50 protein-coding genes (1 of these 50 only partly in view) are annotated in these 56,760 nt (G+C 75.3%); 21 read left to right on the top strand and 29 right to left on the bottom strand.

The features are described 5' to 3' along the window. Positions 1-105 carry the 3' end of a hypothetical protein gene (locus ACI79I_RS11420; RefSeq protein ID WP_456992457.1) on the top strand. 804 nt of this gene lie to the left of the window's left edge, so the window shows 105 of its 909 coding nt (coding positions 805-909); its start codon lies off the left edge, out of view; its stop codon occupies positions 103-105. 34 nt (positions 106-139) lie between these two features. On the opposite strand, the gene ACI79I_RS11415 is transcribed toward ACI79I_RS11420, so the two are convergent. Further along, the gene (locus tag ACI79I_RS11415; protein WP_456992456.1) at positions 140-1,174 is read right to left on the bottom strand and encodes an LLM class flavin-dependent oxidoreductase; all 1,035 of its coding nucleotides are present in this window, start codon (positions 1,172-1,174) and stop codon (positions 140-142) included. A 157-nt stretch (positions 1,175-1,331) separates the two neighbouring features. On the opposite strand from ACI79I_RS11415, the gene ACI79I_RS11410 reads away from it, so the two are divergent. Beyond that, positions 1,332-2,714, top strand: coding sequence for a wax ester/triacylglycerol synthase domain-containing protein (locus ACI79I_RS11410; protein ID WP_456992564.1), 1,383 nt, complete (start codon positions 1,332-1,334; stop codon positions 2,712-2,714). On the opposite strand, the gene ACI79I_RS11405 is transcribed toward ACI79I_RS11410, so the two are convergent. Genes ACI79I_RS11405 through ureA form a run of 5 tightly spaced genes read right to left on the bottom strand, consistent with a single transcriptional unit; the run spans position 2,627 to position 8,641 of the window. Next, entirely contained in the window at positions 2,627-3,304 is a 678-nt protein-coding gene (locus ACI79I_RS11405) for a M23 family metallopeptidase (RefSeq protein WP_456992455.1), read from the bottom strand. The two genes, ACI79I_RS11410 and ACI79I_RS11405, sit on opposite strands and share 88 nt — an antisense overlap. Positions 3,305-3,349: 45 nt before the next feature. Next, positions 3,350-4,699 (bottom strand): MFS transporter, encoded by a 1,350-nt coding sequence (locus tag ACI79I_RS11400; protein ID WP_456992454.1) that lies wholly within the window; start codon positions 4,697-4,699, stop codon positions 3,350-3,352. Then, entirely contained in the window at positions 4,696-6,387 is a 1,692-nt protein-coding gene (locus ACI79I_RS11395; protein WP_456992453.1) for an amidohydrolase, read from the bottom strand. Before ACI79I_RS11395 ends, ACI79I_RS11400 begins: the two co-directional genes overlap by 4 nt. Then, positions 6,384-8,072 (bottom strand): urease subunit alpha, encoded by a 1,689-nt coding sequence (locus ACI79I_RS11390; protein WP_456992452.1) that lies wholly within the window; start codon positions 8,070-8,072, stop codon positions 6,384-6,386. The genes ACI79I_RS11395 and ACI79I_RS11390 overlap by 4 nt, the downstream gene beginning before the upstream one ends. Then, positions 8,069-8,641: an urease subunit gamma gene (gene ureA, locus ACI79I_RS11385; RefSeq protein ID WP_456992451.1), complete on the bottom strand. Its 573-nt coding sequence runs from the start codon at positions 8,639-8,641 to the stop codon at positions 8,069-8,071. The genes ACI79I_RS11390 and ureA overlap by 4 nt, the downstream gene beginning before the upstream one ends. 203 nt (positions 8,642-8,844) lie before the next feature. Here ureA and ACI79I_RS11380 point away from each other — a divergent pair, with 203 nt between their 5' ends. Further along, positions 8,845-10,758 carry a protein kinase domain-containing protein gene (locus ACI79I_RS11380; RefSeq protein ID WP_456992450.1) on the top strand — a complete coding sequence of 638 codons (1,914 nt, stop codon included), beginning with the start codon at positions 8,845-8,847 and terminating at the stop codon, positions 10,756-10,758. A 74-nt stretch (positions 10,759-10,832) separates the two neighbouring features. After that, on the top strand, positions 10,833-12,065 hold the full coding sequence (locus ACI79I_RS11375; protein ID WP_456992449.1) for a low temperature requirement protein A: 1,233 nt from the start codon (positions 10,833-10,835) through the stop codon (positions 12,063-12,065). A 72-nt stretch (positions 12,066-12,137) separates the two neighbouring features. Here the strand turns inward: ACI79I_RS11375 and ACI79I_RS11370 are convergent, their stop codons facing one another. The 3 genes from ACI79I_RS11370 to ACI79I_RS11360 form a co-directional block, all read right to left on the bottom strand. After that, positions 12,138-12,890, bottom strand: coding sequence for an SDR family oxidoreductase (locus ACI79I_RS11370; RefSeq protein WP_456992448.1), 753 nt, complete (start codon positions 12,888-12,890; stop codon positions 12,138-12,140). A gap of 325 nt (positions 12,891-13,215) precedes the next feature. After that, complete coding sequence (locus ACI79I_RS11365; RefSeq protein ID WP_456992447.1) at positions 13,216-13,419, bottom strand: cold-shock protein; 204 nt, start codon at positions 13,417-13,419, stop codon at positions 13,216-13,218. 779 nt (positions 13,420-14,198) lie between these two features. Next, positions 14,199-14,333: a hypothetical protein gene (locus tag ACI79I_RS11360; protein ID WP_456992446.1), complete on the bottom strand. Its 135-nt coding sequence runs from the start codon at positions 14,331-14,333 to the stop codon at positions 14,199-14,201. Between the two features lie 119 nt (positions 14,334-14,452). On the opposite strand from ACI79I_RS11360, the gene ACI79I_RS11355 reads away from it, so the two are divergent. Continuing rightward, positions 14,453-14,590, top strand: a complete 138-nt coding sequence (locus ACI79I_RS11355) for a hypothetical protein (RefSeq protein ID WP_456992445.1) — start codon at positions 14,453-14,455, stop codon at positions 14,588-14,590. A gap of 36 nt (positions 14,591-14,626) precedes the next feature. Here the strand turns inward: ACI79I_RS11355 and ACI79I_RS11350 are convergent, their stop codons facing one another. Genes ACI79I_RS11350 through ACI79I_RS11335 form a run of 4 tightly spaced genes read right to left on the bottom strand, consistent with a single transcriptional unit; the run spans position 14,627 to position 18,765 of the window. After that, a complete protein-coding gene (locus ACI79I_RS11350) occupies positions 14,627-15,205 on the bottom strand; it encodes a nitroreductase family protein (protein ID WP_456992444.1) in 579 nt (192 codons plus the stop codon). Continuing rightward, positions 15,202-15,525 (bottom strand): DUF6092 family protein, encoded by a 324-nt coding sequence (locus ACI79I_RS11345; RefSeq protein ID WP_456992443.1) that lies wholly within the window; start codon positions 15,523-15,525, stop codon positions 15,202-15,204. Before ACI79I_RS11345 ends, ACI79I_RS11350 begins: the two co-directional genes overlap by 4 nt. After that, entirely contained in the window at positions 15,522-17,147 is a 1,626-nt protein-coding gene (locus ACI79I_RS11340; RefSeq protein WP_456992442.1) for an FAD-dependent monooxygenase, read from the bottom strand. The genes ACI79I_RS11345 and ACI79I_RS11340 overlap by 4 nt, the downstream gene beginning before the upstream one ends. 49 nt (positions 17,148-17,196) lie before the next feature. After that, complete coding sequence (locus ACI79I_RS11335; protein ID WP_456992441.1) at positions 17,197-18,765, bottom strand: class I adenylate-forming enzyme family protein; 1,569 nt, start codon at positions 18,763-18,765, stop codon at positions 17,197-17,199. Positions 18,766-19,075: 310 nt separating this feature from the next. On the opposite strand from ACI79I_RS11335, the gene ACI79I_RS11330 reads away from it, so the two are divergent. The 4 genes from ACI79I_RS11330 (at position 19,076) to ACI79I_RS11315 (ending at position 23,496) form a co-directional block, all read left to right on the top strand. Next, a complete protein-coding gene (locus ACI79I_RS11330) occupies positions 19,076-19,738 on the top strand; it encodes a class I SAM-dependent methyltransferase (protein ID WP_456992440.1) in 663 nt (220 codons plus the stop codon). Between the two features lie 232 nt (positions 19,739-19,970). Beyond that, positions 19,971-21,158: a cytochrome P450 gene (locus tag ACI79I_RS11325; RefSeq protein ID WP_456992439.1), complete on the top strand. Its 1,188-nt coding sequence runs from the start codon at positions 19,971-19,973 to the stop codon at positions 21,156-21,158. Between the two features lie 17 nt (positions 21,159-21,175). Continuing rightward, positions 21,176-22,663 carry a serine hydrolase domain-containing protein gene (locus ACI79I_RS11320; RefSeq protein ID WP_456992438.1) on the top strand — a complete coding sequence of 496 codons (1,488 nt, stop codon included), beginning with the start codon at positions 21,176-21,178 and terminating at the stop codon, positions 22,661-22,663. Positions 22,664-22,749: 86 nt separating this feature from the next. Further along, a complete protein-coding gene (locus ACI79I_RS11315) occupies positions 22,750-23,496 on the top strand; it encodes an HpcH/HpaI aldolase family protein (protein ID WP_456992437.1) in 747 nt (248 codons plus the stop codon). A 36-nt stretch (positions 23,497-23,532) separates the two neighbouring features. Here the strand turns inward: ACI79I_RS11315 and ftsH are convergent, their stop codons facing one another. The 3 genes from ftsH to ACI79I_RS11300 are packed head-to-tail and all read right to left on the bottom strand — an operon-like array spanning position 23,533 to position 27,904. Continuing rightward, complete coding sequence (gene ftsH / locus ACI79I_RS11310; protein ID WP_456992436.1) at positions 23,533-25,596, bottom strand: ATP-dependent zinc metalloprotease FtsH; 2,064 nt, start codon at positions 25,594-25,596, stop codon at positions 23,533-23,535. A 52-nt stretch (positions 25,597-25,648) separates the two neighbouring features. Continuing rightward, positions 25,649-26,635, bottom strand: a complete 987-nt coding sequence (locus ACI79I_RS11305; RefSeq protein WP_456992435.1) for a thioredoxin family protein — start codon at positions 26,633-26,635, stop codon at positions 25,649-25,651. A gap of 27 nt (positions 26,636-26,662) precedes the next feature. Further along, positions 26,663-27,904: an epoxide hydrolase family protein gene (locus tag ACI79I_RS11300; protein WP_456992434.1), complete on the bottom strand. Its 1,242-nt coding sequence runs from the start codon at positions 27,902-27,904 to the stop codon at positions 26,663-26,665. Positions 27,905-28,082: 178 nt separating this feature from the next. Here ACI79I_RS11300 and ACI79I_RS11295 point away from each other — a divergent pair, with 178 nt between their 5' ends. Then, positions 28,083-28,235: a hypothetical protein gene (locus tag ACI79I_RS11295; RefSeq protein WP_456992433.1), complete on the top strand. Its 153-nt coding sequence runs from the start codon at positions 28,083-28,085 to the stop codon at positions 28,233-28,235. A 27-nt stretch (positions 28,236-28,262) separates the two neighbouring features. Here ACI79I_RS11295 and ACI79I_RS11290 read toward each other — a convergent pair whose 3' ends face one another. Together ACI79I_RS11290 and ACI79I_RS11285 are read right to left on the bottom strand one after the other, a co-directional pair. Beyond that, complete coding sequence (locus ACI79I_RS11290) at positions 28,263-29,729, bottom strand: MDR family MFS transporter (RefSeq protein WP_456992432.1); 1,467 nt, start codon at positions 29,727-29,729, stop codon at positions 28,263-28,265. Positions 29,730-29,859: 130 nt separating this feature from the next. Beyond that, on the bottom strand, positions 29,860-30,366 hold the full coding sequence (locus ACI79I_RS11285; RefSeq protein WP_456992431.1) for a single-stranded DNA-binding protein: 507 nt from the start codon (positions 30,364-30,366) through the stop codon (positions 29,860-29,862). Between the two features lie 231 nt (positions 30,367-30,597). On the opposite strand from ACI79I_RS11285, the gene recD2 reads away from it, so the two are divergent. Beyond that, the gene (gene recD2 / locus ACI79I_RS11280) at positions 30,598-32,838 is read left to right on the top strand and encodes an SF1B family DNA helicase RecD2 (protein ID WP_456992430.1); all 2,241 of its coding nucleotides are present in this window, start codon (positions 30,598-30,600) and stop codon (positions 32,836-32,838) included. A gap of 538 nt (positions 32,839-33,376) precedes the next feature. Here the strand turns inward: recD2 and ACI79I_RS11275 are convergent. After that, complete coding sequence (locus ACI79I_RS11275) at positions 33,377-33,985, bottom strand: dihydrofolate reductase family protein (RefSeq protein ID WP_456992429.1); 609 nt, start codon at positions 33,983-33,985, stop codon at positions 33,377-33,379. A 1,085-nt stretch (positions 33,986-35,070) separates the two neighbouring features. Between ACI79I_RS11275 and ACI79I_RS11270 the strand changes: the two genes are divergently transcribed. The 4 genes from ACI79I_RS11270 (at position 35,071) to ACI79I_RS11255 (ending at position 38,940) form a co-directional block, all read left to right on the top strand. Next, on the top strand, positions 35,071-36,522 hold the full coding sequence (locus tag ACI79I_RS11270) for a hypothetical protein (RefSeq protein ID WP_456992428.1): 1,452 nt from the start codon (positions 35,071-35,073) through the stop codon (positions 36,520-36,522). A gap of 67 nt (positions 36,523-36,589) precedes the next feature. After that, positions 36,590-37,639 (top strand): PD-(D/E)XK nuclease family protein, encoded by a 1,050-nt coding sequence (locus ACI79I_RS11265; RefSeq protein ID WP_456992427.1) that lies wholly within the window; start codon positions 36,590-36,592, stop codon positions 37,637-37,639. A gap of 123 nt (positions 37,640-37,762) precedes the next feature. Further along, positions 37,763-38,185: a hypothetical protein gene (locus ACI79I_RS11260; protein ID WP_456992426.1), complete on the top strand. Its 423-nt coding sequence runs from the start codon at positions 37,763-37,765 to the stop codon at positions 38,183-38,185. Between the two features lie 224 nt (positions 38,186-38,409). Next, a complete protein-coding gene (locus tag ACI79I_RS11255; RefSeq protein WP_456992425.1) occupies positions 38,410-38,940 on the top strand; it encodes a DUF6624 domain-containing protein in 531 nt (176 codons plus the stop codon). A gap of 47 nt (positions 38,941-38,987) precedes the next feature. Here ACI79I_RS11255 and ACI79I_RS11250 read toward each other — a convergent pair whose 3' ends face one another. The 4 genes from ACI79I_RS11250 to ACI79I_RS11235 are packed head-to-tail and all read right to left on the bottom strand — an operon-like array spanning position 38,988 to position 41,670. Further along, positions 38,988-39,446 carry a hypothetical protein gene (locus ACI79I_RS11250; protein ID WP_456992424.1) on the bottom strand — a complete coding sequence of 153 codons (459 nt, stop codon included), beginning with the start codon at positions 39,444-39,446 and terminating at the stop codon, positions 38,988-38,990. Next, positions 39,443-39,835 carry an alpha/beta fold hydrolase gene (locus ACI79I_RS11245; protein ID WP_456992423.1) on the bottom strand — a complete coding sequence of 131 codons (393 nt, stop codon included), beginning with the start codon at positions 39,833-39,835 and terminating at the stop codon, positions 39,443-39,445. The genes ACI79I_RS11250 and ACI79I_RS11245 overlap by 4 nt, the downstream gene beginning before the upstream one ends. Then, positions 39,832-40,191, bottom strand: a complete 360-nt coding sequence (locus tag ACI79I_RS11240) for a carboxymuconolactone decarboxylase family protein (RefSeq protein ID WP_456992422.1) — start codon at positions 40,189-40,191, stop codon at positions 39,832-39,834. Before ACI79I_RS11240 ends, ACI79I_RS11245 begins: the two co-directional genes overlap by 4 nt. Positions 40,192-40,203: 12 nt before the next feature. Then, positions 40,204-41,670, bottom strand: coding sequence for an amino acid permease (locus ACI79I_RS11235; protein WP_456992421.1), 1,467 nt, complete (start codon positions 41,668-41,670; stop codon positions 40,204-40,206). A gap of 351 nt (positions 41,671-42,021) precedes the next feature. Here ACI79I_RS11235 and ACI79I_RS11230 point away from each other — a divergent pair, with 351 nt between their 5' ends. Further along, positions 42,022-43,623, top strand: a complete 1,602-nt coding sequence (locus tag ACI79I_RS11230) for a GNAT family N-acetyltransferase (RefSeq protein WP_456992420.1) — start codon at positions 42,022-42,024, stop codon at positions 43,621-43,623. Here ACI79I_RS11230 and ACI79I_RS11225 read toward each other — a convergent pair. Next, on the bottom strand, positions 43,518-43,931 hold the full coding sequence (locus ACI79I_RS11225) for a DNA glycosylase AlkZ-like family protein (RefSeq protein ID WP_456992419.1): 414 nt from the start codon (positions 43,929-43,931) through the stop codon (positions 43,518-43,520). The two genes, ACI79I_RS11230 and ACI79I_RS11225, sit on opposite strands and share 106 nt — an antisense overlap. Before the next feature lie 162 nt (positions 43,932-44,093). Further along, on the bottom strand, positions 44,094-45,005 hold the full coding sequence (locus ACI79I_RS11220; protein WP_456992418.1) for an NAD(P)-dependent oxidoreductase: 912 nt from the start codon (positions 45,003-45,005) through the stop codon (positions 44,094-44,096). Between the two features lie 93 nt (positions 45,006-45,098). On the opposite strand from ACI79I_RS11220, the gene ACI79I_RS11215 reads away from it, so the two are divergent. Further along, complete coding sequence (locus ACI79I_RS11215) at positions 45,099-46,043, top strand: AraC family transcriptional regulator (RefSeq protein WP_456992417.1); 945 nt, start codon at positions 45,099-45,101, stop codon at positions 46,041-46,043. Positions 46,044-46,256: 213 nt separating this feature from the next. Here the strand turns inward: ACI79I_RS11215 and ACI79I_RS11210 are convergent, their stop codons facing one another. Next, on the bottom strand, positions 46,257-47,591 hold the full coding sequence (locus tag ACI79I_RS11210; RefSeq protein ID WP_456992416.1) for an MFS transporter: 1,335 nt from the start codon (positions 47,589-47,591) through the stop codon (positions 46,257-46,259). 237 nt (positions 47,592-47,828) lie between these two features. Between ACI79I_RS11210 and ACI79I_RS11205 the strand changes: the two genes are divergently transcribed. The 4 genes from ACI79I_RS11205 to ACI79I_RS11190 all read left to right on the top strand — a co-directional run bounded on the left by ACI79I_RS11205 (position 47,829) and on the right by ACI79I_RS11190 (position 53,322). Then, positions 47,829-49,052, top strand: coding sequence for an Nramp family divalent metal transporter (locus tag ACI79I_RS11205; RefSeq protein ID WP_456992415.1), 1,224 nt, complete (start codon positions 47,829-47,831; stop codon positions 49,050-49,052). Positions 49,053-49,144: 92 nt separating this feature from the next. Beyond that, positions 49,145-50,200, top strand: a complete 1,056-nt coding sequence (locus ACI79I_RS11200; RefSeq protein ID WP_456992414.1) for an LLM class flavin-dependent oxidoreductase — start codon at positions 49,145-49,147, stop codon at positions 50,198-50,200. Between the two features lie 143 nt (positions 50,201-50,343). Beyond that, complete coding sequence (locus tag ACI79I_RS11195; protein WP_456992413.1) at positions 50,344-50,814, top strand: hypothetical protein; 471 nt, start codon at positions 50,344-50,346, stop codon at positions 50,812-50,814. 339 nt (positions 50,815-51,153) lie between these two features. After that, a complete protein-coding gene (locus ACI79I_RS11190) occupies positions 51,154-53,322 on the top strand; it encodes a DEAD/DEAH box helicase (protein ID WP_456992412.1) in 2,169 nt (722 codons plus the stop codon). 79 nt (positions 53,323-53,401) lie between these two features. Here the strand turns inward: ACI79I_RS11190 and ACI79I_RS11185 are convergent, their stop codons facing one another. From ACI79I_RS11185 to ACI79I_RS11175, 3 genes are all read right to left on the bottom strand, one after another. Further along, positions 53,402-54,001 carry a helix-turn-helix domain-containing protein gene (locus tag ACI79I_RS11185; protein ID WP_456992411.1) on the bottom strand — a complete coding sequence of 200 codons (600 nt, stop codon included), beginning with the start codon at positions 53,999-54,001 and terminating at the stop codon, positions 53,402-53,404. Further along, positions 54,001-55,413 (bottom strand): amidase, encoded by a 1,413-nt coding sequence (locus tag ACI79I_RS11180; protein WP_456992410.1) that lies wholly within the window; start codon positions 55,411-55,413, stop codon positions 54,001-54,003. Before ACI79I_RS11180 ends, ACI79I_RS11185 begins: the two co-directional genes overlap by 1 nt. A 125-nt stretch (positions 55,414-55,538) precedes the next feature. Beyond that, positions 55,539-56,555 carry an LLM class flavin-dependent oxidoreductase gene (locus ACI79I_RS11175; RefSeq protein WP_456992409.1) on the bottom strand — a complete coding sequence of 339 codons (1,017 nt, stop codon included), beginning with the start codon at positions 56,553-56,555 and terminating at the stop codon, positions 55,539-55,541. Positions 56,556-56,760 lie beyond the last annotated feature (205 nt).

Below are 56,760 nucleotides of genomic sequence, written 5' to 3'. Positions count from 1 at the left end.
CGGAGCTGGCCGCCCGACGTCGGCGCCCGCCTGGCGGCCCTGCGCCGGGTGACGATGGGCGACCGGATGCCGGTCCTGGACGTCGGGACCGCGCAGCTGCACTGACCGGCGCCGGGCCTCCTGCGGCCCTGGCCGGGCGTCACGGCCGCGGCGGGCCGGCCGGGGTCCCGGTCCGGAGCCTCGGCAGCACCTCGCCGGCGAACAGCTCGTCCGACGCGGCCAGGAGGTCGGGGTCGGCGTCCCGGGAGCCGGGGACCACGATCACCCGGTCCAGTCCCAGGTCGATCAGCTCGCGCAGCCGTGCCACGCAGGCGTCGGGTGGGCCCGCGACGGCGAAGCGGTCGAGGAAGGCGTCGGGCAGCAGCGTCGCGGCACTCGCCGTGGTGAGCCCGTGGGCCGCCTCGTCGTGGGCCGCCTTCACGCGCTCCACCACGGCGCGGTCCTCCTCCGGGACCACGTCGGACGGGCCCTCGCTCACGAAGTGGGCGAAGATCGCCGCGCTGCCGCGGACGAGGTCCCGGGCGACGGCGACGTCGGGGTGGACGGCGACGTTGACGAAGGCGCCGAGCGAGAGCGGCGCCCCGGTGTCCTGGACGGCGCGACGCGCCTCGGCGATCGCCCACGACACCCGCCGCGGGTCCGCGCCGACGGTGAGGTCGACCCGCCCGCACCCGCGCGCGGCGAGCGCGATGGTCCCCGGGCCGGTCGCGGCCACGGACACCGGGACCTCGGTCGCGCCGAAGGGTCCGACCCACGCCATGCGGGCGGAGATCCCACCGGGGGCGGGGACGGCCTGCCCGCGGAGGAAGCCCTGCAGCTGGTCCAGCCCGGACTGCAGCTCCTCGCTGGTCGCCGGGCGCAGCCCCAGCTGCCGGACCGCCGAGTCACCCCGGCCGAGGACGACCACCGCCCTGCCGCCCGACTCGATGTGCAGGGTGGCGACGGCCGACGCCGTGACAGCCGGGTGGCGGGTCACCGGGTTGGTGACGGCGGGGCCGAGCCGCAGCCGCTCCGTCGCCCCGGCGGCCAGGGCGAGCTCCACGTACGGGTCGCCGACGAGGTTCTCGCTGTCGGCGAGCAGGAGGCCGTCGAACCCCCAGCGCTCGGCCCGCACCGCCAGGTCGACGGCGCGGCGCGGGACGGGGAACCCGTGCAGCCAGATCTCCGGTCTCACGGGGGACCCCCGGCCGTGGTCGGGCGATGTCGACGCGCGGCACCGTACCGGTCGCCGAGGGCGGGTGTCGACGTCCCCGACCGCCGCCGCCGGAGCCGAGGGGAGCCCTGCGCGACCGGGTTGTCGCAGGCGTCCCCGGACCGGCAGGCTGCGCCCCGTGGAGGTCCCGCTGACCGCCGAGGACCGGGCCATCCTGGCCCTCGAGAGCCCGTCGCTGGTCGGGCACACGTGCACGGTGGTCCGCCTGCCGGCGGGGGCGCCGACCCTGGAGGAGCTGCGCGACGCGGTGACCCGGAGGCTCCCGGACGCGCCGCGGCTGACCTGGCGCCTGGCGGGGACCGCCGCGGAGCCGGTGTGGGCCCCGGACGAGGCGGTCGACGTCGCGGCGCACGTCGGCGCCGTCGTCGCGGACGGCCCCCTCGACCCGGCCGGGCTGCGCGGCGAGGTGGCGCGGTTGTTCGTGCAGCACCTGGACCGGCGCCGGCCGCTGTGGCGGATGGACCTGGTCGGCCCGCTCGCCGGGGGTGGCGCGGCCCTGGTGTGGCGGGTGCACCACGCCCTGGCCGACGGGACGACGGCGATGCGCCTGGCCTCCGCCGTCCTCTGGGACCCGCCGCCGGCGCCCGCGGCCGGTGGGGCCGCGCCCGGCGCCGTGCCGCCGCGCGACGACCCGCCGGCTCACCACCGCGCCGCCGTCCTGACCGGCGAGGTCCTCCCGGGGCTGCGCCGCTCACCGTTCGACGCGCGGGTGGGACCCGACCGCGAGGTCGCCTTCGCCGACGTCCCGCTGTCCGCCCTGCACGACGCCGCCCGCCGGCTGGCCGGCGCGACCGTGAACGACGCGGTGCTCGCCGTCGTCGCGGGCGCGCTGCGCCGCTGGCTGGAGCACCGGCACGGGCCGCTGCGCGACCTGCGGGTGAAGGTGCCGGTCACCCTGCACGCCGAGGGCGACTCGGTCGGCAACCGCGACTCGTACTTCCGGGTGGACCTCCCGGTCGACGAGTCGGACCCGGGAGCTCGCCTGGCCGCCGTCCGCACGGAGACCGCCCTGCGCAAGGCGCACGCCGACGCGCAGGAGCTCGACGAGCTGGTGTCCCGGACGGCCCGGATCTCACCCCGCCTGGCCGACTGGTCGCAGCGGCTGCTGCGGAGCGGGCGGGCCTTCGCCCTCAACGTGTCCAACGTCCGGGGACCCGAGGGGGAGGTGTCGGTGCTGGGCGCCCGCGTCGACACCGTCCACGCCCTCGCCGAGGTCGCGCAGCACCACGCCCTCCGGGTGGCGGTGCTCTCCGCCGCCGGCCGGCTGTGCTTCGGGCTGGTCGCCGACCCCGCGGTCGTCGGGGACCTGGACGTGCTCGCCGGTGCGCTCGAGCGGGAGGCCGCCGAGCTGGTGAAGGCCGGCACGGCGGCCGGCGGGCCCGCACCTGGGCCGCGCGCGCCGGCGGACGCCGATCACACCGGCTCGACGACCTCCGACTCGCCGGGGACGCCCCGGTCAACCACCACCGGGGGCCCGCCGGAGCGTGGCCACACCCGGTAGTCCCGGAAGGACATCGGCAGGCCGCGCGCGGTGGACGCGTCCGCGGCGTCCATTGCCTGGACGTGCACGTGCGGCTGCGTCGAGTTGCCCGAGTTCCCGCACGCGGCGACCTGCCGGCCGGCCGCGACCGGCTCGCCCTCCCGCACCTCGATCGACCCGGCGCGCAGGTGGGCGAGGACGACGTACCCGCCGCCATCGGCCAGCTCGAGGACCACGTGGTTGCCGGCGAGCGCGCCGGCACCCCCGCGGGCCCGCGCCGCCTGCGTCAGGGCGTAGCGGAGCAGGGCCGGCTGCGACCGCCGCGCCTCGTGGTCGGCCTCGCCGTCGTGGACCGACACCACCCGGCCGGGGGCGGGGGCGAGGACCGGCTGGCCGAAGGCGACGAACCGGTCCACCGGCTCGGTGGCCAGCACGGTGCGCCAGTCCCGCGTCGCCGCCGTCCGCCGTCCGCGCACGGCGATGAAGTCGATCGCGTACGTCGTGGCGAACCGGTGCGTGCCGTGGCTCGGCACGCGCCGCGCGGGGCTGTTCCGCGCCAGCCACGTGCCGCGGAACGGCAGTCCGAGCACCACCCCGTCGGATCCGGACACGGCGCCTCCCTCCGCTGCCGGGGATGGTGCCGCACCCGGCGGCGCTCAGGTGACGACGACCTCGTCGCGCACGCGCATCCGCTCACCGACGAACCCGCCCACGACGGTGATCAGCGAGACCCCGATCAGCAGGACCGCGGGCACCCACGGGTCGTTCCCGATGGCACCGGTCATGGCGCTGGCCACGAAGGGCAGGAACCCGCTGAGGGCACCGGCGATGTTGTACGCCAGCGCGACCCCGCTGTAGCGGTACCGGGCGGGGAAGAGCTCGGTGAGCAGCGCGCCCGTGACGGCGTACGCGACCGAGAGGGCGGCGATCCCGGCCGAGATGGCGAGGACGACGGCGGCGGCCGAGCGGGTCGTCAGCAGGGCGAAGACCGGGTAGGCCAGGAGGGCGCTCGCGACGCCGCCCCAGAACGTCATCCGGCCGGGGCCGAGCCGGTCGGCGAGCCGGCCGATGACGACGATGACGACCATCTCGACGACGGCGGCCACGAGCGTGGCGTTGACCATGAGGCCGCGGGACAGGCCCAGGGAGTCGACGCCGTAGCTGATCGCGAACGTGGTCAGCACGTAGAACCCGCCGACGCCGAGGAACGCCGCGGCGATGGCGACGACCAGCCGCACCCAGGCGTGCCGGAACACCTCACCCGCTGGGATCTTGGGCCGGTCGGCCTCGTGCCTGAGCAGCTCGTCGAAGATCGGCGACTCCTCCACGCGGCGGCGGATGTAGAAGGCGACGACCAGCAGTGGGAACGCGGCGAGGAACGGCAGCCGCCAGCCCCAGGAGTCGAAGGTCGCGTCGGGCAGCAGCAGGACCAGGGCGAAGGCGCCCGAGGACATCAGCGTGCCCACCGGGGAGCCCAGCTGGGGCAGGGCGGCGTACCGGCTGCGCTTGTCCGGCGGGGCGTGCTCGACGGCCAGGGTGACCGCGCCGCCCCACTCGCCGCCGACGGCGACGCCCTGCGCGAGGCGCAGGAGCACCAGCAGGGCCGGTGCGGCGACGCCGATGGCGGCGAAGTCCGGCAGCAGGCCGATCAGCCCGGTCGCCGCGCCGATCAGGACCACCGTGATCAGCAGGGCGGGGCGGCGGCCGATGCGGTCCCCGACCGCGCCGAAGACGACCGCTCCCACCGGCCGGGCGACGAAGCCGACGCCGAAGGTGGCGAAGGCGGCCAGCGTCGCCGCCGTGGGGTCGAGCGTGCTGAAGTACAGCCGGTTGAACACCAGGGCGGCGGCGGTGCCGAAGAGGAAGTAGTCGTACCACTCCAGGGCGGTGCCGACGAAGGCGGCGAAGGCGACGCGACCGGCGTCGCGGCTGCTCACGGTCGCGTGCGGCGTCGCGGTGCGGGGACCGGCCCCGGCTCCGCCCGGGACGGCGGTCGAGTCGCTCATGGGTGCGCTCCTCGGGTGTGCTGGTCGGGTGCGGGCGGCAGGTCCTGGCCGGCGAACACACCGGTGTCGTGCACCGGCGTCCCCCCGAGCAGCGTGGCCAAGACGCCGATGGCGCCGATCCGGTCGGCGTCGACGCGCTGCGGGTCGTCGCTCAGGAGCACGAGGTCGGCGAGCTTGCCGGGGCTGACGCTGCCGCGGCTGCGCTCGTCGTGGCTGGCCCACGCCTCGTCGATCGTGTAGGCCCGCAGCGCCTGGGTCGCGCCGACGCGTTCGTCGGCGCCGATCACGGCCCCGCCGGAGGACAGCCGCTGGACCATCGACTGCATGCCGAGCAGCGGGGCACCGGGGGCGACGGGCCGGTCGGAGCTGCCGGGCACCCGCAGCCCCGCGTCGAGGAAGGAGCGGTGCCGGTAGAGCCAGTCCGCCCGTTCCGGGCCGACGGCGGCGGCCATGGTGTCGCCCACCGCGTACAGGAAGCGCGGCTGCGGGACGGGCACCACGCCCAGGGCGGCGAAGCGGGCCAGCTGGTCGGGGCGGACGACGCCGGCGTGCTCGATGCGGTGCCGGACGTCGTCGCGCGGCGAGGACCGCCCGGCCTCGGCGAAGGCGTCCAGCGCCAGGTCGACGGCGTCGTCCCCGATGGCGTGGGCGGCCACGCGCCACCCGGCGCGGTGCGCGTCGACCACCAGGCGGCGCATCCGGTCGGGGTCGTCCTGGTACACCGCGGTCCCGTGGTCGCAGAAGGGGGAGGAGAGCGCGGCGGTGCGGCCGATGAGCGACCCGTCGAGCCAGATCTTCATGGGGCCCAGGCGCAGCCGGTCGTCCCCGAAGCCGGTGCGCAACCCGAGGTCCAGGCCCACGCCGATGCCGTCGTCGGGGTGCGCCCGCAACGGGTGCAGGGTGTCGCTGGCGACCATCAGCTCCACGCGGGTGCGCAGCAGCCCCCGCTCCCGGGCGGCGGTGTAGGCCGCGGCCTCGACCGGGGTGCGGCCCAGCAGGCCCAGGCCGATGCCGGCCTCGACCACGTGGGTCAGGCCCTCCGCGGCGTAGACGGCGCTCGCCCGGCCGAGCGCCGCCGCGACGTCGTCCACCGGATAGGGCTTGACGAGGGCGTCGACCAGCTCCTGGGCCCGCTCCTGGAGGAGCCCGGTGGGCGACCCCGCGCCGTCCCGGACGACGACCCCTCCGGCGGGCGCGTCGGCGTCGCCGTCCAGGACGCCGCAGCGCCGCAGCACCTCGCTGCTGACGACGCTCATGTGGCCGGAGCGGTGCTTGAGCCACACCGGCCGCCCCTCGCCGGCCCGGTCCAGCAGCTGACGGTCGGGGTGGGCGCCGATGACCGTGTCGTCGTAGCCGGAGCCCACCACCCAGGCGTCGCGGGGCAGGGCGGCCGCGTCGCGCGCCACGGCCTCCTCGACCGCGGCGAGGGTGCCGGCCGCGGAGAGGTCCACCTCGCCCAGGGACTGGCCGAACCACGCCATGTGGTTGTGCGCGTCGCCGAACCCGGGCACCACCACGGCACCGTCGCCGTCCACGACCGCCCGCGCGGGCAGCGCCTCGACCTCCTCGTCGAGGCCCACGATGCGGCCGCCGAGCACGCCGACGGCCGAGGCCGTGGGACGCGCGTCGTCGACGGTGACCACGTGCACGTCGCGCAGCAGCAGGTCGAGCACGGTCGCTCCGTTCATGCCAGGGAGTGCAGGCGGGTGAGCGGCAGGTCGGCGGCGTGGTGCACCGGCACCGGAGCGCCGTCGACGAGGACCGGGCCCGGTCCGGTCGGCACGCTGACCGCGGGCGTGGCGGTGTTGTGGACCATGTCCGCGCTGGTCAGCCCGCGGCTCGCCCGGACCGCGGCGTAGCGCACGCCCGAGGGCAGCGACCCGCGGGAGCGGGCGTCGGCGAGGCACTGCTCGGAGACGAAGACCCGCGACAGCCGGCGCGGCGCGGCGCCCAGCCCGCCGAAGTAGGGCCGCAGCACGCGTGGCTGGGTCAGCCGCGTGGAGCCCGATCCGGACCCGGAGGTGCCCCACGCGACGAAGCCGGACTTGAGGACGAGCTCGGGTGCGGTGCCGAACCGGGCCGGGTGCCACAGCGCGATGTCGGCGAGCGCGCCCGGCCGCAGCGCGCCCACCTCGTGGGCCATGCCGTGCGCGATGGCCGGGTTCAGCGTGATCTTCGCCAGGTACCGCAGCACCCGCGCGTTGGCCGGGTGGTCCGGCCCGGCCTCCCCGGCCAGGTGCGCCTGGACGTGGGCCACCTGCCAGGTGCGCCGGGCGGTCTCGGCGATGCGGCCCATCCCCATCGAGTCGGAGTTGACGATGCTGATGGCGCCCAGGTCGTGCAGCGCGTTCTCCGCGGCGATGCCGTGCTCGCGGACGCGGCTGCCGGCGATCGCGACGTCGCTGTCGACCCCGGCGTGGCCGCGGTGGACGGTCAGGGTCATCGGCAGCAGCTCCTCGACGGTCGCGCCGGTCAGCGGCAGCGTCGGCGTGGTCGAGGAGGTCAGGACGTGCGGCTCGGTCACCACCTGCAGCAGGTCCGGGTGCCCGCCACCGCCCTCGACGTGGTAGGCGTGCACGGTGCGGCCCCGGGTGGCCGACAGCGTGTCGGCCAGCGCGCCGGACTCGTTGAGGGTGTCGGTGTGCAGGGCCACGGGCAGGTCGGCCTCCTCGGCCACGCCGAGGCAGGTGTCGACGATGCGGGGGGTCGCTCCCCAGTCCTCGTGGATCTTGAACCCGCCCGACCCGGCCAGCACGGCCCGCTCGAGCAGGTCGGGGGACGACGTCGAACCGCGGGCCAGGAAGGCCACGTTCACCGGCGCGTCGCGCCAGCCCTCGATGAGGGTGTGCAGGTTGGCCGCCGGGTTGGCGCCCACGTCCCAGACGCCGCCGATGCCCATGCCCACCAGCGAGGTGACGCCGGCGGCCAGGGCGGCGGGGACGACCTCGGGGCTGGACAGGTGCACGTGCGAGTCGACGATGCCGGGCGTGGCGATGAGGCCCTCACCGGTGATCATCGCGGTGTGGGAGTCGACGACCAGCTCGACGCCGTCGGTCGCGTCCGGGTTGCCGGCCCGGCCGGTGCCCACGATGCGCCCGTCCTTGATGCCGATGCTGGTCTTGCGCACCCCGAGGAGGGGGTCGATCACCACGACGCCCAGCACGACCATGTCCAGGGCGCTGTCCCCGGGGGCACGGTCGGTCACGAGCAGCCCGTGGCGGGCGGTCTTGCCGCAGCCGCCGAGCAGCTCCTCGCCGGGCTCGGTGTCGTCCCCCTCGATGCGCACCCACAGGTCGGTGTCCGCCAGGCGCAGCAGGTCACCGGTCGTGGGGCCGTACAGGGCGGCGTAGCGGCGGCGGGAGAGGCTGCTCACCGCCGGCCGCCCCGGGCCACGACGGGGACGACCCGGGTGGCGCCCGGCGCGAGCTGCAGGCTCACCCCGGCCGGGAGGTCGAGCCGGTAGCCCCGGACCACCTCGCGGTCGAGCTCCAGCGCCGGGTTGAGCTCCTCGAGCGGGAAGTGGGAGGAGATCCACACCGGCCGCTCGCCGCGGTTGGTCACCTCCACCGCCTGACGGTCGCGGCCCGGAGCGAGCTCGATCTCGCCGTCCTCGGTCAGGACGGCGCCCGGGCCCGCGGGGTCCGGCGGGCCGAACGGCTCCGGCACGTGCACCAGGGAGGTGCCGTGCGGGAAGAGCGCCTCCACCTGCACGCTCGGCACGGTGGTCGCCACGCCGGGCAGCACCTGGTCGGCCGCCACGACGTCCCGGGCCCTCCGGACGACCTCCCCGAGCGGCACGCCGTCCCAGGCCATCTCCAGGACCTCGTCGCAGAGCAGGGCGATCGCCTCGGTCGCTCCCAGGCGGGCGCCGCGCGCCAGCCGCCGCCGGGCCAGCTCGGCAGCGGTGAAGATCGACAGGCGCTCCTGCTCCCGGGGCGTCATGTGCACCGCGGACCTCCGGACCGTCTTCCGTCGGTGGGCGTCGAGCGGGTACCCGGCGTCCGCGCCGGTCACCCCTCGATCGCCGGGTGCCGTCCGGGACCGGACCCGCCGCGTGCGCCGGGAGCCGTGTAGCGCCCCGGATGCGGGGGAACCCACCACGGAGCGGGCAGAGACCTCGCCACACCCGTACGGACGGAGCAGGAGTGACCACGGTCGAGAGGGGCCGGCAGGTCCTGGGCGACCGCTACGAGCTCGAGCAGCTGATCGCCACCGGCGGGATGGGCGAGGTCTGGCGCGGCCACGACGACCACGTCGACCGCCCCGTGGCGGTCAAGGTCCTGCGCAGCCAGTACGCCGACAACCCGACCTTCGCCGCCCGGTTCCGCGCCGAGGCCCGGCACGCGGCCGCTCTGCGTCACCCGAACATCGCCGCCGTCCTGGACTACGGGGAGACGACGACGGAGTCCGGGGAGAACGTCGCGTACCTGGTCATGGAGCTCGTGGAGGGCGCGCCGCTGTCGGAGCGGCTCGCCGCCGAGGGACGGCTCAGCACGCAGACTGCGCTGTCGGTGCTCGAGCAGGCCGCGGCGGGGCTGGCCGAGGCGCACCGCGCCGGCGTCGTCCACCGCGACGTGAAGCCGGCGAACATCCTGGTGCGCGACGACGGTGCCGTGAAGCTGACCGACTTCGGCATCGCCTGGTCGGCGGGCAGCGTGCCGCTCACCCGGACCGGTCAGGTGATCGGCACGCCGCAGTACATGTCGCCCGAGCAGGCCCAGGGGCAGCAGGCCGGCCCCGCGAGCGACGTGTACGCCCTGGGTCTGGTCGGCTACGAGTCGCTGACCGGACACGCCGCGTTCGAGGGCGACAACCCGGTGACCCTCGCGCTCAAGCAGGTCCAGGAGCAACCGGAGCCCCTGCCCTCCGACCTGCCCGCCGGGGTGCGCGAGCTCATCGACTCGGCGCTGGTCAAGGACCCCGAGGCGCGTCTGGCCGACGGGAGCGCCTTCCTGAGCGCGGTCGAGGGGGTGATCCAGCGTCAGGCGGAGGACACCGCGTCCCGCACCCGTCCCGTCGGGCCCGCCCTCCCGCCGGTGCCCCGCGGGTCCGGGACGCCGAAGAGCCCTCCCCCGCGGCACCGGCGTCGCCGGGCGCTGGTGCTGGCGCTGGCGCTCGTCCCGCTGCTCGTCCTCCTCGGCTTCGGCGTCCTCACCGCGCTGCGCGACCCGTCCGACGGGGGAGGGGCCACCGGTGCGGTCCCGTCGCCGTCCGCATCCGCATCCGCATCCGCATCCGCATCCGCGGACGACGGCGTCGTGCTGGACGCGCAGCAGCACCTGGGGCGTCCGGTCGACGAGGTCGTCGCGGAGCTGAGCGCGCTCGGGCTCCTCGTGGAGCGGCTGGACCAGGTCACCGTCGACTCGCCCCCGGGCACCGTGACGCGGCTGGACCCGGTCGGCACGCGGCTCCACGCCGGTGACCGGGTGCAGGTCCACGTCGCGGTCGCCCCCGCCCCGCCGCCCGCCGAGGTCACGGCGGTGGAGCCCGCTGGAACCGGTGGGACGCCCGGGCCCGCGGACGCGGGGCCCCCGTCCCGGGCGGAGGACGCGGCGCCCGCTCCCGAGGAGGCCCCGGCGCGCACCGCGCCGGGGTCCGGGCCCGGTGCCGACCCCACCGCCGGGACGCCGACCGGTGCCGACACCGACACCGAGCCAGCGCCCGGCACGGCTCCGGGGACCGGCGCGCCGGGCACGGAGAGCCCTCCGGCGCCGAGCGACACGACCGACCCCGCTCCTGCGGAGGACGGCGCCCAGGAGACCTCCCCCGGGACGGGGGCACCGGAGGCGGGGACCACCGACCCCGAGACCGCCGACCCCGACGCCACCGGATCCGAGACCACCGAGCCCGACGCCACCGACCCCGAGACCACCGAGCCCGACGCGACCGGATCCGGCGGACCCAGCGACCCCGCGGGCGCGGAGGGCCCGGCCACTCCTGAGTCGGGCTCCTCGGGGTCGGGCTCATCGGGGTCCGGCCCCCCGGACCCCGGCGCGCCGGAGGACTCCTCGTCTCCGCCCGCCGGCGAGACCGACCCGGACGCGGGCGGCACCGGCTGACCCTCGGTCGCCGGTGGCCCGACGACGCGCTCCCGTCCCGGAGCGCCCCGACCCGGACTCCCTAGGCTGGCCGGGTGACGGGTGAGGACGGAGCCCCGAGGAGCCGGATCCGCGTCCCGATGACGGAGCGGGCGCCCGACGAGCCGCACCGGGCATCCAGTCCGCTGGAGCTGTTGTTCGACCTCACCTTCGTCGTGGCGATCGCCGGCATCACCGCGCAGCTGGCCCACGGGGTCGCCGAGGGTCACGGCCTCGAGGACGTCGCGCCCTTCCTGCAGGTGTTCTTCGCCATCTGGTGGGCGTGGATGAACTTCACCTGGTTCGCCTCGTCCTACGACACCGACGACGTCCCCTACCGGCTGCTGACCATGCTGCAGATGGCCGGTGTGCTGGTGCTCGCGGCCGGCGTCCCCGCGGCGTTCGAGGACTCCGACTACCGCGCCGTCACCGTCGGCTACCTGGTGATGCGCGTCGGCCTGGTCGGGCAGTGGCTGCGCGCGGCCGTCGAGCACCCCGAGGGACGCAGCACGGCACTGCGCTACGCGGCGGGCATCTCGATGGTGCAGCTCGGCTGGCAGGTGCGCCTGGTCCTGGCCCAGGCCGGCGTGCTCCCGGAGGGCTCCCTCGTCCCGGTGTTCCTCGTCCTCGTCCTCCTGGAGCTGGCCGTCCCGCGGTGGGCCGAGCGGACGCGGCGCACCAGCTGGCACCCGCACCACATCGCCGAGCGGTACGGGCTGTTCGTGATCATCGTGCTCGGCGAGAGCGTGCTGGCCGCGTCCACGGGGGTGCAGGCGGCCTTCGCGGCACGGGGCCTGCACTGGTCCCTGCTGACCGTCGGGGTCGCCTCGCTGGTGCTGCTCTTCGCGCTGTGGTGGCTGTACTTCCTGCAGCCGGCCGGGCCCGGGCTGGCCGCCCACCGGAACCGGTCGTTCCTGTGGGGCTACGGCCACTACGGGATCTTCGCGGCCCTCGCCGCCCTCGGCGCCGGGCTCGAGGTCGCGGTCGAGCAGACCGGCCACCACCTCGACGTCTCGGCGGTCGCCGTCGCGTACGCGGTGGCCGTCCCGGTGGCCGTGTTCCTCGTCCTGCTCTGGGCGGTGCACGTGCCGCTCGTGGCCCGGACGGTCATCCGCCCGGCGCTGGCCCTGGGGGCCGCCGTCGCCGTCCTCCTGCTCCCGCTGGCGGCCGACCTCCTCGGCGTCACCGCGGTCGTGGGGACCACCGCGGCGGTGTGCGCGGTGGTGGTCGCGAGGACGGTTCTGGCGTCCTCGCGCAGCGCCGGCCGGAGGGCCGCCTCCCCGTTCTGATCCCCCCGGCCGGGCAGCGGCCCAGCGGTCGGGGACCCGCGGGGCGCCTCCGGGCCACCCGGCGCCGGCGACCTACCGCCGGGGCGCGGTCCGGAGCCAGTCCTCGAAGCGGGTGTCGAACAGGACGGCGCCCTCCCCGGGCAGGAGGGTGCGCTCCTCGATCTCGGCGCCGTGGTAGCGGCCGGAGGGATCGGTGACGACGGTGCGGGGATCGGACCGGGCGCGCAGGCCGTGCCGGACCAACTCGTCGAGCCGGAAGACCTCCGGCCCGGCGACCTCGACGACGCCGTGGAGCGGTGCGCCCACGGCGGTCCGGGCGACCGCCGTGGCGACGTCGTCGGCCGCGATGGGCTGGACGAGTGCGGGTGGCAGGCGCACCGTGTCGCCGTCGGTGGCGGCCTGCGCGATGGGGACGAGGAACTCGAAGAACTGCGTCGCGTGGACGATCGACCAGGGGATCGGCGATCCCTGGATGAGCTTCTCCTGGGCGCGCTTGGCCCGGAAGTAGCCGATGCCGTTCGGGCGGTCGGTGCCCACGACCGAGAGCGCGACGTGGTGACCGATGCCCGCCGCGGCCGCGGCCTCGAGGAGGTTGCGGGTCGAGGTCTCGAAGAACTCCAGGGCGGCGGCGTCCTCGAAGGAGGGCGAGTTCGACACGTCGACGAGCACCGCGGCGCCGGCGAGCACGTCGGCCAGCCCCTCGCCGGTGATCGTGTCGACGCCGGTGGAGGGGGCGGCGGGGACCGCCTCGTGGCCCTGCGCGGCGAGCTTGCCGACGACGGAGGAGCCGATGCGCCCCGTGCCGCCGACGACGACGATCTCCATGGTCGACCTCCCGTGCCGGCGCCGGTGCGGCGGTGGGTGTGCGGACCCGGCCGACTGTCGCCGGGTCCCCGGCGCGGTCACGCCGGTCGGGGACCCCGTCACCTGACGGGTCCTCCGTCCTCCGGACCCGGGCCGCCGGGGGAGGAGGCACGAGCGATCGTAGGAGCGGCCCGATCCCCCGGACAACCACCGGAGCGACTGGGCGCTGGTCATCGAGGCGCGCTCGCGCGCTCTCGCCAGCGCCGGCCGGGAGGCCGAGGTCGGGTTCCCGGCCGGCGATCGAGCGGGGCCACGACGGACGACGCCGTGGCCCCGCTCCCGGTGCTCAGACCGCGCGGACGTTCTCCGCCTGCGGGCCCTTCTGACCCTGGGTGATGTCGAACTCGACGCGCTGCGCCTCGTCCAGCGACCGGTACCCGGTCCCGGTGATCGCCGAGAAGTGGCAGAAGACGTCGGCGCCGCCGCCGTCCTGCTCGATGAAGCCGAAGCCCTTCTCCGCGTTGAACCACTTCACAGTGCCCTGAGCCATGTCGTTCTCTTCTCCGTGCTGGGGGTGTCAGGACCGGCACTCACCGGTCCCGGGTCGCCGCACCGACCGGCAGGACCGAGAGGAACGTCAGGCAGAGACGACTGCGGACGTCCGGAAACGAAGCAGAGGCACGACAGCGACCGACGCCGACTGTACGGGGCTGTTCGCCGGTGCGGGGGCCTGCGCCCGGAACGAGGGGCAGATCTCAGGCCGGGGGGGACGCCGGTCACCACCGCAGGGGGTCGGTCAACCGGGACTGGGCCGTGCGGCACGCCCGGCAGTTCCCCCACGCCAGGAGGGCCAGCGGCGTCGTGGCGGACCCACACTCGGGGCACGCGACGGACTCGTGCGATCGCGTGCGAGCCTCGCGCAGCTCGCGGGCGCGCTCCTCGTGGATGGTCTCGTCGCCCCGGCAGGGGCAGCCGAGATGAGCGTCAGCGCAGCGTCCGCGGTGTGTGGCGATGGGGCCTCCTCCAGCCACGTCGACGCTACCCCCGCTGTCCCTCCCGAGGGCGCGCGGGACCCGCGCGCCGGGACGCCTGTGTCGCCGGCTGCTCGCGTCGCCCGACGGCGGCACCGGGGCGCGACGTCCAGGCCTCCCCGCCCGGTTCGGCGTCGTCGAGTCCCCGCTGCGGACGCCGGTCCTCGGCGATGTCGGCGCGCTCCTCGGCGCTGCCCTCCGGGAGCGGGCCGGGAGGGCGTTCGGTCGCCGTGCGGGCGTCGGGGGACTGCGGCTCGGTGCTCACGGGCCGGGTGTCACGTTCGGGGAGCCGGCGGGCTCAGCGCTCCCCGTCCCGTGTCAGCCGTTCCGTCTGCGACGTGGCGTCGGCCTTGGTCTCGCGCTCGACGCGCTCCGCCTCGATCGACGTGCCGGACTCCTCCGACATCGGGTGTCGAGGCGACCCGTCGACCATGGGTGCTCCCTCATCGGGCACCTGAGCGGCTCCGTGCCGGGCCGCTCCGCCGTCCGCGGGCCTGCCGAGTGGAGCGGTGCCGCGGTGCCGGGGACCGGGAGGAGGGGGACAGTCGTGGCATGACGGATGCGGAACCGCCCCCCGAGGTGGAGCAGCGGCTGGCGCAGGACCTGGACCCCGAGCGGCACCGGAAGCCGTCCGAGGGCGTGCCCCAGGAGCTGCCCGACGACGACGCCGAGGAGGCGCCGTCCACCTGACGGGCCGGGACGCGCGACGGCCGCCCCGGCGGGACGTCACGCGGGTGGGACCGGCGGGGGCGCCTGCTCGGGAGGGACCCACGTGGTCAGGTCGCGCCAGGTCAGGCGCCGCCCGGCCATCGGCGCGGGTCCGCCCGCGGCGGGCAGGCCCAGGCACAGGAGCATCTCGGCGACCCAGCCCTCGGGCAACCGCAGCACCACCCCGACCGCCGCGCGGCTGAACGAGGTCACGGGGCCGGCGCCGATGCCGAGCGCGTGGGCGGCGAGCATCAGGGTCGCCGCCGCCGTCCCGACGTCGATGTGCGGACCGGCGGCGTCCCGGGGGAAGCCGTACTCGGCGGCGAGCCGGCGGTCGGTGCAGATCGCGATCGCCGCGGCCGGGTGCGGGAGCATGCCCGGCGACACCATCCGCAGGACCCGCAGGGTCGGGCGGTCGTCGGTCACGACGAACCGCTGGAGGTGCCGGTTGCCGGCGGTCGGCGCCCACCGGCCCGCGTCGAGGATCGCCTCGAGGGTGGCCCGCGGCACGGGGTCGTCGGTCATCGCGCGCACCACGCGCCGGCTGCGGATGGCGGCGAGCACGGCCTCCGCGTCGCCCGCGTGCGGTCCGGTCACCCGCGCTGCCCGGCGGCGAACCGCGCGGTGAGGTGCGCCGCGAGCTCCCGGCACAGCTGGTCGAGGCCGGCGAGGTACTCCTCGCGGCCCTCGCGCGGCACCGCCAGCTCCGGCACCCGGGACAGCGGCCCCTCCAGGAAGGCGGCCGTCGCCTCCGACGACCGGGGCGCGATCCGCTGGGCGAGCCTGCGGGCGGCGGTCAGCAGGCGCATCGGGCCGTACTCGGCGGCCTCGTCCACCTGGGTCCGCGCGGCCGTGACCAGGTAGGCGAGCAGCTCCAGCGCCTCGTCCTCGTCGAGGACCCACGCCGGGCCGGTCACTGCTGCCCCGCCCGCTCCCGGTGCAGGAGCGCGGTCAGGTGCGCGGTCAGGTCCTCGTCGTCGGCGTGGGTCGACAGGTGACCGAGGTAGCCGTCGGGCCGGATGAGGGCGATCCCGCGGTGCCCGATGCCGTAGCGCCGGGCCACCGCCCCGGCGGCGTCCACCAGGGCGTCCGCGGGGGCGCCGGCCGCGTCCGGGACCACGGGGACCACCGTGCCGAGGGAGCCGAGGGCGGCGCGCAGTCGCTCGAGCACCCCGGGGTCGTCGTCGGTGCTGAGGAGCAGGTGCCCGGGCCGGCGGAGCAGGTCGCCGATCCAGGCCTGCGCGCCGGAGACCGAGGTGAGCCCCGGGACGTCCGGGGCGTGGTCCCCGGGGGAGGCGTGCCGCAGGCCGTCCCCGGAGCCGCTGACGGCGGGGCTCCCGCGGTAGGTGACGGCCGTCTCGGCCAGGCCGGACGCGACCTCGTCCTCCAGCGCCCGGACGTGTCCCAGCACGAAGAGCGCGAGGTCGCGCAGGTGGGCCGCGGCCCCCGCCGTGGCCATGGCGTCGGTCATCCGGCTCGTCGTCCGGACCACCGCGGCCCCGACGGGGTGCCGCTCGGCGTGGTAGCTGTCGAGCAGGGCCGACCCGGCCCGGCCGGTGCTCGCCAGCGCCAGCTTCCAGGCGAGGTTGACCGCGTCCTGGATGCCGGTGTTCATGCCCTGCCCGCCCGCGGGACTGTGGACGTGCGCGGCGTCCCCGGCGAGGAACACCCGGCCGTGGCGGTACTGCGGGACCTGACCGTGGTGCACCTCGAAGTAGACCAGCCACCTCGGGTCGCTGATCTGCCACCGCGCGCCCAGCCGCTGGTCGACGAGCTGCCGGGCCTGCTCCAGCGTCGGCACGGCGCCCGCCTCGGGGGCGCCCACCTGGAACATGAACCGGCCGCGGCCGCCGGGCATCGGGAACTCGGCGGCGAGTCCGTCCGGGTGGGCGGACATGCGGATGGTGTCCGCGGACACCCCGGTGCGCACGGCCACGTCGGCGAAGAGGAAGTGCTGTCCCTGGAACACGCCCTCGAGCCGGGTGCCGACGGCCGCCCGGACCCGGCTGTGGCCCCCGTCGGTGCCCACGACCCAGCCGTACCGGTGCCGCGTGGTCCCGGTCGGGGAGGTGAGCGTGACGGTCACCCCGTCGTCGTCCTGGGCCAGGTCCGCGAGGGAGATCCCGCGTTCGACAGCAACCCCCAGTTCGGCAGCCCGCGCGGTGAGGATCGCCTCCGTCCGCGGCTGGGCCAGGTCCAGCACGCGCCGGTACCGCGAGTCCAGGTCCTCGGTGGTGAGGTGCACCCGGGGCGTGGCCTCCCGCCCGGTGGCGAGCTCGATCGCCGTGATCGCGACCCCCGCGGCCGCGACCCGGTCCAGCACGCCCATCGCCGCCAGGTGCTCCTGCGTGCGCGCGTGGATGACGACCGCCCGCGACTGGTCGGTCGGTTCGGGCAGGGCGTCGACGAGCCGGACGCGGGCGCCCTGGCGGGTCAGCTCGCACGCCGCGGTCAGGCCCACCGGCCCCGCACCGACGACCAGGACGGTGCCCGGGTCGTCGGCTGCCGCGGCGCCGGGGCTGGGAGTCGGCTCGGTCATGGGGTCGTCCTCCTCGGTCGGGGGTGCCGGGCTCCGGGTTCGCGGGTGGTCAGGAGCCGGCCGTCGACCGGACCCGGAGGGCCGCGGCCCGCCGCCGGAGCTCGGGCCGGTCGGGCTTGCCCTGCTCGGTGAGCGGGATCCGGTCCATCGGCAGGACGACGACGGTGTCGGCCACCGCCCGGCCGTGCTCGGCCGCGACCGCCGCCCGGCACGCGTCGGGGAGGACGGTCCGGCCGGGCCAGGGGACGGCGGCGGCGATCCGGGTCCCGTGGTCGCGGTCCACGACGACGACGGCGTAGCGCACCTCGGGGACCCGGCAGAGCGTGTCCTGCACGCCGACCGGGGTGACCAGGACGCCGTCGACCTCGGTGCAGTCGACCCCGCGGCCGAGGACGTGCAGGTACCCGTCGCCGTCGAGGTGCCCGAGGTCCCCGCTGCGGTACCAGCCGTCGACGAAGTTCGCGGCCTGCTCACGGGGCCGGTGCCGGTAACCCTGGGCCATGGCGGGGGAGCGCACCTCGATGCTGCCGTCGCCGGCGTCGAGGCCGCCGTCGACACGGCGGAACCGGACGTCCACCCCCGGCACGACCCGGCCCGCACAGGTGAACCGGTCCAGGTGCCCGAGGTCCTGCTCGGCCGGGGTGATCGCGCTGACGATGCCCATCTCGCTGGCGCCGTAGGTGTGCGCGATGACCGGACCGAGCCGCTCGCGGGCGCGCCGCCGCAGCGTGGGCGGAGCCGCGGCACCGATGTGCGTGAGGGTGCGCAGCGAGCGCAGGTCGCGGCGGGGGGCGTCGGGGTGGTCCATGAGCTCGAACAGCTGCGGCTCGACCAGGAACAGGTCGGTGATCCCCTCGGCCTCGATCGTGGCGAGGGCGAGCGCCGGGTCGAACCGGTCCTCGAGGACGACGGTGCCGCCGCCGAGCAGGGTGACGTCGACGAGGATCTGGGTGAGGTAGGCGAGCTTGCCGTCGGCCAGCTGGCGCCGGTCCGGGCGGCTGGGGGCGGTGACGGCGGCGGTCCACGCGGTGAAGTCGCGCAGGCTGCCCTTGGGGACGCCGGTCGTGCCCCCGGAGGAGATGAGCACGGCGAGGTCGTCGGGCCGGGCGCGACAGGGCAGCGGCTCCGCCGGCTGCGCGGCGGCCAGCTCGTCCAGGCGCAGCTCCACGCCGGGCACCGGCCCCACGGCCGCCACGGGCGCGGCGGTCTCGGCCAGCAGGTGCGCGGTCTCGGGGAACACGACGACCAGCCGGGGCGCGAAGTCGACGAGCATCTGCGCCCGCTTGTCGGCCTCCGGTGGCGCGGACAGGTAGACCGAGGCCGCCCCGACCAGGTGGGTGGCGTAGCGGACGGCGAGCGCCTCGGGCCGGTTCGGTGCGAAGAGGGCGACGAGGTCGCCACGTCCGATGCCCAGCTCCAGGAGTGCCCGGGCGGTGCGGTGGATGGCCGCGAGCAGCGCGGCGGCGGTGGTGTCCCGGCCGCCGGAGCGCAGCACCGGCCGCTCGCCCTGACGGTGCAGGACGTCGACGAGGTCCTCGACGTAGGGACGGCGCCGGCCCGGACCCGGGGCCTCGCGGCGCGCGGTCGGTCCGGTTCCGGGTCGGTCGGTCCGGGTCACCGTGGCCTCCGTGGGCGGGGCGGATCCAGGGGAGGGGCGGCGCGGGTCATCGACGTGCCCGCGGGCCGTGGGCGTCACTGTGGACCACGAGCTCGGGCGGGGATCAAGGCCGCCGTCCACCGACCCGGCCGAGCACCCGCCGGTTCGGAGTGGTCGGCGCGCGCCGTGCTCACGGCGTCCGCATCCGATCGCGGTCGGTGCGCGCACGGCTCCGGGTGCGACCGGCTCCCGCCGTCGCGTTCTCCGGGCTCCCCGCCCGGCCTGCCTGGTCGCTGGCGCCACGGTCCGTCCAGGGGGTCATGCTGGGACCGTGCGCCGCCACGACCGCATCGGCCGGGGCTACGCGGCCACGCGCCGGGCCGATCCGCGGATCGCCGCCGCCGTCCACCGTCCGCTGGCGGGCATGGCGGACGTCGTGGACGTCGGCGCCGGCACCGGGGCGTACGAGCCGGGCCGCACCGTCGCGGCCGTGGAACCGAGCGCCGTGATGCTCGCGCAGCGGCCGGCCGGCGCCGCCCCGGCGGTGCAGGGCGTGGCCGAGGCGCTGCCCCTCCGCGACGGTGCGGCCGACGCCGCTCTGGCCGTGCTCACCGTGCACCACTGGCGCGACCCCCGGGCCGGGCTGGCCGAGCTGCGGCGCGTCGCCCGCCGCCGCGTCGTCGTCGTCACCTCCGACCCGGAGGTCGCCCGCACCCACTGGCTGCTCCCCGAGTACCTGCCCTCACTGGCGCGGGCGGCCGACGCCGCGCTCCCCCTCGACCACCTCCTGGAGGCCCTCGGGGGTGGCACGGTGACCACGGTCCCGGTGCCCTGGGACTGCACCGACGGCTTCGCCGCCGCCTACTGGCGCCGGCCGGCCGCCTACCTCGACCCGCGGGTCCGTGCGGCCACGTCGGTGCTGGCCACGGCCGACGCGGTGGACCTCGACGCCGGCCTGGACCGGCTGGCCCGCGACCTGCGCAGCGGGGCGTGACAGCGCCGCCACGCGGACCTCCTGGACCGCGAGGAGTTCGACGCGGGCCACCGGCTCGTCGTCACCGACCTGCCCTGAGCGCCGGACGGCGGTGCCGGGCCGGAAGTCGGTTGTCGGCGAGGGGGGCGAGGGACCATCGTCGTCTCCTGCAGGGGCTCCCGCGCGGCCGGACCGGCACCATCGCCGCCGCCCCGGGACGGCGCGGGCGCCTTCCCCGAGGGGAGGAAGCTCCATGACGACCACCCGACCGGCGTTCGAGGACCTGCTCGCCTGGCTGGAGGCCGGCCGCGCGCGGGGCCAGGTCCACTTCGACGACCGGCAGCAGTGCTGGCAGGTGCTGGGCCACCCGGAGGCCGTCGCGGTCCTGTCCGACCCGGCCGTGTTCTCCTCCGACCTGACCGCGCTGCAGCCCGACCAGGACGACTTCGCGCTGTTCTCGCGCGGCAACATCGTGCGGATGGACCCGCCGCAACACCGCAAGCTGCGCACCCTGGTCAGCCAGGCGTTCACGCCGCGGGTGGTGGCCGACCTGGAGCCACGTATCGCCGAGCTGACCACCCAGCTGCTGGACCAGGTGTCCGAGCGGTTCGACCTGGTCGACGCCCTGGCCTACCCGCTGCCGGTGATCGTGATCGCCGAGCTGCTCGGCGTCCCGACCGCCGACCGGGCGCTGTTCCGCACGTGGGCCGACGCGCTGTTCAGCCAGGAGATCGACCCCGACGAGTCCCTGCGGGAGGCCGGCGAGCGGGCCGTGGTGGCCGTCGCGCCGACCATGCGCGAGATGAACGCCTACTTCCTGCACCACATCCGGTCCCGGCGGGCGTGCCCGGGCGATGACCTGACCAGCCAGTTGGTCCAGGCCGAGGTCGACGGTGAGCGGCTGGCCGACGAGGAGATCATCGGCTTCGTCGGGCTGCTGCTCATCGCGGGGCACATCACCACCACCGCCACGCTCGGCAACAGCGTGCTCTGCTTCCAGGAGAACCCGGACGCCGCAGCCGAGGTCCGGGCCGACCCGGCGTTGCTCCCGGCCGCGATCGAGGAGGTGCTCCGGACCCGCACGCCGTTCCCGCGCCTGGCCCGGATCTCCACGGTCGACACCACGGTGGCGGGGGTGCGCATCCCGGCCGGGCAGGTGGTGCTGCCCTGGCTGACCGCGGCCAACCGGGACGAGCGCGTCTTCGCCGAGCCCCACCGGTTCGACGTCCACCGCTCGCCGAACCCGCACCTGTCCTTCGGGCACGGCATCCACTTCTGCCTCGGCGCGCCGCTGGCGCGGCTGGAGGCGCGGGTCGCCCTGCGGCTGCTGCTGCAGCGCTACCGGGACGTGGAGGTGGCCGCCGACGAGCCGTTCGAGCAGCGCAACCCCTGGACGATGGTGGCCGTCAACCGGCTGCCGCTGGAGGTCACGGCCGCCTGACCGCCCCGGCCGCGCCCGTGCACCCCCGGCTGCTCCGGCTGCTCGCCTGCACGCTGCTCGCCTGGCTCGTGGTGACGACCGGACCTGGTCCCGCCGCCGCGCAGGGGCCCGGCCCCGATGCGGCGCGCCTGACCGGCTTCCTCGAGACCGCGCTGGCCAGGACGCGCCTGCCCGGCGTGGCCGCGGCGGTGGTCGACGGCGACCGCAGCACGTTCCTCGCCGGTCTCGGGGACGACGGGCGCGGCGGCACCGTCACGCCGCGCACCCGCTTCCGGGTCGCGTCGCTGAGCAAGTCGTTCACCGCGGTGGCCGTGCTCCGGCTGGTGCAGGAGGGCCGCCTCGACCTCGACGCGCCGGTCCGCGCCGCCCTCCCCGACTTCGCGCCGCGGGAGGCGGCGCGAGCCGACCGCGTGACCGTCCGCCACCTGCTCAACCAGACCAGCGGCCTCACCGACGCCGGCTACCCCGGGATCGTCGACGACGGAGCGACCGACCTGCGCACCCGCGTCGCCCTGCTCCGCACCGCACGGCTGGCCGGCGAGCCCGGCACGCGGTTCCGGTACTCCGACCTGAACTACCAGGTGCTCGGCCGGCTGGTGGAGGTGGTCAGCGGGGTGCCGCTCGCGCGGTACCTCGACCAGCAGGTCTTCACGCCACTCGGCATGACCGACACCGTGTCCCTGACGACCACCGCGGACGGCGCGCACCTGCCCGGGCTCGCCCGCGGGTCGGTGCTGCTGTTCGGCTGCCCCGTGGCCCGTGACGAGCTCGACGGTCTCCTCGCCGGCTCCAGCGGCGTGGTGACGACGGCGGCGGACACGGCGCGCTGGCTGCGGTTCCAGACGACCGGGCGCACCCCGGACGGCGGAGCCCTGCTGTCACCGGAGCTGCTGGCGGAGAGCCACACCCCGCCCGACGGCGTCCCCGGCGGCTACGCCATGGGCTGGCAGCGGGTGCGGTCCGGCGCCGGTCCGGAGCGGCTCGAGCACACCGGCGTGCTCTCCACCTCCTTCGCCCAGCAGGTGCTGCTGCCGGGCACCGACCTGGGCTTCGCCCTGCTCTACAACGGCAACAGCGCGCTCGCCGACACCGCCTCCGTCGCCGACGGCATGGCGGCGCTGCTCACCGACCGGCCGGCACCGGGCATCCGCAGCACGCGGTGGACCGCCGCTCTGCTGGCCGCCGCCGTCCTCGCCACGGCGGTCGCGGTGGGACGGGGCCTGGTGCGGGGACCGTCCTGGGCGGCCCGTCGACGCGGCCGGCGCCGATGGGTCACCGCCGTCCGCCTGATCCCCGCCGTCCTCCCGGCGGTGCTGCTGGGCTGCCTCCCGGCGCTGGTGCGGGCCGGTCTCGGACGGACCTTCACCTCCTGGCAGCTGGCGCTCAGCGCGCCCGCGGTCGCGGTCCTGCTGACCGTCGCCGCGGTCGGGGGCCTGGCGGTGACCGCGGCCCGGTCGTGGGCACTGGTCCGCGCCCGGCCCCCCGCGGGCCCCGGACCGCGCTGACGCGGGCGGTCGCCTCGGTCGCGGGTGGTCGAGCAGTGGAGCAGGATCTCCGCGGCGAGGCGGACGACGGTGGAGGGAGGGCCCGGATGGCGCTCGGCGAGGACGACCTGCGGGAGCGGTGGTCCCAGGGGCGGGCGTGCCACGGCCTGTGGAGCCTGCTGCCCGGCGCGGTGACCGGCGAGGTGCTGGCGCGGACCGGAGCCGACTACGTCGTCGTCGACCTGCAGCACGGCGCCACGGCCGAGGCCGAGCTGCCCGGCGTCGCGGCGGCGGTCACCGCGGCGGGTTCCGTGCCGCTCGTCCGGACCCGCAGTCCGGCCTTCGCCGACGTCGGGCGGCCGCTGGACCTGGGCGCGCGGGGCGTCATCGTGCCCAACGTGCGCGATGCCGACCACGCCCGCGAGGTGGTCGCCGCCAGCCGCTACGCGCCGGCCGGGGGGCGGTCGATCGGACGGCTCTCGGGCGGGGCCGACCGCCCCCTCGTGGTCGCGATGGTGGAGACCGCGACCGCGCTCGAGGACCTCGACGCCCTCCTCGCCGTCGACGGGCTGGACGGCGTGTACGTCGGACCGGGCGACCTGTCCCTGTCGTTGGGGCTGACCGGCCCCGAGCGCCGGGAGGAGCTGCGCGGCGTGCTGTCCTCGATCGTCGCGCGGGCCGTCGCCGCAGGCGTGCCCGTCGGCGTGCACGCCTACAGCGGGGAGGAGGCCGCCGGCTTCGCCGCCGAAGGCGCGAGGATCGTCACGGTCGCCGTCGACGTCGCCTCCCTGGGCGAGGCCGTGACGCACCACCTCGGCACCGCGCGCGGCGCTCAGGAGCCGGAGCCGCGGTGACCGGGGCGGGAGATCGGCCCGTGGGCCGGCCCCGGGTCATCCGCCGTGCACCGCCGCCTCGGGTGGCAGCCCCGGCGCCCGGCCGGTCCCCGGGGTCTCCCCGCGGGCGACGGCGGCCGGCGCGGCTGCCCGGGGGATCCCGGCGGCGGCGTACGCCTCGTCCTCGTCGAGGGTCTCCCGCTCGAGCAGGGTGTGCGCCAGCCGGTCGAGCCGGTCCCGGTTGCCGCGCAGGGTGCCGACCGCCTCGGTGTAGCAGTCCTCGATGAGCCGGCGGACCTCGGTGTCGACCAGTTCCCGCGTGGCCGGTGCGACGCCGTCCCCCTCGAACGGCGAGCCCTGGTCGGGTCGGGGCAGGACCGAGACGGGACCGACGGCCGGGGACATGCCCCAGCGGCCGACCATCTGGCGGGCGAGCCGGGTCGCCTGGTCCAGGTCGCTCTCGGCTCCGGTCGTGACCTCGCCGTAGACGACGTCCTCGGCGGCGCGGCCGCCCAGCGCCCCGACGATGCGGCCGCGCAGGTACCGCTCCGTGTAGCCGTACCGGTCGTCCTGCGGGGTCTGCACGGTCACGCCGAGCGCCTGGCCGCGCGGGATGATCGTCACCCGGCGCACCGGGTCGGCGCCCGGGGTCAGCATGCCGAGCAGGGCGTGGCCGGACTCGTGGTAGGCGGTGCTCAGCTTCTCCTCCGGAGAGAGCATGATGCCGCGCACGGTACCCAGCAGGACCTTCTCCAGGGCCTCGCCGAAGTCGGTGCCGGTGACCCGCTCGTGGCCGTGCGCGGCGGCCGCCAGGGCCGCCTCGTTGACCAGGTTGGCCAGGTCCGCGCCCACCATGCCGGGTGTCGCGGCGGCCACGGCGGCGAGGTCGACCTCCGGCGCCAGCGGGACGCCGCGGGTGTGCACCCGCAGGATCGCCAGCCGCCCGCCCAGGTCCGGCGCGTTCACGCTCACCCGTCGGTCGAAGCGCCCCGGCCGGAGCAGGGCCGGGTCCAGGACCTCCGGGCGGTTCGTGGCGGCGAGGACGACGACGCCCTCGTTGCCCTGGAACCCGTCCATCTCGGTGAGGACCTGGTTCAGGGTCTGCTCCCGCTCGTCGACCCCGCCGGCGGAGAAGGCGCCGCCGCGCGCCCGCCCGATCGCGTCGAGCTCGTCGATGAAGACGATCGACGGCGCCACCTGCTTGGCCTGGTCGAACAGGTCCCGCACCCGGCTGGCCCCGACGCCGACGATCGCCTCGATGAACTCCGAGGCGGAGATCGAGAAGAACGGCACCCCGGCCTCGCCGGCCACGGCCCGTGCGAGCAGCGTCTTGCCCGTCCCGGGCGGCCCGGAGAGCAGCACGCCCCGCGGGATCCGTGCCCCGAGGCGGGTGTAGCGCTGCGGGTCGCGGAGGAAGTCGACGATCTCCCGCACCTCGTGCTCGACCTCGTCGATGCCGGCGACGTCGGCGAACGTCGTCCGCGGCCCCGCGTCGGCCTGGTAGCGGGTGGCCCGGGACCGGCCGAACCCGCCGAGGCCGGACAGGCCCGAGGTGCTCCGCCGGGCGAACCACAGCAGCAGCCCGACCAGCAGCAGGGTGGGGCCGAACCCCAGCAGGACCTGCTGGACGAGCGGGGGAGGGGCGTCCGGCGGGTCGGCGTTGACCTCGACGCCCTTGCTCTGCAGCGTCGCGAACAGGTCGTCCTCGGCGAACGTGGGCCGCTGGGTCTCCACGGTCCGGACGTCGGTCGTGGTCTCCCCGCCCGAGGTGTAGGACACCGGCTCGCGCAGGTCCCCTTGGATCGCGTTGCCGGTCGCGGTGATCGCCCGCACGTTGTCCGCGTCCACCTGCGCGACGAAGAACGTGTACGAGACGTCGGTCCGCGGCTCCGGGCTCACCAGCAGCGACATCACGACCCAGTTGACGACCAGCGCCGCGGTCACCCACCACCAGAACCGGCCGGCGCCCGGCCGTTGCGGAGGCCGGTCGCCGCTCCCGCCCGGTGCCCCCTCCACCCGCCACGGCGGCGGCCGGTCGGGTTCGGGTCGGCCGCGGAGCCGGTCCAGGAACCCGTGCCGGGGGCGGCCGGTGTCCGGGGGAGTCTGCTGGTCGGTCGCCATCGAGCCCGCCTCCCGGCGCCGTCGGTCGTCGCGGTCCTGGTCGGATCGCCGGTCAGCCGAAGGTGAGGACGTAGGCCTCCGCGCCCGGCGCGAGGAACTCGATCTCGAACTGCCGGTCGACGATCGGCTGCGGTTGCCGGACCAGCTGGTACAGCCGCTGGTCGACGATCACCCCGGTGCCCTCGTCGTCCACGTCCTCACCGCCGGCGGGCCCGGGCGGCCGCCCGTCGAGGAGCACCCGGAAGGGCACGGAGGCGCCCGGCGCCGGGGGGCCCAGGACGAGGTTCAGGTCGCGGGCGGAGAAGCGGTGGGCGATCCGCCCGCCGGCCTCCTGCAGCACGCTGGCCTCGCCGCCCACGGTCCACGTGCCCGACAGCGCCCAGGAGTTGAGCCGCAACCGGTCGGGGACCGTGTACGCGCGGGGGGCGTCGGGCGCCAGCCCGGTGGGTGAGGCGAAGTCGGTGGTGCGCGCCCAGCCGAGGTAGGTCTCCCCGGACTGCAGGTGGTCCCAGTCCGCCTCGGCCTCGACGCCCTCGCCCGCGACCGAGACGAACGGCGTCCCGGCGAGGTCGGCGCCGGTCTCGGCCAGCAGCCGCTGGATGACCATCTCCGACTGCACGAAGTCGCCCTCGCCGAAGCGGTGGTGGCGGATGCGCCCGGTCGCGTCGACGAAGTACAGCGCCGGCCAGTAGTGGTTGCCGAACGCCTCCCACACGGCGTACTCGCTGTCCAGCGCGACGGGGTGGGTGATGCCCATGGCAGCCACCGCCCGGCGGACGTTGCCGACGTCCCGCTCGAAGGAGAACTCCGGTGTGTGGACGCCGAGGAGCACCAGCCCGTGGTCCCGGTACCGCTCGGCCCAGGCGCGGATGTGGGGCAGGGTGCGGATCCAGTTGATGCAGGTGTAGGTCCAGAAGTCGACGACGACGACGTGCCCGCGCAGTCCCTCCGTCGACAGGGGCCCCGAGTTGAGCCACCCGGTCGCGCCGTCCAGCGACGGCATCCGGCGCTCCGTGCGCAGCAGTCCGGCGATGGCCATGTCGTCCCCCTCGGGTGTGGTGGCCGGTCAGCGGCGGGGTCCGGGGACGTGGGGGCCGCGCAGCGACCGGAAGCCCGCGCGGAGCTCCTCGGCGAAGAGCTGCGGTTGTTCCCACGCCGCGAAGTGCCCGCCCCGGTCGAGCCGGTTGTAGTGGACCAGTCCGGGATAGGCCCGTTCGGTCCAGCTGCGCGGAGCCTGGTACTGCTCGCCGGGGAAGACGCTGACCGCGACCGGGAGGGTGACGCCCTTGGCGTCGAAGAAGCCGCCCCTGTACTCCCAGTACAGGCGGGACGCCGAGACCCCGGTGCGGGTCAGCCAGTAGAGCGTGACGTTGTCGAGGACCTCGTCCCGGGTCAGCTCGCCGGTGTCGCTCGTCGTCCGGTCGAGCGCGGCGGCGATCGCCGCGGCCGGCTGGCCGTCGGCGTCGTTGTGGTCCAGCAGCCACGCGGCGAGCCCCACCGGGGAGTCCGCGATGCCGTACAGGGTCTGCGGCCGCGCCGCCATGTACCGGGCGTACTCGACCTGCCCGAACGTCCTGACCAGCTGCTGGTAGGCGAGCCGTTCCTCGGCCGAGAGACCAGGAGGCGGCGGGTCGCCTGCCAGGGCGGCGGCGTTGACGTCGGCGGGCACGGTGGCGGGCATGTTGGTGTGGATCCCGAGCAGTCCCGGCGGTGCCTGCAGCCCCATCTGGTCGACGACGAACGCGCCCCAGTCACCGCCCTGGGCGACGTAACGCGTGTAGCCCAGGCGCTGCATCAGTTCCGCCCAGGCCCGGGCCATGCGCTCGGGGCCCCAGCCGGTCGTGGCCGGCTTGCCGGAGAACCCGTAGCCGGGCATGGAGGGGATGACCAGGTGGAAGGCGTCGGCCGCGCTCCCTCCGTGGGCGGTGGGGTCCACCAGGGGGTCGATGATCTTGAGCTGTTCGATCACCGAGCCCGGCCAGCCGTGGTTGACGACCAGCGGCAGGGCGTCCTCGTGGCGGGAGCGGACGTGCAGGAAGTGGATGTCCAGCCCGTCGATCTCGGTGGTGAACTGCGGCAGGGCGTTGAGCCTCTCCTGGCAGGGTCGCCAGTCGTAGTCGGTGGCCCAGTACCGGGCGAGCTGCTGCATCGCCGCGAGCGGCACGCCCTGCGACGAGTCGGGCACCGTCTCCCGCTCGGGCCACACCGTCGCGGCGATGCGCCTGCGCAGGTCGGTGAGGGCCTCGTCGGGGACGTCCACCCGGAACAGCCGGATGGCGTTGCTGGTCTCGCGTGCGACTGCGGTCATGGCCGGGGCCTGCCCCTCTGGGCGTTCGGCGGGGACGGCGCGGACCGGAGGGGCCGATGAGCGGCGGGCGCCGGCTCCCGGGGCACGGTCGGCGCGTCACGGACGGGAGCCACCCTGGTCCCGTCGCCCCGGCCGGTGTCAGGGCCGAACGGCCCCGTCCGGCATGTCGGGACGCCGGGTGAGCGCTCGCCGCCTGCTCGACGGCGAGGCGCCGGCAGACGACGGCGAGGCGCTGGTGGACGACGGTCCAGCCGGCGGTCCCCGTGCCAGCGTGGACGGCATGACCGTGGAACGGCGGGTCCTCCTGCGGTTCGCCCTGCCCGCCGGCTGAGCTGATGGGGGTCGCGCCGGGACCCGGTCAGCCGGCCGTGACCTCGGGAGCCTCCTCCACCGACGTCTGCCCCCGGCTCCGGTCGCGCGGCATGAGGACCACGGCGGCGAACATCGCGACGGCCAGCATCGTCGTCCCCAGGAAGACCGAGTGCACCGCGGTGGTCAGCGCCCCCGGGGCGACCCCGCTGCCGTCCACCCCCGACCCGCCGAGGGTCGCGTTGACGACGGCGCCGAAGACGGCGACGCCGACTGCGCTGCCTGCGGAGCGGAAGAACATGTTGGCGCCGGTGACCACCCCCCGCTGCTCCCACCGGACCGCCGACTGCGCGGCGATGAGGGTCGGCGCCGCGGTGAAGCCCATGCCCAGGCCCAGCACGAACGAGGTGGCGCCGACCTGGAGCACACTCGAGGACTCGTCGAGCAGGAGCAGCAGCGCTGAGCCGAGGACGACGACGGCGGCGCCGATGAGGGCCGTGGACCGGATGCCGATCCGGAGGTAGACCCGCCCGGACAGCGACGCGGAGATCGGCCAGCCGAAGGTGAGCGCGGCCAGCGCGAATCCGGCCACCAGCGGGCCGGCGCCCAGCACGTCCTGCACGAACGTCGGGACGTACGAGGTCAGCCCGAGCAGGACGGCGCCGACGCAGGCCGCGACGAGGTTGGTCGCGACGAGCAGGCGGTTGCGGAGGAGCTGCAACGGGACGACGGGGTCGGCCGCGCGGCGCTCGACCAGGACGAACGCGCCCACCAGGAGGACGCCGCCACCGAGGACGACGATGCTCTGCGGGGACCGCCAGGCCCAGGCCTGGCCGCCCTCGAGCAGGCCGAGGATCAGCATCGTCAGGCCGATGGTGAGCGTCGCCGCCCCGGCGTAGTCGATCCGCGGACGCTGCCGATCGACCCGCTCGTGGAACCGGAGGGCGATCGCCGCCGCGGCGACCAGGCAGAGCGGGATGTTGACCAGGAAGATCCAGCGCCAGCTGACGTACTGGGAGAAGAGCCCGCCCAGCGTCGGGCCCACCACCGAGGACAGCGCCCAGACGCTGGCGATGTAGCCCTGCACCTTCGCGCGTTCCTGCAGCGAGTAGAGGTCCCCGACGATCGTCATCGACATCGGCTGTACCGCGCCGGCGCCCAGGCCCTGCACGGCGCGGAAGGCGATGAGTGCGCCCATGCTCGACGCGACGCCGCAGAGGACGGAGCCGACCAGGAACAGCCCGATGCCGACGAGCATCACCGGCTTGCGCCCGAAGACGTCGGCCAGCTTGCCGTAGACCGGGACGGTCACCGCCTGCGTCAGCAGGTAGACGGAGAACAGCCAGGGGAACTCGGCGAACCCGCCGAGGCTCGCCACGATCGACGGGACCGCGGTGGCGATGATGGTCGCGTCGATGGCCACCAGGGCCGTGGACAACATGACCCCGACGAGGACCGGACCACGCTCGGACCGGAAGCCGACACCCGAGGACGCAGCGGTCTGCTCCACACTCACTGGACCGAGGTTAGGACCGGCCGGACGACCGGGCGGGCGGGGAGCGGTGCGGTCCTGCCCGCGCGCTCGGCGGTGGGCGTGCCGACGGCACCCCGCCCCGCACGGGAGGGGTGCCGCACGGTGCCGGAGCTCAGAACGGCGGCTCCTCGCTGGGGCCGCCGACCGGCGCCGCCCAGGGGTCGGGGGAGCCGCCCCGCCCCGTCCCGGCGCGACCGTCAGCGGGGCCGTTGCCCGCGCCGGGGCCGTTGCCGCCGTCGGGACCGCCCGCGGACCGGGAGACCTTGGCGACCGTCGCCGTCGCGTAGCGCAGCGACGGGCCGATCTCGTCGACCTCCAGTTCGACGACGGTGCGCTTCTCGCCCTCCTTGGTCTCGAAGGACCGCTGCTTGAGGCGTCCCTGGGCCATGACCCGCGAGCCCCGGGTGAGCGACTCCGCCACGTGCTCGGCCATCTGCCGCCAGCAGCTGCAGCGCAGGAAGAGCGCCTCGCCGTCCTTCCACTCCTGCGTCTGGCGGTCCAGCGTGCGCGGGGTGGAGGCGATGGTGAAGTCGGCGACCGCCGCCCCTGAGGGCGTCCAGCGCAGTTCGGGGTCGCTGGTCAGGTTGCCGATGATGGTGAGAACAGTGTCGCCGGCCATGATCCGGTCCTCCGTGTCGTGTCGGTGCATCGCTCGGGTGAGCGCGTCCGGAGGCTACGAGGACCCACTGACGATCCCGGGTCCCGTCGCCCGGGAGGCGTCGAGGATCGCTGTTCCGACGCTCGCTCCCGGCCGGCCGCGGGCTCCCACCGGGAGGAGCGGACCGCGGAGTGTCCCCGGGCGGTGGAACCATCGGTCGCCGGAGCGGGTGTGTCAGCGAGGGGATGGCCGGTGGGGGAGGCGCGGACCGGGGCGGTCCTGGAGGCGACGCTGGAGCGGATCACGTTCGCCAACGCCCAGACCGGCTACACCGTGGCCCGGGTCGACACCGGCCGCGGCGGCGACCTGGTCACCGTCGTGGGGTCGCTGCTGGGCGCGCAGCCGGGGGAGACGCTGCGGCTGCGGGGGCGGTGGGGCTCGCACGCCCAGTACGGCCGGCAGTTCCAGGTCGAGGACTACAGCACCGTGCTGCCGGCCACGGTGCAGGGCATCCGCCGGTACCTGGGCTCCGGGCTGGTCAAGGGGATCGGCCCGCGGTTGGCCGAGCGGATCGTGGACCACTTCGGGACCGACGCCCTGCGGGTGATCGAGGAGGAGCCGGGGCGGCTGGCCGAGGTGCCCAGCCTCGGGCCCAAGCGGACGCGGCTGATCACCGAGGCCTGGGAGGAGCAGCGGGCCATCAAGGAGGTGATGGTCTTCCTGCAGGGCGTGGGCGTGTCCACCTCGCTGGCCGTGCGCATCTACCGGCAGTACGGCGATGCCTCGATCGGCGTGGTCCGCACCCAGCCCTACCGCCTGGCCGCCGAGGTCTGGGGCATCGGGTTCCGGACCGCCGACACGATCGCCGCCGCGGTGGGCATCCCGCACGACAGCCTCGAGCGGGTCGAGGCGGGGCTGCAGTTCCTGCTCTCCGAGGCCACCGGGCAGGGGCACTGCTTCCTGCCCGAGGCCGACCTGGTCGCCCGGGCGGTCGAGATCCTGCAGGTGCCGGCCGGCCTGGTGGGCCACGGTCTGGCCCTGCTGGTCGCCGAGGAGGGGGTGATCCGCGAGGAGTTCCCCGCTGGGGACGGCGACCCCCCGACGGTGGCGTACTACCTCGTCCCCTTCCACCGCGCCGAGGTCTCCCTGGCCGGGGGGCTCAAGCGGCTGGCCGCCGCGGACGAGGACCGGATGCCGGCCTTCGCCAGGGTGGACTGGGACGCGGCGCTGGCCTGGCTGCACCGGCGCACCGGCGCGGACCTGGCGCCCGGGCAGCAGGAGGCGGTGCGCCTGGCGCTGACCGAGAAGGTCGCCGTCCTCACCGGTGGACCCGGCTGCGGGAAGAGCTTCACCGTGCGCTCGATCGTCACCCTCGCGGCGGCCAAGGGCGCGAGGGTCGTGCTGGCGGCGCCGACCGGCCGGGCGGCGAAGCGGCTGACCGAGCTGACCGGGGTCGAGGCGGTGACCGTGCACCGGCTGCTGGAGCTGCGCCCGGGCGGGGACGCCGCCTTCGACCGCGACCGGCCGCTGCAGGCCGACCTGGTCGTCGTCGACGAGTCCTCGATGCTGGACCTGCTGCTGGCCAACAAGCTGGTGCGGGCCGTTCCGCCGGGCGCGCACCTGCTGCTGGTCGGCGACGTCGACCAGCTGCCCTCCGTCGGCGCCGGTGAGGTGCTGCGCGACCTGCTCGCCGACGGCACCCCGATCCCGCACGTGCGCCTGACCCAGGTGTTCCGGCAGGCGACGCGGTCGGGGGTGGTGACCAACGCCCACCGGATCAACGCCGGCAGCCCGCCCCAGGTCCGTGGCCTCGACGACTTCTTCCTGTTCACCACCGACGACGCCGAGGAGGCCGCCCGGCTCACCGTGGACGTCGTGACGCGACGGATCCCCGCCCGCTTCGGCCTCGACCCGCGGCGCGACGTCCAGGTGCTGACCCCGGTGCACCGCGGGCCGGCCGGCGCCGCGGCGCTCAACGAGTTGTTGCAGGAGGCGCTCACCCCGGCCCGGGCCGACCGGGCGGAGAAGCGCTTCGGCGGGCGGGTGTTCCGCGTCGGGGACAAGGTCACCCAGATCCGCAACGACTACGACAAGGGCGCGAACGGGGTCTTCAACGGCACGCAGGGCGTCGTGACCGCCATCGACGCCGTCCAGCAGACCCTCACGGTCCTCACGGACGAGGACGAGGCGATCGACTACGACTTCGGCGAGCTGGACGAGCTGGTGCACGCCTACGCCGTCACCGTCCACCGCTCACAGGGGAGCGAGTACCCGTGCGTGGTCATCCCCCTGACCACCAGCGCCTGGATGATGCTGCAGCGCAACCTGCTCTACACCGCCGTCACCCGGGCCAAGCAACTGGTCGTGCTCGTCGGCTCGACCCGGGCGCTCGGACAGGCCGTGCGGGCCACCGGCTCCGGCCGCCGGCACACCGCCCTGGCCTCCCGCCTCCGCGGCGGACGGCGCACCGTCTCGGTCCCTGCACCGAGCTGACCCGCCCTCGACGCGAGGCGGCCAGGTGTCCGTGGCGTCCCGTCCAGGGAGAGCCGCCGGCTCGTTGCCCGCGGTGCTGCGTGGCTCGCTCAGGAGCTGTGGGCGGCCAGCGAGGTCGTGGCGGCGAACAGCACCAGGCTCCCAGCGCCGAGGAGCAGTGCACCCAGCCGGACCGCTCGCGCCCGGACACGGCGTGCGCTGTGGTGACGCTGCAGCTGTGGGTGTTCGTGCACTGGGTCATGACACCGGAGCTCGCGCCGGAGCGCTGCCGAGGGTGAGCACGACGGTGAGCGAGACGAGGAGCGGCGCCCGCGGGGTCCGTGGGCGGTCGGGAGCCGGACGCTGGGGCTCGTTCATCGGTACGAACGGATGCGCAGCTGCTCGTCTCCGTCCTGGGACATGGACGTCACCCTGCACGACCGGTGCCACGCGCCGCACGGACGCGCCGGACCGTGTCCCATCTGCCGTGTCCTGAGCCGACACGGGTCCTGTCCCGTAGCGGCCCACCCAAGGACGGTCCCGGAGGGACGGGGCGACGTCACGCAGGGGCGCCGCCGAGCGGCGGGTGGTCGAGCACGCGGGGCTTGTACTCGACCAGCTGGATGCGGCCGTCGAAGGTGCGGTGCTCGATCATCTCGAGGGCGACGTCCGGGTAGCCGTCGTAGATGCGTTCTTCGCCCGTGGCCCCGGTGATCACCGGGAAGATCCCGACCCGGAAGCGGTCGACGAGTCCGGCTTCCAGCAGGGACCGGCACAGGCTGAGGCTGCCGATCGTGCTGAGGAGCCCGGAGCCGTTCTCCTTCATGGCGCGGACCGCCTCGACGGCGTCGTCGCGGACGAGCGTGCAGTTGGCCCACGTCAGTGGCTCCTCGAGTGAGGAGGAGAACACCACCTTGGACGCTCGCGTGAGCTCGTCGACGGACGCCTCCTCTTCGGGCCTGAACTCGTCTTGGCCATCCGGGACCTCGCCGGCGGCGAAGCCCGACATCAGGCGGTAGGTGTTCGCTCCCATCAGGTAGGTGACCTCGGGCTGCTCGCCGAGCCATGCGAGGTACTCCGGGCCCTCGAGGCCCCAGAACCCGGGCCATCCCTCTGCTGATGCGTAGCCGTCGAGGGAGGTGATGAAATCCACGAGGAGCTCCGACATGGTGGCGTCCTTTCCTCGGCTGTCACGAGCTCGGACCGTCCGGGAGCCGCGAACTCATCGGCCGCGCTGTGGGGTGATCAGGAAGCCCGAGACGCTGCAACGTCCCGGGTTCCAGCAGGTGTGTCTCGACATGGAGCAGGAGAGGGTCCGCATCGGCGACGACGAGACCCTGGTGTCGTGGCACCCTCCTGATCGGCCGCCGGATGGTCAGCGTGACGGCGCGGAAGGCATGTGCGTCACCGACAGCGGCGAGGTCATCGTCGTCAGTCGCGACGGGCAGTGCTGGGAGTTGCCCGCCGGTCGACCTGAGACTGGGCCGGAGCTCCGGTCGCCCGAGCGGCCCACTCAGGGGACATCAGGAGGGGTGAACCGACCGCCACGCGGCAGGGACGTCCCGAGCACGGCCACACGGTGCCGGCCATGCCTCACGTCCCGAAGCGATGGCATCGCCCTGCACTCGTCGCCTGGGGACTCCTCTCGGGATCCGTCGGCGGTCCGTTGATGCTGTCCAACGGCGTCCGCGCCGTTCGTCGCGGAACCACGCTGAGCACGATCGGCGGATGGTTCATGGTCGTTGGCGGCGTGCTCATGGTGGTGGGTGGTGGCCTGACACTCCTCGTACTGCTCCGGAGGGGACCTTCGGCCTGACGGCAGATGTCCCTGAGGCCGTCGTCGCAGACGTGGTCGTGATGCGCAGGATCCGCAGGACATGGCCTGGTCGCTGGGTGGCTCGGGACGACGAGCCGCCACGTCGAGTCGCGCGGTCAGAAGTGTGGCGGATCGACCCGGGACCGGACCGGGTGTGACGGGTCTCGGGCACCTGAGCAGGGCGTTCAGCTGCCGGTGCCGGGCTCCGGGGATGGCGGGCGCCGGTGGCTCCTCGGGCCCGCGAGCGACAGGGCCCTCCCGAGGGGCGCGGCCCGCGGATTACGCCGACAGCGAACGGGCGACACGCCGCCCAGCGCGCCTGACCTGGGATTTCGTCGTCGACGCCGCGATGTGCTTGCGCGATCGCCGGGGAGATGTGTCAGCACTCGTTCCTAGCGTTCGGGTCGACATCTTCCCCGTGTCACAAGGAGCTCACCATGGCCCTCCCCGGCCTCAAGACCCGTCAGCCCACCGGCCGCGTCCCGTGGCCGTGCATCCTCCTCGAGGGCGAGGAGAAGGCGGGCAAGAGCTGGGCGCTGGCCCAGTTCAGCACCAGCGACAAGATCGGCGCGCTCTACTGGATCGACCTCAACGAGGGTGCCGGCGACGAGTACGGCGCCATCCCCGGCGCGAACTACGAGATCATCCAGCACGACGGCTCCTACGCCGCGGTGCTGGCCGCCGTCCAGGCGGTCAAGGCCGAGGCCCGTCGGGCCGCCGACGCCGGCGAGCCGCCGGTGGTCCTCGGCATCGACACCGGCTCGGCGATCTGGGACGGCCTGAAGGACTGGGCCAGCGACCGCGCGGCGAAGTCGGCCCGCAACCGCGAACTGCTCAAGCGCGACCCCAACGCCGAGGTCACCATCAGCCAGAACCTGTGGAACGACGCCGGCTCCCGCTGGCGCAAGCTGCAGACCGAGCTGCTCACCTTCCCCGGCATCGTCGTCGTGACCGCCCGGGGCAAGGAGGTCACCGAGGTCGACGCCAACGGACGTCCGATCGAGGGGCAGAAGACCTGGTCGGTGCAGACCCACCGGGAGTTCCCGTACGCGGCGAGCGTCTGGATGCGGCTGCGCCGCGGCCGGCGGCCCCTGCTCGTCGGCGCGCGCAGCGTGCACATCGGGATCAAGCCCAACACCGACCCGGCCAAGGAGGTCACCGACCCGGCCGCGACCGGCCGGCTGCTGGAGTGGCTGGTCTTCGACGCGCTCAAGTGCGACCCGGGCACCGCGCACGTGCGTGACCTCGTCTCGTTCCACGGCGGCGGGCTGCTCGACCACGAGCGGACCGAGGAGGCCCCGGCCGGCCGCGCGGGCGCGCGTGCCGGCGGTCGGGGCGAGCCGGACGTCGCCGACCTGGTCGCGCGGATCGGCGACGCCGCGGACGACGACGACCTGCGCGAGGTCTGGGCCGAGGCCAACCGCGCCGGGCTGCTCCAGGTCGACGTGCCGACCCCCGGCGGCTCCTACACCGTCGGCGAGCTGATCCAGGCCCGGCACGAGGAGTTCCTCGAGGCGTCGATGAAGGCCCACCCCGCCGGGCGCCGCAAGGCCCCGGCCGGTGCGGAGACGCCCGCCGCCGTGGTCGAGGCCGCACGCGCCGCCGCGGCGGCCTCCCGCCCGGACGCGGGGCAGGAGGCCCAGCCGGCGACGAACCCGCTGCTGGAGGCCTCGCCGACCCCGGACGACCCGCGGGAGCGCCGGCTCAACGCCGCCCGCCGGGGCGTGCTGGCCAGCCTGGAGACGCTGGGCGTCACCGGCGAGGAGATCGGCGCCCGGTTCGGCCGGCCCGTCGAGCAGGTGGCGACCAAGCGGCTGACCGCGCTGGTCCGCGAGGTGATCGCGACCCAGCGGGCCGGCCGCACCGGTCAGCAGGAGATCGTCGCGTGAGCACCGCCGCTGGAGCGGGGCCGGTCCGCCGGCCCCGCTCCGCCGGGACCGACCCGAGGAGGACGCGGTGACCGCCGTCCTGCCCGCCCGTCCCAGCGCCGCCGAGCGACGCGCCGCCCCGAGCCTGACCGCCGCGGTCCGCGACCTGGACAGCAGACGGGCCCGCTCCCGCCAGCGCATGATCGGCGCCTCCGAGCTGGGCGAGTGCCGCCGCCGGGCGGCCTACCGGATCGCCCGCCGCCGTCCGACCAACACCCGTACCGGGCTGCAGGCCTTCATCGGCACCGAGCTGCACCGCGGGGTGCTGCGCGCGCTGCGCCGCCAGTACGGCGGGCTGACCGAGGTCCGCCTGCAGGGCGAGCAGGTCAAGGGCCGCTGCGACTGGTGGCACGCCCCGGTCGTCGAGGACCTCAAGACGACGTCCCGGTTCGGGTTCGAGCGGATCCTCACCCGTGGGGTCCCCGTGCGGCACTGGTTCCAGGTCGCCGTCTACGCGTGGCTGCTGCGCACCGGGCAGACCGCCGACCGCCGGCTGCCGGCCGGCACCGGGCAGGACGTCGACGGACTGCGCATCCGCTACCTGTCGCGCGACTCCGGTGAGGACGTCGTCTTCGAGGCCGACCACGACCCGTCGCTGACCGCCGAGGCGATCATGTGGCTCACCGACGTCTACGCCACCGTCGAGGACGACGGGGCCGACGCCGTTCCCCGCGACGGGTTCGGGCCCGGAGTGGACGCCATGTGCGACTGGTGTCCGTTCCTCGACCTGTGCTGGGGCCCGCCCGTGGACCCGGAGACCGAGGGGGAGGTCTCCCGCCAGTCCCGGCTGACGGTCACCGACGAGGACTACGTCGAGGCCGTGCGGGACTACGACTCCTGGCGGACGGCCGAGAACGAGGCCAGGCGCCACAAGGAGTACGCGCGGGAACGGCTGCGGGGCCGGTCCGGGCCGGCGGGCGACCTGCACTGCGAGTGGTCCGGTGGTGGCCTGCGCACGCAGGTGGACAAGGACGCCGCGGTCGAGCGGCTGGTCGAGCTCGGTGAGGTCGTGCCCACCCGGCGGATCCGCAACGCGCAGGCGATCCGGGTGACGAAGAACGTGGCGCCCCGGGACTGACCCCGCGGCCGGGTCCGGTCGTGCTGCCGCCGCGGGGCCGCCGACCCGCGACGGCGGCCTTGCCGTCGGATCGAACTGGTGTTCGAATCGAGGCGACCGACCCCCACTCCCAGGAGGCCTGCCATGGCGACCGTCTCCCCGTCCGCCGCCCACCCGTTCCGCCGCGCCCCCGGCGAGGTCGCCTGGCGCTGCGCGTGCGGGATGAGCCGGAACGCCGCCGTGCACCGGAGCGCGGCGCCCCCCGTGCGGCCCGCACCGCCGGCCCCGATCGCCGCGGTGACCGTGCCGACGTCCCACCTGCCCGCGGGCGAACCGGTCCTGACCACGGAGGTGGTCGGCACCGACTTCGGCCTCCCGCTGGTGCGGCCGGCCAAGGCCCGGGGAGGCGGCCGGGTCCGCGTCGTGCGCTCGCACTGCAGGGCGCACGGGGGAGTGGTCGTGTGGTTCACCGACGGGACCAAGACCCCGCCGCTCCACGGGCGCACGGTGTGGATCGTCGCGGAGCCCGACGCGGATGCCCACGAGCCCACCCGGGTGCCGGCGTGAGCCGGGTGAACCTGCAGTCCTCCCGGCTCCGGGCTGGCACCGGGGTCCACCCCGGCGGCGGAGCCCCGACCGAGGTCCCGGTCGTCGGTGGGCGGAGCGGTGCGGCGATGGCCCACTCCGCCCGCCGCTGACCCGTTCCGGGACGACGTCCCCGCGGACTCCCGGGCGGCGTCCTGGCAGGGTGGCGGGTGGTGCCCGGTGCGCGGGCGGGCGAGGGGAGCAGCGTGGCCAGCGACCTGGCGAGGGAACTCGTCGCCATGATGGCGGAGCAGGAGGACCTGCTGCAGCGGACGGGCGCCGGTTCTCCCGGTCCGCTCCCGCCCGAGGTGCGCCGACAGCAGCGCGAGGTCTTCGTCCGCCACGCGGACCGCCTGCTGGACCTGCTCTCCGGGGGCTCGTGGCCGACCGCCGCGCGCGTGGGGGAACCGGCCGCGCACGCCGCCTGGCTCATCGCCCAGCACGCCGACACGCACGTCCACCTGCAGCGGCTCGCGGTGCGGTTGCTGCGCCGGGCGGTGGAGGTCGGGGAGGCGAGCAGGCGGGACCTCGCCTTCCTCGAGGACCGGCTGGCCGTCAACGAGGGCCGGCTCCAGGTCTACGGGACCCAGATCGCCGACGTCGTGGACGGCGAGCCCGTCCCGTGGCCGTGCGTGGACCCCGAGCGCCTCGACGAGCGCCGCGCCCAGGTCGGCATCGAGCCGTTCGCGGTCAACGCCGCCCGGTTCCGGCCACCTCCCCGGACCTCCGACGGCTGACCGGGTGCAGCCGGGAGCGCCGTCCCGACCGGCGTCCGCCGGGGGGCTCAGCCGGCGAGGCCGGTGAGGACGTCGACGATCCCCGCGGGGTGGATCTGGAACCGGAGGTGGCTGCTGGCCAGCGAGTGCACGTCGAAGGGCCGGGAGGGGAGCAGCGCGTCGGCCTCGGCGATGAAGCGGTCCTGCAGGGCGAGGGGCAGGGCGCGGTCCTCGGTCAGGCGCACGTAGCTGCGGGGGATCGACCCCCACGTGGCCGGATCGGCACGCGTGGCGACCTCGTCCACGACCAGCGCCTCGTCGGCTTCTCGGAGGTGGAGGTGGGCGAGCAGTTCCTGCCTCGTGCCGTCGGCCAGCAGCGCGGCCTGGAGGAGGTCGAGGTGGCCGGGATCGGACGTGCGCCAGTTCAGCCGGATCGCGCCGATCGCCGCCGGGTCGCCGACGGCGAGGACGCCGGCGCCGGTCAGGAGGCTCGTCGCGTTCTCCGGGCCGGCGGAGTACTCGCTCACCGTCGCCGAGACCGGGCACCACGCGGAGACGTGACCAGGCGGTCGACCAGCTCGGGCACCGCGTTCCGCACCGCCGTCACGGTGAGGCCGCCGCGGCTGGCACCGACGAGGACGACGGGGCCGTGCTCCCGGACGCGCCGCACGACCTCGACGACGGCAGCGACGTCCTGGGCGGTGCTGATGCCGGACATCCCACTGGGCGCGCGGGCGAGCACGTCGAGGTCCTGGGCGCCGAGGTAGCCGGCCGGGATGGTGGCGCCGAACCCGTGACCGGGCAGGTCGACGGCGACCGCGCGGTGCCCGCGCAGGGCCAGCTCGCGGGCGGTCGGCCCCCACACCGCGGCGTTGCAGAAGGCGCCGTGGACGAGGACGAACGTGGTCGGACTCATCCCCCCGCAGGATCCGCCTCGTCCGCGAACTCCCGGAAGGCCGCGAAGGCACGCGGGCCGTACACGGTGCCCGGTCCGCCGTTCATCGCGATGGCCACGCCGAGCGCCTCGGCGACCTCGGACTCGGTCGCGCCGGTGCGCACGGCTCCCCGCGCGTGGGACGCGATGCAGCCGTCGCACTCCTTGCTGACCGCGATGGCGAGCGCGATCAGCTCCTTGGTCTTCTGGTCGAGTGCACCCGCGGCGTATGCGGCGGCGTGCATCCGGCGGTACCCGTCATAGACCTCGGGGATGGCGCGGCGCAGCTCGCGAGCCGGTTCGCGGAGCTCCTGCTGGACGGCGTGGCCGTGACCCATGACGGAATGGTGTCAGGTGCCGTGCCGAGGTGCTCGGGTCGGCTGCTGCTGGTGGAGCGGGCTGTCCGGGTTCAGCAGCGAGTGCTTGCGGCCGTAGGTGGAGTAGAGGACGAGCCCGATGAGCAACCAGACCCCGAAGCGCAGCCAGGTCTCCCAGTGCAGCTGCAGGATCAGGAACAGCGACGCGAGGACCCCGAACGCGGGGACGACGGGCATGAGCGGCACGCGGAAGGAGCGGGGTGTGTCGGGCCGGGTGTAACGGAACAGGATGACGGCGACACACACGACGATGAACGCGGAGAGGATGCCGATGTTCGTCAGGTCCGCGACGGCGCGGATCGGGAAGACCCCGGCGAGCACCGCGGCGGCCACGCCGGCGATCCACGTCACGCGCTGCGGCGTGCCCCCACGGTCGACCTTGGCGAACCACGGGGGGAGCAGCCCGTCGCGGCTCATCGAGAACCACACCCGGGTGACGCCGAGCAGGAACGTCAGCATCACGGTCAGGATGGACAGCACGGCGAAGACCGAGATGATCGAGGCGATCACCGGCAGGCCGACGTTGGTGAAGGCCGAGGCGAAACCGGCGGTCGGGTCGATGTCCTGGTAGCTCTGCATCCCGGTGAGCACCAGCGTGGCGGCCACGTAGAGCGTCATCGCGATGACGAGGGAGAGCACGATCGCCTTGGGCATGTGCTGCTTGCCGTCCCGGGCCTCCTCGGCGGCGGTGCTCATGGCGTCGTAGCCGAAGACGGCGAAGAAGACGGTGGCCGCGCCGGTGAGGACGGGGCCGAAGCCGGCGGGCATGAAGGGGTCGTAGTTCGCGGTGTCGATGTAGAACACGCCGAGCCCGATGATGAACAGGATCAGCAGGATCTTGACGGCCACGGCCACGAGCTCGAACCGGCCGAACGTCCTGGTGCCGCGGCTGAGGATGAAGGTGACGAGCAGGCAGATCAGGATGGCCGGGACGTTGACGGCACCGCCCTCCTCGGCGGACGCGGTGACCGCTGCCGGGAGGGTGACCCCGAAGCCCTCGAGGAACGCCTCGAGGTAACCGGAGATGCCGATGGCCACGACGGCCACGATGGCGATGTACTCGAGCAGCAGGTCCCAGCCGATGAACCACCCGATGAACTCGCCGAGGGCGACGTACCCGTAGGTGTAGGCCGAGCCGGCCCGCGGGATCATGCCGGCGAACTCGGCGTAGGACAGCGCCGCGGCCGCCGAGGCCAGCCCGGCGATGAGGAAGGCGACCAGCACGGCCGGCCCGACGCCGGGGTTGTCCGCGTCGCCGTGAGCCACCAGCCCGGCGAGGGAGAAGATCCCGACGCCGATGATGCCGCCCACACCGATCGCGGTCAGCTGCCAGAGCCCGAGGCTCTTGGTGAGGGCTCCCGCCCCGCTCTCCCGCTCGATCTCCTCCATCCTGTCGACGGGCATGCGCCGCCAGATGGACTGCCCTGTCCGAGTGCTCATGAGTCCCTCTCCGACTGGACGGGCCCGGGACGCGGGACCTCGGCGAGCGTCCGGCGAGGTCGGCACCGCTGCTCGCGCGGACGGATGGGGATCCTCGAGGCCCGGGTCTGCCCTCCTGTCCTGCGAACCGGGGGAGCGGCGTCGACCGCGGCCCTGGCGTGCGGCCACGCCCTCGACGGGCCGCGCAGGTCGGTCCTCGGCACTCGGGACCGCCCAACCCGACGCCGTCGGTGGCAGGTCGACGACCGCTCATTGGAGCAGGTGCGGTCCGGGACTGCCCAGTCCTCCGCCGCTCCCCGGCCGGCTGCGGACGAGGCCTGCCCGGCGGTACCCCGTGCCAGGGTGGACGGCATGACCGTGGAACGGCGGGTCCCACTGCGGTTCGAGGAGTCGGCGCGGACGGCGGGCACCCACAGCAACCTCTCGGCCGTCCGCAGCGACGGCGCCGTCCTGTGGGTCGCCGGCGACGAGACCGCCACGATCGAGCGTCTGGTCGCCGATCCTCCGGACGAGCCGCACCGCTACGCGCAGCACACCAGTGTCCGGCTCGCCGACCTCGTGCAGCTGCCGGTCGCCGACGAGGCGGAGGCAGCGGAGGAGGCCGACATCGAGGGCCTGGCCCGGCACGGTCGGTTCCTGTGGGCCGTCGGGTCGCACAGCCTGCGCCGCGGGCAGGTCAAGGCCAAGCACAGCGGCGAGCAGGCCCTGCGCCGGCTCGCCGAGGTCACCGGCCAACCCAACCGCCAGATCCTGCTCCGGTTGCCGGTCGGCGTGGTGGACGGCCTGCCGACCGTCGTGCCGGAGCTGGAGGAGGGCGGCGTCCGGCACCGCGCCGCGGCCTTCGGCCTGCACGGCACCGACCTGCGGGACGTCCTGGCGGGCGACGAGCACCTCGGCCCGTTCCTCCCCCTGCCGGGCAAGGACAACGGACTGGACGTCGAGGGCATCGCCGTGTCCGGGCCGCGGGTGTACCTGGGCCTGCGCGGTCCGGTGTTGCGCGGCTGGGCGGTGGTGCTGGAGTTGCGCCCCGAGGTCGACCCGGGCGCGCCGGAGCGGCTGCGGCTGGCGACCTTCGACGACGGGCGCCCCTACCGCAAGCACGTCCTGCGCCTGGGCGGCCTCGGGGTCCGGGACCTCTGCCCGCACGGGGACGACCTGCTCGTGCTGGCCGGGCCGACGATGGACCTCGACGGGCCGGTGCACGTCTCCCGCTGGCACGGGGCACTGCAGGCGGACACCCCGCAGGTGGTCCGCGGCGACCTGCTCACGCGAGAGCTCGACCTGCCCTCCGGCGAGGGGTGCGACCACGCCGAGGGCATCGGGCTGCTCGGGCCGGCCGACGGCCCGCGCCTGCTCGTGGTCTACGACAGTCCGTCGCCGGACCGGCTGACCGACGACGGGAGCGTCCTCGCCGACGTGCTCCGGCTGCCGACCGCGGGGGGCGCGGAGGGCAGCGGCGGTCCGTCGCCGGGCGTGCACCTGCGGGAGGTCACCGACGACAACCGCGACGTGGTCCGCGCGTTGCGCGTCCGGGGCCGCCAGAAGCGGTTCGTGGCCTCGGTGTCCCGCTCGCTCCGCGACGCCGCGAACACGCCCAAGGCCAATCCGTGGTACCGGGCTGTGTACTGCGGGGACGAGGCGGTCGGCTTCGTGATGCTCTCCTGGAAGCCGCGGAAGGGCCCGTACCGGGGTCGGCACTTCCTGTGGCGCCTGCTCATCGACAAGCGGTACCAGGGGCGCGGGATCGGCCGGGCGGTGCTGACGCAGGTCGTCGACCTGGTGCGGGCCGATGGTGGCACCGAGCTGCTGACCAGCTACGAGCCCGGTGAGGGAGGACCGTGGCCCTTCTACGAGGGGCTCGGCTTCCGTCCCACCGGGGAGGTCGATGACGGGGAGATCGTCCTGCGGCTCCCCCTGCCTCCCGGTGGTCCCCCCGACCGCGGCCAGGGGTGATCACGCGGAGCGGTGCCACTCGACGCGCCGCGCGGCTCCCTCGGGCGCGAGGGCGGCGAGGACCCGGTCGGCCTCGGCGTCGACGTCGTCGGTGCGGGCCAGGTCGCGCAGCGGCGTGAGGGGCGCAGCGCGAGGCAGTCCTCGGCCGTCACCAGGTGCACCGTCCGGCGCATCAGGTGCGTCCGGACCAGGCGGCGCTCCTCGAGCAGCTGGCCGGCCGCGGTCAGGTCGACCCCGTCGAGCCGCGCGAGCAGTCCCAGCCAGGGTCCCTGCGGTTCCTGCGCCTGCAGTCCGACCAGGTGGCGCACCGCCGCCAGCGGCTAGAGCGCCGACCGCTCGAGCAGCAGGTTTGCACGCCAGCAGCGCCCTCCCCAGCTCCCGTCGCGTGAGCACCCGCACGGGAGCGGACCCTGCCACGCGGTGGGGACGACGACCAGCACGGCCGGCCGGTAGCCGTGGCCGCCGGCTGCTCAGCGGAGGTGCTCGACGAGACGGGAGAACCCGTCCGCGCCGTGGCCGGCCAGGACGGCGCGGCGGGTGAGGTCGCGCATGACGACGGCCAGCGCGGTGTCGGTGCCGCTGTCCTCGCCGGCCGCCACGACGTGCTCGAGCGCGGCGGCCTCCATCGCCAGGGCGTCCTCGTCCCCGGGGTAGCTGGCCGCGTCCACGTCCCGGGCCAGCCCCGCGAGGGTGTCGGGCAGGATCGCGACCACCCGCTGGGCGTAGGGCAGGAAGTCGCGGGCCGGCACCCCGTCGGCGGCCGTCACCGCCGCGGCGTGCAGGAACGACGTCATCCCGGCGAAGAACACCTCGAGCATGGCGACGTCGAACAGGGACGCGAGGCCCGGGTCCTCCCCGAGGTGGTCTGCCGTGCCGAGCCGCTCCAGGTGCACCCGAGCGGCGTCGAAGACCGTGGTCGGGCCGCTGTAGAGGACCAGCGCACCGGACGTCCCCACCAGCGGTGTGGGCACCATGATCGCGCCGTTGAGGTAGGCGATCCCGCGTTCCTCGGCCCACCGTGCGGTCGAGCGGGCCTCGGCCGGCGTGGCCGAGGACAGGTGCACCACCGTCCGGCCGTGCAGGGCGCCGGCGTCCAGTGGCCCGAGGGCCTCGCGGAAGGCGGAGTGGTCGCGGAGGCAGACCAGGACCACCCGGCTCGCCACGACGGCGGACCGCAGCGTGTCCGCGACTCCCGCGCCCTCCCGGGTCAGCAGCTCGGCGCGCGACGCCGAGCGGTTCCACACGGTGGTGGGGACGCCGGAGCGGAGCAGGGCCCGGGCCAGTGCCGTCCCCATGGGTCCCAGCCCGACGACGGTCACCGGGTCCGGGGCCGGGGTCCCCGGGACGGCCGTCCTGGTCGGTTGGTCGGTCGTGTACGTCATGGGACGACCCCACCGCACGCGAGCGAGTGCCGACATGGCCCGGACGCGCGGATCCATGTCCCCGCGTCTCAGGGCGGTCTAGCGTCCCGGGGCGTGGACGCGCTCGCGAGCCTGCTGGAACAGGTGCGGTCGCGGGGTGCGCTGTTCGGGCGCAACGTCGTCGAGCCACCCTGGTCGGTGCGCTTCGCCGAGGACAGCCCGCTGACCCTGGTCACCATGTTGCGCGGGTCGGGCTGGATCGTGCCGGACGACGCCGACCCGGTGCCGGTCGGGGGGACCGACGTGGCGGTCGTCGTCGGGACGCGGCCGTTCACCGTGGCCCACGACCGGGACGCCTCCGCGCCGCCGCTGTACGTGCTGCTCCCCGGGAACCGGTGCACCGCGGCCGACGGCTCGGCGCCCACCGACGACCTGTGGCTGGGCCCGCGCACCTGCGGCGCGCGCCTCGACGGGCCGACGGTTCTGCTGACCGGCACCTACCCGGTGCGGGGCCACGCGTCGGCGCGGCTGGTGCGGGCGCTGCCGCGGGTCCTGGTGGTCCCGCGCACCGGCCAGTTGGGCCCGGCAGTCGAGCTCACGGTGGCCGAGATCGAGCGCGAGGAGCCGGGACAGCAGGCCGTCCTCGACCGGCTCCTGGACCTCCTGCTGCTCTCGGCCCTGCGCGAGTGGTTCGCCCGGCCCGACGTCGAACCGCCCGCCTGGTACCGCGCGCTGGGCGACCCCGTCGTGGGCCGGGCGCTGCGCCTCCTGCACGAGGACCCCGCGCGCCCGTGGACGGTCGCCGCGCTGGCGGAGGAGGCCGGCGTCGCCCGCGCCACCCTCGCCCGCCGGTTCACCGAGCTGGTCGGCGAGCCGCCCATGGCCTACCTCACCGGCTGGCGCCTGTGCCTGGCCGCGGACCTGCTCGCCGGCACCGACGCCACCGTGGAGGCCGTGGCCCGGCGGGTCGGCTACGGGAGCGGCTTCGGGCTGAGCGTCGCGTTCACGCGCGTGTACGGCACGCGACCGAGCGCCTTCCGGACGCCGGCCCCGGCCTGAGCCGCCCGGCCAGGGCGGTGCCCCCGTGGCGGGCTCCCGTCAGTGCTGCACCGGGTGGTCCCGCAGGACCCGGTGACGAGTTCGGAGCGCGCGCCGGGGTGGGCGCGGCGACGGCCCTCGACCGCCAGGGTGTGCCCCTCCGGGTGGGGTCGGGGGATCCGGCGGTCACGAGCCCCCGACACGCCGGCGCCGACGACGAGCGCCCCGCCCGGGTCACCGGGCGGCGCGCTCCCGAGTGGCCCCGGCGGCCGGGTCGGCGTGCAGGTCGATCCGCGAGGTCTCCGGCGCCAGCAGGACGCAGACCGCGGTGAGGACGAGCACCCCCACCACGTAGAGGGAGACGGCGACCGAGGTGTCGAAGCGGTCGATCAGGGCCACCGAGATGATCGGGGCCAGCGCGCCGCCCAGGATCCCCGCCAGCTGGTAGCCCATGGAGGCGCCGGTGTAGCGCACCCTGGTGGGGAACAGCTCGGCGATGAACGAGGCCTGCGGGCCGTACATCGCGGCGTGGAAGACGAGCGCGACCACCGTCGCGAGCACGATCAGCGCGAAGCGGCCGGTGTCCAGCAGGGCGAAGAACACGAAGACCCAGATCGCGGCACCGACCGCGCCGACGAGGTAGACCGGTCGCCGTCCGAACCTGTCCGACAGGACGCCGGACCACGGGATGAGCACCACCTGGACCGCGGCGGCGATCAGGACGGCGTTGAGCGCGTAGCTGTTCGGCAGGCCGAGGTAGGTCACCACGTACGTCGTGACGAACAGGATGAACGTGTAGAAGGCGACGTCGACGCCGATCCGCGCCCCGATCGCCAGCAGCACCCGTGACGGGTACCGGCGCAGCACGTCGATGATCGGCGCCTTGGCCTCGGAGTCGTGCTCCTGCACCTCGCGGAACAGGGGGCTCTCGGCGATGGTCAGCCGGATCCACAGCCCCACGAGCACCAGGACCCCGCTGAGCAGGAACGGGATCCGCCAGCCCCAGTCGAGGAAGGCCGAGTCCGAGGTGACCGCTCCCATCAGGGACAGCACCCCGTTGGCCAGGAGCAGCCCGATCGGCACGCCGACCTGCGGCCAGCTGGCGTTGAGCCCCCGCCGGTGCGCGGAGCCGGACTCCAGCGTCATCAGCACCGCACCGCCCCACTCGCCGCCGAGCCCGAGGCCCTGCAGGAAGCGCAGCGCCACCAGTAGGAGAGGGGCCCACACCCCGATCGAGTCGTACGTGGGCAGGACGCCGATGAGGAAGGTGGCGATGCCCATGATCAGCAGCGTCACCACGAGCACGTTCTTGCGGCCGAGCTTGTCGCCGTAGTGGCCGAACACGACCCCGCCCAGCGGCCGGGCCACGAAACCGACCGCGTACGTCGTGAACGCCAGCAGCGTCCCGACCAGCGGGTCGAAGCTGGGGAAGAAGATCTGGTTGAAGACGAGGGCAGCGGCCGTGCCGTAGATGAAGAAGTCGTACCACTCCAGAGAGGTGCCTACGAGACTGGCGACGATCACGCGGCGGACGGACGAGGCCTGAGCGGTGCCGGCGGTGCGGGACATCGGGATCTCCCTCGGTGACGGCTGCACGTCGGAGCCGTTCCAGCACAGACCGGTCCACGGCGTCCCGCAACAACAGCGACCATCCCGGCGGGCTCCTCGGCGGGGAGGAGTGCGGGCGGTCCCGGCGGGTGTGCGCGCACCCCGCGCTGAACAGGCGCTTCGTCCCTCCGCTTTGGGGGTTGGGCCCGCCGCGCGGTGTTCCGCACGATGGGGCACCGAGGCGCCTGGAGGGTCGTCGTGCTGGAGCAGGAACAGGCGGTGCGAGCGACGCGCAGGCGCAGGCTCGCGCTGTTCGGCCCGGCGTTCGTCGCCGCGATCGCCTACGTCGACCCGGGCAACTTCGCCACCAACTTCTCCGCCGGCGCCGAGTACGGGTACCTGCTGCTCTGGGTGATCGTCCTCGCCAACCTCATGGCGGTGTTCGTGCAGAGCCTCTCGGCCAAGCTCGGGCTGGCCACCGGGATGTCCCTGCCGCAGAACTGCCGGAGGGAGTACCCCCGCCCGGTGGTGCTGGGGCTCTGGGCGCAGGCCGAGGTGGTCGCGATGGCGACCGACCTGGCCGAGATCGTCGGCGGGGCCATCGCGCTGCACCTGCTGTTCGGCCTGGACCTGTTCACCGGTGGCCTGGTCACCGGCGCGTGGGCCTTCCTGCTGCTCGCCGTCCAGGCCCCGGGGGACCGGCGCTTCATCGGCCTGGTGACGGCCTACTTCGGCCTGATCCTGGTCGCGTTCCTGCTGCTGGTGCCGGGCGCGGGGATCGACGCCGGAGCGGCGGCCGGCGGGCTGGTCCCCCGGATCGACGACGCCGGCAGCCTCGTGCTGGCCGCGGGCATCCTCGGCGCCACGGTCATGCCGCACGCCATCTACCTGCACTCCGCGCTGGTGGCCGAGACGATCGAGGCCCCCACGGTCCGGCGAAAGCGGGCGGCGCTGCGGGCCCAGCGGGTCGACGTCACCGCGGCCATGGGCCTGGCCGGGCTGGTCAACGTGGCGATGCTGCTGGTCGCCGCCGCCCTGTTCGCCGGCTCGTCGCTCGGCGCCGACACGCTCGAGGGCGTCTACGAGGGGTTCGGCCTGCAGAGCACCGCCGCGCTGCTGTTCGCCGTCGCCCTGCTGGCGTCGGGTTTCGCCTCCTCCAGCGTCGGCACCTATGCCGGCCAGGTCGTCATGGAGGGCTTCCTGCGGCGCCGGATCCCGCTGCTCGCCCGGAGGGCGCTCACCATGGCCCCGGCGCTGGTGGTCCTGGCGCTCGGGGTCGACCCCACCCGGGCGCTGGTGGTGTCGCAGGTGGTGCTGTCCTTCGGGATCCCGTTCGCGCTGGTGCCGCTGCTGCTGCTGACTCGGCGCCGCGACGTCATGGGGGAGCTGGTCAACCGGCGCCGCACCACCGTGGTCGCCGTCCTCGTGACCGGCGTGATCCTCACCCTCAACGCGGTGCTGCTGTCCCTGCTGCTCCGCTGAGCGCGCCACCGCCGTCGCAGACGGGTCGGTGCAGGTCGGAGCCCGGGTCGGGTGGCACACTCGCCGCACCGACGACGAGTGAGGCAGGCCACATGACGACCCCGAGCTTCGGACTGTTCGACCACATCGAGGGCATCCCGGGCACCCCCACGCACCGCCTGCTCCGCGACCGGCTCGACCTCGTCCGGACCGCCGACGAGGCCGGGTTCGCCAGCGTGCACTTCGCCGAGCACCACGGCACGGACCTCTCGCTGGCCCCGAACCAGGACCTCGTGGTGGCGGCGGCCTCGCAGATCACCACGGGCATCCGGATGGGCCCGATGGTGAAGCTGCTGCCGATGCACCACCCGGTCTCGCTGATCGAGGACATGTGCGTCGTGGACCAGCTCACCGAGGGGCGGCTGGAGTACGGGGTCGGGCGCGGCGCGGTGCCGGCGGAGCACGCCTGGCACGGCAGCAGTCACCGCGACGCGAAGGAGCGGTTCGCCGACACCCTCGGGATCATCGCCGACGCGCTACGCACCGGTGAGATCTCCAGCGAGAACAGCCGGTACCACGACTTCCCGACCATGCCGATGTCGACGACGCCGTTCCAGGAGCACATCCCGTTCTGGTACCCCGGCAACCCCGAGACCGCCGGCCGGTACGGCATGAGCCTCATGTGGCCCGGCCCCATCGACCCGGAGTCCTACGAGAGGTACGTGACGAGCTGGGACGCCCACCGTGGCGAGCGGATCCGCTTGGACGGTCCCGGCTCCAAGCCCCAGGTCGCCTGCTCGATGCTGCTCGCGCTGGCGGACTCGGAGGAGGAGGCCGTCGCGGTGGCCCGCCGGGGAGCCGACGGCCTGGGACGGCGCACGGTGTCGGCCCACCGCTTCGACTCCGTGGTGATCACCGACGACGAGCGGGACGCGGTGATGGCGCCGCTCAAGGCGATCCTGGCCGGCCTGGAGATGTCGATCGGCCTGGGCGCCGGTACCCCGCAGCAGATCACCGAGCGGTTCGCCGGCTTCCTGGCGTCCGGGATGGTGGACCGGGTCGTGCTGATGCTGCCGACCGGGGACATGACCCTCGACGAGGCACGGCGCTCGCTGGACCTGTTCGTCAGCGAGGTGAAGCCCCAGCTCGAGGGGGTGTCCGCGGCCTGACCCGGAGCTCGCGCGCGCCGGTCGGGGGCCGGGACCGGGTCGGGACGGCCGCCGCGGGCGCCGCGATGAGGTCTCGCCCGCGGCTCGGTCCTACTGGCGTGGCCTCGCGACCGCGCCGGGCCCCGTCAGCGCAGGAGCCGGCCATGAGCACCGACACGAGCACCGCCCAGGTCACCGGCACCGGCACCGGCACCGGCACGGCGACGGTCGATCCCCGCACCGCGGCGCTGCGCAGCCTCGACCGCCTGGTCGGCACCTGGACGGTCTCGGGTCCCGACGGCCTGACCGGCGAGGTCCGGTACGCGTGGACCGACGGCGGGGCCGTCCTGGTCCAGCACGTCGACCTGCACTCCGCCGACGGGCACACCCGCGGCGTGGAGCACATCGGCTACGGCGAGGCCGGCGGCGAGCTGCGCAGCCACTTCTCCGGCGCCGGCGGGGAGGTCCTGGAGTACACGTACCGGATCGAGGGCGACCTCCTCACCATCTGGTTCGGCGGACCGGACTCCCCGGCGCGCTTCGAGGGCCGGTTCAGCCCCGACGGCAGGGTCAACCACGGGGCGTGGCAGTGGCCGGGTGGCGGCTACGCGTCCACGATGACCCGCGCCGACTGACCCACCGGCAGCCGGTCACCCGCGTCGGGCCGGCGGGGTCGCGCCGGCCCGGACGACCACGGACCCCGGCCCGCTGCGTTCCATGGCGCGACGGGCCGGGAATGGTGCACGCGCGAACGCGTTGACATGGGGGAGGTACCGTCCCGGGAACGAGCCCGGTCCTGCGACCGTGGCCCCCACGTACCGTGGACCAGCCCGTCGACCGGCGGCTCGGGTCCCCGGACGGGAGGCCTGCCGAGTCCGGCGGTGTCGATCCGTGCAGATCCGCGCGCCGGCTCCGCGTGCGGAGCACCAGGCTCCGCTCGGGACGTCCGCGCCCGGTCCGCCGGACCGTGCGGCATGCCGCCGCGGCACGCCGTGCCCGGCATCGAGGAGGAGGAGTCCGTGGCCCGACCAGGCCAGCGCCAGGCGGGCGCTCGCCGTGGCGCCCCGCGGGAGCAGCGACGCGTCCGCACCCGCGGTGACGTCGTCTCGCTGCTCGCCCGCACGGTCCGCGAGGTCGAGGCGGCCGCCCAGCGCGGCCGCGTGACGCCCGCGGTGCGCGCCACGTTCCAGGCCGTCGCGCTGCTGCTGCGAGAGGAGCGCGCCCGCGTCCGGGCGGCGGCCGGCAGCGACGGTCACCGGGCCGAGTCGCTCAAGCGCCTGGACGGCATCGCCACCATCCTCGCGACGACCGCCGTCCGGGACGCCGGGCTGCTGGCACTGCTCGCCGACGACGCCGTCGTCTCGGACGCGGCCCGGTCGCGCCGGCGGGAGATGCTGCGCGAGGTCGGCATCGAGCCGGCGCCGGACGAGGTCGAGCCGGCGGGGTCCGCGACCGCTCCGGCCGGCACGGAGCGGCGGGTCGTCCCGCAGTCGGTGGTCTCCCGGCAGCTGGCCAACCCGTTCCTCGCCCCCGACTTCTCCGCCGTCCCGCAGCGCCCCGCCCGGCCGCGGCGCCTGGCCGGCTGGGAACTGCTGGGGCCGCTGCTGAGCTCCTTCGAGCGCGCCGGCGGGGGAGCTCCGGCGTGCATGGCGCTCCCCGCGCCGACGGCACGGTTCACCCCGGCGGGCCTGGAGCTGATGGCGCACCAGGGGCAGTTGGTCGCCGCGGCCGCGGCCGGCCACCGGACGTTCCTGCTCGCCGACGAGCCGGGTCTGGGCAAGACCGCCCAGGCACTGCTCGCGGCGGAGGCGGCGAACGCCTATCCGCTGCTGGTCGTCGTGCCGAACGTGGTCAAGACCAACTGGGCCCGTGAGGCGGCGCGCTGGACACCCCACCGCCAGGCCACCGTGGTGCAGGGAGACGGCGAGACGGTCGACGGCTTCGCCGACGTCGTCGTGGTCAACTACGAGGTGCTCGACCGCCACGTGGGCTGGCTCGGTGACTTCGGCTTCCGCGGCATGGTCGTGGACGAGGCCCACTTCATCAAGAACAAGACCTCGCAGCGCTCCCAGCACGTCCTCGCGCTCTCCGACCGCATCCGGTCGCGGACCGCGCGGCCGCTGCTGATGGCGCTGACCGGCACTCCGCTGATCAACGACATCGACGACTTCCGGGCGATCTGGCAGTTCCTCGGCTGGATCGACGACAGCACGCCCCTCGGTGAGCTGATGCAGGCGCTGGAGGACACCGGGCTGACCCCCGCCGACCGGGGCTTCTACCCGGCGGCGCGCCAGTGCGTCATCGACCTCGGCATCGTGCGCCGCCGCAAGGTCGACGTCGCCGCTGACATCCCCGCCCGCCGCATCGCCGACCTGCCCGTCGAGCTGGACGGCGCGGTCGGCCGGTCGATCCGGGCGGCCGAGCGGGACCTCGCCCGCCGGATGGTGGCGCGGTACGAGACCGCCCTGGCCAACCGGTCCTCCGACGCCGTGATCGAGGGCATCGACGCCGACCTCGTCCGCCGGGTCGCCCGGTCGGAGCTGAAGGAGGCGATGGCGGCGCAGTCCGGCGACAACGTGTTCGCCATGATGCGGCGCATCGGCCGGGCGAAGGCCGAGCTGGCCGCGGACTACGCCGCGCAGCTGGCCCGCAGCGCCGGCAAGGTCGTCTTCTTCGCCAAGCACGTCGACGTGATGGACGCCGCGGAGGAGACCTTCGCGCGCCAGGGGGTGCGCTTCTCGTCGATCCGTGGCGACCAGACGCCCACGGCGCGGCAGGGGAACGTCGACGCCTTCGTGAACGACCCCGACGTCGCCGTCGCGGTGTGCTCGCTGACCGCTGCCGGCGTGGGCCTGAACCTGCAGGTCGCCTCGAACGTCGTGCTGGCCGAGCTGTCCTGGACCGACGCGGAGCAGACCCAGGCCATCGACCGCAGCCACCGCATCGGGCAGACCGAGCCGGTCACCGCGTGGCGGATCATCGCCGCGCAGACCATCGACGCCCGGATCGCCGAGCTGATCGACAGCAAGGCCGGTCTCGCCGCCCGCGCGCTGGACGGGTCCGACGAGGAGCTCGGGTCCTCGACCGACGTGCAGCTCGAGGCGCTGGTCGCGTTGCTGACCGACGCGCTGCGGACGCCGTGAACCCCGGTCCCCGGGGAGGCACCCGGCTGCCGCGAGCCGGCCGCCCGTCGCCCGGCCGCGTTCCCGGGACTGTCGTCCCTCACTCGCCCGGGTCCTCCCGGAGGAACGCCATCAGGCCGTCGAGCCCGGGCAACTGGTAGCTCCAGAAGGCGGTGACGAGCGCGCGGGCGTGCTCGCGGTCCCGCGCGGTCCGCAGGATGTGCGCGAGCGCGCGCCGGGTGTTGTCGAAGACCAGCTCGAGGACCTCTCGTCCGGCCCCGGGGGGCGGCTGGTCGAGCGACCGCAGGGCGTGGTCGACCAGGCGACGGACGAACGCGGCGGGATAGCCGGCGAACGGCGTGCCCTCGGCCCGGTCGAGCAGGACGACGACCGCCAGGCGGTGGTCGAGCCAGAAGTCGAGCAGCTCCGCGGCCGCGGGGGCGCGGTTCCCCCTGCCCTCCGCGAGCGCCGCGACCCGTGTGTCCAGCAGCCGGTCGTGCCGGCTCGGCAGGTCCGCCGGGACGACGGCGGCGAACAGCGCCTCCTTCGAGGGGAAGTACCGGTACACGTTGGCCGTCGCCGTGGCGGCCGCCGACGCGATCTGCGCCATCGACGTGCCGCCGTACCCCTGGACGGCGAAGCTGCGCAGGGCGGCGTCCTCGATGCGCGCCCGCACCGCCGCCTTGAGGACCTGGGCCATCAGGCCGGCTGCGCCAGCAGGCGTGGCTCGGGCCCGGCGGAGGTCCACGCGGCGGCCTCCTCGAGCTCGTAGGCGAGGGCGAGGAGCAGCCGGTCGGCACCGGGCCGGGCGGCGAGGTGGATGCCGACCGGCAGGCCGTCGTCCCGGCCGAGGGGGACCGACATCGCCGGGCAGCCGGCGATGTTGTGGATCGGGGTGTACCCGACCGCCTCCTCGGTGCGCCGGACCAGGGTCTCCCGGCCTGCGGCGGGGGACAGGTGCCCGACCGGCCACGAGACGCGGGCGAGGGTCGGGCTGAGGACGACGTCCCACCGGTCGAACAGACGCAGGTACTCGCGGGTCGCCTCCGCGAACACCCGCTCGGTGGTGGCCTGCGCGGCCGGCCCCAGCGTCGCCGCCCAGTCGATCAGCTCGAGCGTGAACGGCTCGAGCTCGTCGGGACCGGGCGGTCGGCCGAGCGCCGGCGTGAACGCGGCGGCGACCTGCGCCATCGTGAGTGCGGCCGTGGTGAAGAAGCCCCGGCTGAGCGCGTCCCCGTCGAGGTGCGGAGGATCGACCACGTCGACGACGTGGCCCAGGGACTCGCACAGCGCGGCGGCGCGGTCGAGTTCCCGCCGGACGGCCGCGTCGGGGGTCCGGCCGGTCAGCGTGGGGACGAGCACGCCGACGCGGAGGCGGGTGTCGTCGGGACCGGTGACCAGGCCGATCGGCGGGTGCACCGCCTCGGGGCCGGTGCGTTCGGTGGCGGCCAGGAACGCGGCGCTGTCGCGCACCGTGCGGCTCATGCAGTGCTCGACGACGAGCGCGGGCAGGCCGGGGGTCTCGGGCCCGGCCGGCACGCCGCGCCGGTTCGACGGCTTGAAGCCGAACAGGCCGGTGAGCGAGGCCGGGACGCGCAGGGAGCCACCGCCGTCGTTGCCGTGGGCCATCGGGACGATGCCGGCGGCGACCAGCGCCGCCGAACCCCCCGACGAGCCGCCGGCCGACAGGCCCGCACCCCACGGGTTGGCCGTGACGCCGTGCAGCGCGGTCTCGGTGCTGCCGAGCAACCCGAACTCGGAGCTGGTCGTGGAGCAGACGACGGTCAGCCCGGCGTCCCGGATCCGGGCGGCGTAGGGCGAGAGCCCCGGTGCCGGGGTGCGGGCCATGAGCCGGGACCCCATCGTCCACGGCAGCCCCGGCCAGGCGAGCAGCTCCTTCACGGCGAACGGGACGCCGGCCAGCGGGCCCGTCGCAAGGGGCGCGGCCGGCGAGGGACCGGCCGGGTGGGCGACCGCGTTGAGGTCCGGCCAGGCGTCGATCAGCGCCCGCGCCGTCTCCGCGAGGTCGGCGGCGGTCACCTCGCCTCGACGCACCAGCCGGGCCATCTCGACGGCGTCCCACGCGCGGTAGTCGTCGTAGGGGATCACCATGCATCAACAATGAACGACGTATTCGCGTTTGCCAAGCGCTCGGGACGCCGGTCCCTCGGAGGGTGCCGGTGGAGACGAGGGGTGCGGCCCGGCGGTGCCGGCCCGGCGTCGCGGGTCGGGCGGCCCTACGGCGACCGCAGCGCGGGCAGCACCTCTGTGGCGACCAGGCGGTCCGAGCGCTCGCGCACGCCGGGGTCGATGTCGCGGGAGCCGCCCACGACCGTCACGTGGGACAGGCCGAGCCCGACGAGCTCGCGCAGCCGCCGCACGCACTCGTCCGGGCCGCCGATGACGCAGAACCGCCGCAGGAAGTCCCCGGACAGGGCCTTCGCCTGCGTCGCGTGCTCCAGCCCGTGGTGGTAGGTGTCGTAGTGCGCGCTGACGTCGGCGACGACGGTGGCGTCGGCGGTCGACAGGGACGCGCGCGAGCCGCGCTGGAAGTGGGCGGAGATGCTCGCGTTGCCGCGCACGAGCTCGTCGAGCGCGGCCTGGTCGGTCCCGACGCCGACCACGACGAAGGCCCCGACGTCGAGGGTCTGCGGGTCGAGCCCGGCCGCGGCGCGCGCCTCCCGCGCCGTCCGCACCGCCCACTCGACCCGGGTGGTTTCGGCTCCCACGGTGACGGTGACCCGGTCGGCCTGCCGGGCCGCGGCCGCGATGACGTGCGGGCCGGAGCCGAACACGTCCACGGGGACCTCCTCCTCACCGGCCACCGGCAGCCAGGTGATCCGGCTGCCCAGACCGTCGACCTCGACCGTGCCGCCCCGCAGCCAGGTCCGCAGCCGGCCGAGCTGCTGCTCGAACTCCTGGGCCGACGGCGCCCGGAGCCCGATGAGCGCCAGCGCCGTGTCACCCCGGCCCACGCCGAGGTGCGCCCGCCCGCCGGTGACGTGGTGCAGGGTGGCGAACGTGGACGCCACCACCGCGGGATGGCGGGTGACGAGGTTGGTCACGGCGGTGCCGAGCCGCAGCCGCGACGTCGCCGCGGCGGCCAGGTGGAGCGACCCGACGACGTCCATGCTGAGGTTCTGCGTGTCGGTCAGCAGCAACCCGTCCCAGCCGTCGTCCTCCGCGGCCGCGGCGCAGGCGCGGACGTCGTCGGGCAGCGGGTAGGACCGCAGGTAGAACTCGGTGGTGGGCATGCCGGCCCCCTCCTGCCGACCGCGGGCCGGAGCGGCCGGGGGCGGGGACGCCGATGGCCACCACCCACCGCGAGGATGTCGCCGCGCGACCGCGGCTGTCGAGGGAGGCCGGGGGGGGGGGGGGGGGGGGGGGGGGGGGGGGGGGGGGGGGGGGGGGGGGGGGGGGGGGGGGGGGGGGGGGGGGGGGGGGGGGGGGGGGGGGGGG

This window comes from Geodermatophilus sp. SYSU D01105, assembly GCF_054050095.1.
The sequence above is the reverse complement of the archived record's forward strand: the minus strand, read 5'-3'. Positions and strand labels throughout refer to the sequence as shown.

Excerpts from the sequence above, each read along its gene's own strand:
- ACI79I_RS11400 (WP_456992454.1), bottom strand. The coding sequence starts at position 4,699 with ATGAGCGACTCGACCGCCGTCCCGGGCGGAGCCGGGGCCGGTCCCCGC.
- ACI79I_RS11395 (WP_456992453.1), bottom strand. The coding sequence starts at position 6,387 with ATGAACGGAGCGACCGTGCTCGACCTGCTGCTGCGCGACGTGCACGTG.
- ureA (WP_456992451.1), bottom strand. The coding sequence starts at position 8,641 with ATGACGCCCCGGGAGCAGGAGCGCCTGTCGATCTTCACCGCTGCCGAG.
- ACI79I_RS11370 (WP_456992448.1), bottom strand. The coding sequence starts at position 12,890 with ATGGAGATCGTCGTCGTCGGCGGCACGGGGCGCATCGGCTCCTCCGTC.
- ACI79I_RS11365 (WP_456992447.1), bottom strand. The coding sequence starts at position 13,419 with ATGGCTCAGGGCACTGTGAAGTGGTTCAACGCGGAGAAGGGCTTCGGC.
- ACI79I_RS11360 (WP_456992446.1), bottom strand. The coding sequence starts at position 14,333 with ATGGTCGACGGGTCGCCTCGACACCCGATGTCGGAGGAGTCCGGCACG.
- ACI79I_RS11355 (WP_456992445.1), top strand. The coding sequence starts at position 14,453 with ATGACGGATGCGGAACCGCCCCCCGAGGTGGAGCAGCGGCTGGCGCAG.
- ACI79I_RS11340 (WP_456992442.1), bottom strand. The coding sequence starts at position 17,147 with ATGACCGAGCCGACTCCCAGCCCCGGCGCCGCGGCAGCCGACGACCCG.
- ACI79I_RS11325 (WP_456992439.1), top strand. The coding sequence starts at position 19,971 with ATGACGACCACCCGACCGGCGTTCGAGGACCTGCTCGCCTGGCTGGAG.
- ACI79I_RS11315 (WP_456992437.1), top strand. The coding sequence starts at position 22,750 with ATGGCGCTCGGCGAGGACGACCTGCGGGAGCGGTGGTCCCAGGGGCGG.
- ftsH (WP_456992436.1), bottom strand. The coding sequence starts at position 25,596 with ATGGCGACCGACCAGCAGACTCCCCCGGACACCGGCCGCCCCCGGCAC.
- ACI79I_RS11305 (WP_456992435.1), bottom strand. The coding sequence starts at position 26,635 with ATGGCCATCGCCGGACTGCTGCGCACGGAGCGCCGGATGCCGTCGCTG.
- ACI79I_RS11300 (WP_456992434.1), bottom strand. The coding sequence starts at position 27,904 with ATGACCGCAGTCGCACGCGAGACCAGCAACGCCATCCGGCTGTTCCGG.
- ACI79I_RS11285 (WP_456992431.1), bottom strand. The coding sequence starts at position 30,366 with ATGGCCGGCGACACTGTTCTCACCATCATCGGCAACCTGACCAGCGAC.
- ACI79I_RS11275 (WP_456992429.1), bottom strand. The coding sequence starts at position 33,985 with ATGTCGGAGCTCCTCGTGGATTTCATCACCTCCCTCGACGGCTACGCA.
- ACI79I_RS11270 (WP_456992428.1), top strand. The coding sequence starts at position 35,071 with ATGGCCCTCCCCGGCCTCAAGACCCGTCAGCCCACCGGCCGCGTCCCG.
- ACI79I_RS11260 (WP_456992426.1), top strand. The coding sequence starts at position 37,763 with ATGGCGACCGTCTCCCCGTCCGCCGCCCACCCGTTCCGCCGCGCCCCC.
- ACI79I_RS11245 (WP_456992423.1), bottom strand. The coding sequence starts at position 39,835 with ATGAGTCCGACCACGTTCGTCCTCGTCCACGGCGCCTTCTGCAACGCC.
- ACI79I_RS11240 (WP_456992422.1), bottom strand. The coding sequence starts at position 40,191 with ATGGGTCACGGCCACGCCGTCCAGCAGGAGCTCCGCGAACCGGCTCGC.
- ACI79I_RS11235 (WP_456992421.1), bottom strand. The coding sequence starts at position 41,670 with ATGAGCACTCGGACAGGGCAGTCCATCTGGCGGCGCATGCCCGTCGAC.
- ACI79I_RS11230 (WP_456992420.1), top strand. The coding sequence starts at position 42,022 with ATGACCGTGGAACGGCGGGTCCCACTGCGGTTCGAGGAGTCGGCGCGG.
- ACI79I_RS11220 (WP_456992418.1), bottom strand. The coding sequence starts at position 45,005 with ATGACGTACACGACCGACCAACCGACCAGGACGGCCGTCCCGGGGACC.
- ACI79I_RS11210 (WP_456992416.1), bottom strand. The coding sequence starts at position 47,591 with ATGTCCCGCACCGCCGGCACCGCTCAGGCCTCGTCCGTCCGCCGCGTG.
- ACI79I_RS11200 (WP_456992414.1), top strand. The coding sequence starts at position 49,145 with ATGACGACCCCGAGCTTCGGACTGTTCGACCACATCGAGGGCATCCCG.
- ACI79I_RS11195 (WP_456992413.1), top strand. The coding sequence starts at position 50,344 with ATGAGCACCGACACGAGCACCGCCCAGGTCACCGGCACCGGCACCGGC.
- ACI79I_RS11190 (WP_456992412.1), top strand. The coding sequence starts at position 51,154 with ATGCCGCCGCGGCACGCCGTGCCCGGCATCGAGGAGGAGGAGTCCGTG.
- ACI79I_RS11185 (WP_456992411.1), bottom strand. The coding sequence starts at position 54,001 with ATGGCCCAGGTCCTCAAGGCGGCGGTGCGGGCGCGCATCGAGGACGCC.
- ACI79I_RS11180 (WP_456992410.1), bottom strand. The coding sequence starts at position 55,413 with ATGGTGATCCCCTACGACGACTACCGCGCGTGGGACGCCGTCGAGATG.
- ACI79I_RS11175 (WP_456992409.1), bottom strand. The coding sequence starts at position 56,555 with ATGCCCACCACCGAGTTCTACCTGCGGTCCTACCCGCTGCCCGACGAC.